Below are 56,067 nucleotides of genomic sequence, written 5' to 3' on the forward strand. Positions count from 1 at the left end.
GAAGTTGGGGATGCGCGCGGCAAAGGCTTCGAGGCGGTCGATTTCCACCAGGTCGAAATCGTGGGTCACGCCGTAGATCAGATGCAGCGGATGATCGCTGCCCTGCTCGGCGATCTTCTCCAGCATCGCGGTGAACGGCGCCAGCCCGGTGCCACCGGCCAGCAGCAACAGCGGCCGACGGATGTCACGCAAGTAGAAACTGCCCAGGGGACCTGCCAGGCTCATGCAATCGCCGGCCTTGGCCATGCCGGTGAGGAAACTGCTCATCAAGCCGCCGGGCACGTTGCGGATCAGGAAGCTGACTTCGCCATCGCGCTGCAACGAGCTGAACGAGTAGGCGCGGGTCTGTTCGCTGCCGGGAATTCCCAGGTTCACATACTGCCCCGGCAGGAACGCCAGTTTGCTCAGGGCTTCGCCCTTGATCGACAGGGCGATGGTGCTGTCGGACAGCTGGCGCACGGCGCTGATGGTCGCGTCGTAGCTGGCCTGACGGGTGCGGCAGACCTCGGAGGACGTCGGTACGCGCACCACGCAATCGCTCTGGGCGCGCATCTGGCAGGTCAGGACAAAACCCTGCGCGGCCTCTTCAGGGCTGAGGGCGTCTTCGATGTACTCCTCGCCCAAATCGTACTGGCCGGCTTCGGCAAAACACTTGCACGTGCCGCAGGCGCCGTCGCGGCAGTCCAGCGGGATGTTGATGCCCTGGCGGTAAGCGGCATCGGCCACGGTCTCGCCCACGTTGGCGTCGATGAAACGGGTGACGCCGTCTTCGAAATTGAACGCAATGGAATGGGTCATGACGCCAGCCTCACAAGTGGTAAACATCGATGACCTGACGAACGTAGTCGTTCTTCAGGATCACTTTCTTGGCCTTGATCAACGGGTTTTCACCGCGTACGTCGAGGGTGTAGAAACTGCTGCCGAAATAGCTGTCGACGGTCTTGTAGCGAAAGCTCAGGGTGTGCCAGTTGAAGCGCACCTTGCACAGTCCGTCGGCTTGCTCGAGCAGCTCGATGTTGCTGATATTGTGGGACGTGCGGGTGTCCGGCACGCTGGCGCTGGAGCGCTCGGTCTTGATGCGGAAGACGCGGTCTTCCAGGCCGGTGCGGTTGCCGTACCAGATCAGCGAGATCTCCCGCTGCGGATCTTCGGTCAACTCGTCGTTGTCGTCCCAGGACGGCATCCAGAAAGTCGCGTCCGGGGCGTACAGCTCCAGCCACTCATCCCACTGGCGGTCGTCCAGGTAACGCGCTTCGCGGTAGAGAAAGTCGCGCACGGTGTCATGGGAAATCGTCATTGCACGTCCTCCACGGCGATCAGTTTCGACTGCTCGGCGGCGAGGGCCTTGAGCATGGTCTGCTGCCAGTACTTGTGTTGCAGCACGAACAGGCCTTCGTCCTCGGTGCGCACACCACTGAGCAGCGGGTGCAGGTCGATCTCCTTGGCGGCTTCGTCTGCACCTTCGATCCAGTGCTCGGCGCCACGCGACATGTCGTTCCAGGTGGTGACGCTGCCCTGGTAGCTGGTCTGGCAGGAACGGAATTCCTCCAGATCGTCCGGCGTGGCCATGCCGCTGACGTTGAAGAAATCCTCGTACTGGCGAATCCGGCTGGAACGGGCGTGGTCGCTCTCGCCTTTCGGGGCGATGCAGTAGATGGTGATCTCCGTGCGGTTGACCGAGATCGGCCGGGCGATGCGGATCTGCGAGCTGAACTGGTCCATCAGGTACACATTGGGGTACAGGCACAGGTTGCGCGAGTTCTCGATCATCCAGTCGGCGCGAGCCTTGCCGAAGTCCTGCGCCAGCTCATCGCGGCGTTCGTACAGCGGACGGTCCTCGGGGTTGGCCCAGCGAGTCCAGAGCAGCATGTGGCCCTTGTCGAAGGAATAGAAACCACCGCCCTGCTTGGCCCAGCTGCCGGCGCTCATGGTCGGGTTGGCGTCACCGGCTTCACGCTGCTTGCGCTGGTTCTGGGTGGCTGCGTAGTTCCAGTGCACGGAGCTGACGTGGTAGCCGTCGGCGCCGTTTTCGGCGGTGAGTTTCCAGTTGCCTTCGTAGATGTAGCTGGAGGAACCGCGCAGCACTTCCAGGCCATCGGCGGACTGGTCGACGATCATGTCGATGATCTTCGCCGACTCGCCCAGGTGCTCGACCAGTGGCAGGACATCGGCCTTGAGACTGCCGAACAGGAAGCCGCGATAGGACTCGAACCGCGCGACGCGGGTCAGGTCGTGGGAGCCTTCGCAGTTGAAGCTCGCGGGATAGCCGGCGTTGGCCGGGTCCTTGACCTTGAGCAGCTTGCCGGAGTTGTTGAAGGTCCAGCCGTGGAACGGACAGGTGTAGGAGCTCTTGTTGCCGGACTTGTGCCGGCACAGGGTCGCGCCACGGTGGCTGCAGGCGTTGATGAAGGCGTTGAGCACACCGTCCTTGTTGCGCGCGATGAAGATCGACTGGCGCCCCATGGTCGTGGTGTAGAAGTCGTTGATGTTGGGGATCTGGCTTTCGTGGGCCAGGTACAGCCAGTTGCCTTCGAAGATGTGTTCCATCTCCAGATCGAACAGACGCGGGTCGGTGAACATCTCGCGCTTGCAGCGATAGAGGCCCTGCTCGGGATCGTCTTCAAGCAGGGAATGCAAATATTCGGGTCGCAGGGTCATGGCCGCCGCCTCCATTGTTATTGTTCAGGCAGGGGTCATGCTAGGACGGTGGATCAGGCGGGAGTATCCGCGGGGTGCAGACCTTTATCCGTTTTGTGCAATGTAGGAGCTGCCGAAGGCTGCGATCTTTTGATTTTGCTTTTTAAAAATCAAAGTCAAAAGATCGCAGCCTTCGGCAGCTCCTACAGGGGGTGTGCGTGATTTCAGTAGCGGCGTTTGAGGGTATCGGACGGCAATTCGCCGAACTGCTTGCGGTAGCTGTCGGAGAAGCGTCCCAGGTGCAGGAAGCCGTAGTCCATGGCCACTTCGGTGATGTTGCGCACGTTGCAGGTCGGGTCGCTGAGGCAGGCTTTGATGGACTCGAGGCGCTTGCGGCGGATGTAGTTTTTCGGTGTGTCACCGGCATTGCGTTCGAACAGTCCATACAGCGAACGCAGGCTCATGTGGGCTTGGCGCGCCAGTGCTTCGCTGTCGATGTCCTGCTTGAGGTTATGGGCGATGTATTCGGCAATCGCCTCGAACGTGGCCGTCTGCGAGCCCAGGTCGAGGCGGCTGACGTTGGTCTTCATCAGGCTGAGCATCTTGCTGACGATGATCTGCGTGTAATGCTCCTGCACCCTGGGGATCTGCTCGGTGGATTCGGCCTCCTGGCAGATCATCGCCAACAGGTTGACGAAACCTTCCAGTTCATTGAGCTGATAACGGTTTTCCAGAAACCGCACGCCCTGCTCCGGATAGCGCCAGCGCTGCTCATCGCAGACTGATTCAAACAAGCGGGTCGGGACCTTGAGGATGAATTTTTCGCAATCGGCAGAGTACGTCAGGTCCACCGGATCGTCGGGGTTGATCAGCAGCAATTCGCCGGGGGCGAAGTAATGCTCCTGGCCGTGTCCACGCCACAGGCAGTTGCCGCGCAGCAGCACTTGCAGATGATAAATGCTGTCCAGCGCACCGGACGTCACGCGCACACTGGCACCGTAGCTGATGCGGCACAGGTCGAGGCTGGCGAACTTGCGATGATCAAGGCTGGCCAGCGGGCTGCCGGCACGGGGCATGAGAATGCAGTGGTTACCGACGTGCTGATTGACGTAGCCCGACACGGCGTAAGGGTCGGCATGGTCGAACACCCGGCTGCGCTGACTCAACAGTTGCGCTTGCATCATCAGGTCACTCTCGTTGTTGTTATGAGTTGCTTCAGTTCATTCTAGAACCGAAACACTTGTAGGAGCGAGCCTGCTCGCGATGGACTCGAGGACGCCGCGGGGCATCAGGCACCCAGCGTCATCGTTGACGTCCATCGCGAGCAGGCTCGCTCCTACAGGGGGGGCGCGGATTATCAGTCTTCCAGTGCGCGGACCCGTTCGTGGCGCTGCTGTTCTTCAGGCTGGGCGGACGACTGCAGGGTGAAGTCGAAATCGATTTCGGCAAAGCGACCGCTCACGCCATGGGCCGCCGCGCGCTGCTGATCGTCGCTGAAGGTGATCTTGGCGATCAGTTCGTCGCGGGTGGCGTAGGCGAAATCGTCGTGCAGGTATTGATCGCCGTCGAGGTTGATCTGGGTGGTCAGGTGGCGATGATCCGGTGCGGAAATGAAGAAGTGCACGTGCGCCGGACGCTGGCCATGACGGCCCAGTTGATCGAGCAGTTGCTGGGTCGGACCGTCCGGCGGGCAGCCATAGCCCGACGGCACGATGCTGCGGAAACGGTAGCGGCCTTCGGCATCGGTCACGATGCGGCGACGCAGGTTGAATTCCGACTGCGAGGCATCGAAGTACGAGTAGGTGCCGCCGGTGTTGGCGTGCCAGACATCCACCACGGCCCCGGCCAAGGGTTCGCCGGCGGTATTGAACACGCGGCCTTGCATGAACAGGGTCACGCCCGGATCGACGCCGTCATCCAGACGCGCCTCGCCCTCGGACAGCGGCGCACCGGCCACGTACAACGGGCCTTCGATGGTGCGCGGGGTACCGCCCGTCTTGCCGGCCTGCTCGTCTTCGGCGTCCATCAACAGGTCGAGGTAATGCTCCAGGCCAATACCGGCCACCAGCAACCCGGCTTCCTGGCGCGCGCCCAGCACGTTGAGGTAGTTGACGGCTTTCCAGAACTCTTCCGGGGTCACGGCCAGGTCTTCGATGATGTTCACCGAATCACGCAGGATGCGGTAGACCAGCGCCTTGGTCCGTGGATTGCCGGCGTCGTTGAGCAGGCCGCTGGCTTCTTCGAGAAATTTCTGGACTTCGGCAGTGTGGGAAATCTTGACGTTCATTTTTCAGGGTTCCTCATCTTGTAATTATGGGCGTAGCGAGCTGAACAGGCGAGGCTCAGCGGTCATCGTCACGGATGGAAGAAGGATGCCGGCACATCGCGTCGATTTCGATGGCCATGTAGGGAAACAATGGCAATTGCATCAGCAGGTCATGCAGTTCCTGAACGCTGTCGACATCGAACACGCTGTAGTTGGCGTAGTGCCCGGCGATGCGCCACAGGTGACGCCACTTGCCCTGCTCTTGCAGGCGCTGGGCCAGGGCTTTTTCGTCAGCCTTGAGTCTGGCCGCCGCCTCCGGATTCATGTCGACCGGCAGGTTCACGGTCATTTTTACGTGAAACAGCATAATGCTCTCCTCAGGCTTGATGAGTGGTCTTGTCGCGACGGAAGAACGCCAGGCGCTCTTCATCCAGGCTCAGGCCCAGGCCCGGTGTTTTCGGCACGTGCAGTTCAAAATCGCGATACACCAACGGCTCGCTGAGAATGTCTTCGGTCAGCAGTAGCGGGCCGAACAGTTCGGTGTCCCACGCCAGTTTGTTCAGGGTAACGAAGGCATGGGCCGACGCCATCGTGCCCAGGCCGCCTTCGAGCATGGTGCCACCGTACAGGGCGATGCCGGCTGCTTCAGCGATGCAGGCGGTGCGCAACACGGCGCGCGGGCCGCCGTTCTTGGCGATCTTCAGGGCGAACACCGAGGCCGCGCCTTCGCGGGCCAGGTTGAATGCATCTTCCACGCATTCGATGGATTCGTCGGCCATGATCGGCGCCGGGCTCATGGCATTCAGGCGGGCCATGCCGGCGCGGTTGTTGCGCGAGATCGGCTGTTCGATCAGGTCGATGCCGTTGCTGCCGAGGATTCGGCAGGCACGTAGCGCGACGGCTTCGTCCCACGCCTGATTGACGTCGACACGCACGCTGGCGCGGTCACCCAGGGCTTTCTTGATGGCGATGACGTGGGCCAGGTCGCGGTTGACCTCGCCGGCACCGATCTTCAGCTTGAAGATGCGGTGGCGGCGCAGGTCGAGCATTTTTTCCGCTTCGGCGATGTCTTTTTCCGTGTCACCGCTGGCCAGGGTCCAGGCGACGGGGAGCGCATCACGCACGCGGCCACCGAGCAGTTCACTGACTGGCAGGCCAAGGCGTTTGCCCTGGGCGTCGAGCAGCGCGGTTTCGATACCGGATTTGGCGAAGGTGTTGCCACGGATGCTGCGCTCCAGGCGCAACATGGCGGCGTTGACGTTGCCGCTGTCCTGGCCGATCAACAAGGGTGCGAAGTGCGTGTCGATGTTGGTCTTGATGCTGTCCGGGCTTTCATTGCCGTAGGCCAGGCCACCGATGGTGGTGGATTCGCCGATGCCTTCGATGCCGTCGGCGCAACGCACGCGGATGATCACCAGGGTCTGGTTCTGCATGGTGTGCATGGCCAGCTTGTGCGGGCGGATAGTCGGCAGATCGACGATGATCGTCTCGATCGACTCAATGGCAGTTGCAAGCATTTCGATACCCGTCAGGTTCTTGAAGTTCTGAGTCGGATTCTCATACGGCTTTTTCCGGGCGGCCAATATAGAATTGGTCTGGCTTGATACCTTAAAGGTATTCAATTGAAAATCCGGAGGCCCCATGGAACTGCGTCACCTGCGTTACTTTCAGGTGCTGGCTCAAACCCTCAACTTCACCCGCGCCGCCGAGCGCCTGCACATCGCCCAACCGCCGTTGAGCCGGCAGATCCAGCAACTGGAGGACGAACTGGGGGTGATGTTGCTGGAGCGCGGCCGCCCGCTGAAGCTGACCGACGCCGGGCGGTTTTTCCATGAGCACTCCACCGCCCTGCTGGAACAACTGAACAAGGTCTGCGACAACACGCGGCGTATCGGCCTGGGCGAAAAGACCTGGCTGGGTATCGGCTTTGCGCCCTCGACACTGTATGGCGTGCTGCCGGAACTGATCCGCCGGTTACGCAGTGGCGAACCGCTGGAGCTGGAATTGGGCCTGTCGGAAATGACCACCCTGCAACAGGTGCAGGCATTGAAGGCCGGGCGCATCGACATCGGTTTTGGCCGGATCCGCATCGACGACCCGGCCATCGTCCAGACCGTGCTCACCGAAGACCGCCTGGTCGCCGCCCTGCCCGCCGGCCATCCGTTGCTCGCCGGCCCCATCAGCCTGCGGGAACTGGCCAGGGAACCTTTTGTGCTGTACCCCGGCAATCCACGGCCGAGTTACGCCGACCATGTGATCGCGCTGTTTGAGTCCTACGGGGTGAGCATCCACGTCGCGCAGTGGACCAACGAACTGCAAACGGCGATCGGTCTGGTGGGAGCGGGAATCGGGGTCACGCTGGTGCCGGCCTCGGTGCAACTGCTGCACCGCGACGACATCGGTTTCACACCCTTGCTGGAAGACAACGCGACCTCGCCGATCATCCTCAGCCGACGGGTGGGGGATGTTTCGCCGGGGTTGAACCATTGTTTGCGGATGATTGATGAGCTGTTGCCGGCAGCAGCGTAAGACGATGATCATTTGTGGCGAGGGGGCTTGCCCCCGTTGGGGCGCGTAGCGGCCCTAAAAGCCGTTATCCGGTTTCTCGGAGATGAACGTAGGGACCATTTTGGGGGCGCTTCGCACCCCAACGGGGGCAAGCCCCCTCGCCACAGGCAAGCTCCCTCGCCACAGGACGGTGCATGCATTCGATCAGCGAAGTATCAGCCCGCAAACGCCCGGCGCCCGGCCTTCATCTCGGTACGCAACTCGCCGATAAAATCAGAGATGGCGCGCACGCTGGTCAGTTCGGCTGTCGAGACACCGCTGATCAGCAGCTCCACCCGCCCGGTGACGGGGTCGTAGACTTCGATGCGCAGCAGCCCGAGATTCTCCGTGCACTCGCACGACAGTGGCTCAAAACCGGACTCTACAATGTTGCAAAGAACTGAAATAGGAACCATGACCGATGCCTCGGCGGCAGTTGATCGGATTGGATCCGTTTCAGAATAGATACACTTTGCGAATCTGCACAAGAAATCATTCGCAATTACTGTTAACCAGCACTCATTCCTGCTCGTTTTAACGGGCGTTCCGGCCCCAGATCCAGTTCCAGAACCCCGGCAACTCGACGGGCTGAGAGCCATCGCGCACGGTTCGCGCCATGGCCGCCCGCTGTAGCGCAGCCTGGTCGTCGTAAAACGGCTTGTCCGCGGTTTTCACCCCGGTCTCCCGGGCGCTGTCGAGCAGAATCTGCAGGTATTCACGGGTATGCCGGGCGGTATAGCGATTGAGGTCGTGAAACGTCACCACGACCGGAATCACCCCGTCGACCACCGGCAATTCGCCACGAGCCATGCGTTCGCGCACTTCAGACATCGAGCGCAGCATGTGCGACCGGCGCCGGGGGCTGGCGTTGAAGCCCCAGATCTTGCCGTCATTGGCGCTCAAGTCCGTGAGCAGCACGTGCAGGCCATGCTGCTGATAAGCGGCGAAGGTGCGCTTGTCGTAGTTCCAGAATGGCGGGCGCAACAGGGTTGGGGGGGCGCCGGTGATCGCCGCGATGTCGGCGCTGCCATCGGTCAGGGCCTGCTCCAGCTCTTGCGGCTCCAGCGAGCGATGATTGGTGTGCCAGGGCGTTGCCGTGTGGAAGCCCAGAATGTGACCTTCGGCGTGTTCGCGCCGCATGATGTCACGGCCCAAGTCACTGCCACCGGCGCGCGGCGCGCGGGTCTGCACGAAAAACACGGCTTTGATCCCCGGCTGCAGCGGGTTTTGCGCCAGGCTCTCAAGCACCGTGACGGTCGGATTCCACCAGCTCGATGCACTGGGACCGTCATCGAACGTCAGCAGAAAACGGATGGGCGGTTGCGCCTGCAAACGCTGTTCGGTCTGCGGCGTCATTGCAATGGGTGCGGCGATACAACCCAGCAAGCCAACTGCCAGGGCGCACACCGTTAAACACTTGAACCACTGTTTCATCTTTTGCCTTGGGCCAGACCATCAGGATTGAAATACAAGTTGGCGGGAATCCTTTGCCCGAGACGCCGGGCCGAGGTTGGATAAGGTACACAGGGTTTGGTTCCGACGCTTGCCAAGCCTGTTTCGTCGCCACCTACTAAACTGAAAAAACGCTCAACCAGAGTGTCAGGCCATGTGCGGACGACTGTCGCAATACCGCGGGATTCACGACTTCGTGGCGGTGCTGAGCATCCCCGACGCGCTGGTCAACCACGTCGGCAACGAACCCCTGGCGCACTATAACGCCGCGCCCACCACGCAACTTGCCCTGCTGCACCTGGAGAACGAGCGGCTGCACGCCGACGCCGTGCGCTGGGGTTGGCGGCCGCACTGGGCAACGGATCGCGCGGAGCCGATCAATGCCCGGGTCGAGAAAGTCGCCCACGGCCCGTACTTCCGGGCCATCTGGCCGCATCGCGCGATCTGCCCGATCGATAACTGGTTTGAATGGGTGGACGCCGGTGACGGCAACAAACAACCCTGGTTGATCCGGCGACGGGACCGGGCGCCGGCTTTCTGTGCGGCCATCGGCCAGTACCCTATCGGCGGAGCCCCGCACAGGGAGCACGACGGTTTCGTGATCCTCACGGCAGACAGCGCAGGCGGCCTGCTTGATGTGCATGACCGGCGGCCGGTGGTGTTCTCGCCCGAGCTGGCGCGGGAATGGCTGGACCCGGCCACGCCCAAGGAACGCGCCGAGGAAATGGCGTTTTCCCAGGGCGAGGTCAGTGACGTATTCGAGTGGTACAAGGTGGACAAGGCCGTCGGCAATGTCAGGAACCAGGGCGCTGCGTTAATTGAACAAGTGCCCTGAACTTATCAATAACGACAGCAAGGCGGTCATGAATAAAAACCGCTCATACAAACATGAGCGCTAAAAATTACACAGGCTGTTTCGTTCAATTGACAACAGCAATTGGAACGTTTGTACCGCCTGTCAGACTCCATCGTCGAGATAGATACAATCCCGAGGACTACGGCTAGCATTCGCGCCGAATTTCCAGCAACGCCATTAGTTGACCAAAGAGTCAATGATCAGGGAAATCTCAACAACAAGCCTTGCAGAGATCTAAATTGCGCGACGACTATAAAAACGATCAAGTCGCGGGTCTGGCGTGCGTTCATCTTACAAAGACGGAGCACTACCCACTCGCCTGCTTCATCAAGCAATACATACAAACCCGCAACCTTCGATCTGTTCCCGACATCCATGAAATCCTGAGTTCAACCCTTGAAAACTATCCGGGCAAACCGCCGGTCATGGTCAACGAGCTGAACGCATGGATCGACAGGACATTGGGATATCGTGCAGCCCACCCCGACTTTCCAGAGATCCTGGAACAAGGGTGATCACAACAAAGCCCCGCTCGAAAAAGCGGGGTTTTGTCGTTTGGGGTGATCAGAACTTGCGGTCAGGCTCTGACAGTTCCGTACCGTCGTCAGGATGCTTCCAGTCCGGTACCGAACGCTTCTGCTGCTCAATCTCTTCTTCCGTGGGTTCGTCCACGTCTTCTTCCGGGTCCGGACGCTTGGGTTCATTGGCCATGTTCACCTCTCTTCCTGAAGGGATCGGTCATCCCCTTTAAGCTTAGATCAGTTCCCCTGCCCCGCTCAGAGCCACCAGCGCAGCAAAAAGAAAAAGCCCATGCTCAACAGCATGCTGAGCAACGTATTGCGCGTGTAAAGCACCAGCCCCACCGCCACCAGCGAACTGATCAGATAGGGGTTGTCCCAATGCAGGTTCAGCTGTTTTTCCGGCATGAACACAATCGGCCCACAGATAGCCGTCAACATGCCCGGTACGGCAAACCCGAGGAATTGCCGGGCATTGCTGCTCAGGCGCACCGGCAGGCGCGGTTCGAGAAAAACGTAGCGGTTGAGGAACACCAACACGCCCATTCCGATAATCACAGCCCAGACCATCATGTGCGTCCACCGTAGAATTTATTGCAGACAAACCCGGCAGTCATCCCCGCCAGCCCCGACAGCACCAGCGCTGAACCCAATTGCCAGTAGCTGAACAGCACCGAGCAAAACAGCGACACCGCCACGCACACCACGGTCGGCACATTGCGGACCACCGGGGTGATCAGGGCAATGAAGGTGGCCGCGATGGAGAAATCCAGGCCCAGGTGTTCAAGGCCCGGAATGCTGCTGCCGAGCACAATGCCCGCCAGGGTGAACAGGTTCCAGGCGATGTAGAACGTCAGGCCCACACCCAGGGCGTACCAGCGGTTGAATTGCTGCTTGTCGTGCTGGCTGGTCAGGGCGAACAGCTCATCGGTGAGCAAGAAACCCAGGCCTGCACGCCAGCGCCCCGGCAATGGCGAAATCACCGAACGCATGCTCATCCCGTAAAGCAAATGCTGGGAGGTCAGCAACAGCGTGGTGAGCAGGATCGAAAAGATCCCGGCACCGCCCTTGAGCATGCCGATGGCCACCAGTTGCGCCGCACCGGCAAACACAATGCTCGACAGGCCCTGGCCTTGCAGGGGCGTGAGGTTGGCTTCGATGGCCATGGAACCGGCCAGCAAGCCCCAGGGCGCGGTGGCCAGGGACAGCGGCATGATCGCCGCAGCCCCGCGCAGAAAGGCGCTGCGCGGCATGAGTGAGTTGGGCATGACAGTCTACAGACAGGGAAAGACCTGAGACTTTGCCAGCTGTGGCGGCCAATGGCTTGAACAATCTTGCTCACTCAGACGCCTGCGTGCCATTCATCGGCTGCCCGCTTGATTCGCCTCGGTGGTAGCAACATGATGGCCCTGCATTTTTCATCGAGGCAGGCCCTTCATGATTTCAGCCGAAACCGACAGCGACGTTTACAAAACCCTGCTTGAGTCGACCAAAGCCATTCCCTGGCGCATCGACTGGAAAACCATGACCTTCAGCTACATCGGACCACAGATCGAAGAACTGCTGGGCTGGAAGCAGCACAGCTGGGCCTCGGTCAATGACTGGGTCGAGCGCATGCACCCGGATGACCGCGACTACGTGATGGACTTCTGTGTCTCGCAATCGCGAGCCGGCATCGATCACGAGGCCGACTATCGCGCACTGACCGACAGCGGCGAGTACGTGTGGATCCGCGATGTGGTGCACGTGGTGCGCAAGGACGGCGAAGTCGAGGCGCTGGTGGGGTTCATGTTCGATATCAGCGAGCGCAAGAAAACCGAAGAACACCTGATCCGCCTGCAAAAGCAGCTCGAAGAGTATTCCTTCCAGGACGGCCTGACCGGCATCGCCAACCGCCGCATGTTTGATACCGTGCTGGAACGCGAGTGGAACTCGGCCCAGCGTACCGGCTTGCCGTTGTCGGTGATGGTGCTGGATATCGACTACTTCAAGCAGTACAACGACCACTACGGTCACATCAAGGGCGACGAATGCCTGCGCCGCGTCGCGCAAACCTTGTCCCTGGCGGCGAACCGGCCACGGGATTTCATCGCCCGGATCGGCGGTGAAGAGTTCGTCTGGCTGCTGCCGGAAACCGATGCCGAATCCGCACGGCTGGTGGCGCACAAATGCCTGCACCTGATTCGCCAGCAGCAGATCCCCCATGAATTCTCGAACGTGTCGAAACTGCTGAGTATCAGCCTCGGCGTCGGCACCACCCTGGCATCGATGCATGCCACGGCCCTGGAGTTCGTCGAGCAGGTCGATCATCTGCTCTACAAGGCCAAGCACAATGGCCGGATGCGCGCCGAGTTCGCTGATTTTCGTGATTGACAAAAGGCGCGCCGGCTTTTAAAACTGGGCGCCTCACTCAGGGTGTAAGCAAGTATGTCCGCAACCTTCAACTTCAACTTTTCCGTCATTGGCTTGATTGCCAAGGCGCAAGGTTGCGTTGCGCACGCCCTCAAATCGAAGAAACAGTCGCTCATGTGACCGGGGCGCGCTGTCCCGTCAGATGAGCTGACAGGACATTGAGCGCGACGGACCACACGCCCCTTGCTTACTCTCCTTTCATGCCCCTGACGGTGACGAAATCGGTCAACCATCAGGAGAAAAAAGCATGTCAGCGTTTCAGGGTATCTGGGTTCCACTGGTCACCCCCTTCCACAACGGCGCCATCGATTTCGTCGGCTTGCGCCGGCTGGTCAGCCATCTGCTGGAAAAAGGTGTCGACGGCCTCATCGTTTGCGGCACCACCGGCGAGCCGGCGGCGATGGGCAAACATGAACAACTGGCCGTGCTTGATGCGGTGCTGGAACTGGTGCCGGCGCAACGGGTGCTCATGGGCCTGGCCGGCAACAACCTGACCGAGTTGTTGCAGTTCCAGAGCGAGATCCTCAAGCGCCCGGTGGCGGGCCTGCTGGTGCCGGCGCCGTATTACATCCGCCCGTCCCAGGCCGGCCTCGAAGGGTTTTTCCGCACGGTCGCCGATGCCTCCAGCGTGCCACTGATTCTCTACGACATCCCCTACCGTACCGGTGTGGCCTTCGAACAGGCGACCCTGCTCAACATCGTCGCCCACGAGCGGATCGTCGCGATCAAGGATTGCGGCGGTAACTTTTCCAACACCCTCGCCTTGCTCGATAGCGGCCATGTCGATGTGCTGTGCGGCGAAGACAACCAGATCTTCAATGCCCTGTGCCTGGGCGCCAAAGGCGCGATTGCCGCGTCGGCGCATGTCCATCCGGAACTGTTCGTGCAGTTGCACCGGCAGATTCGCGACAACCAATTGGCTGAAGGCCGCGCCACGTTTTTCCGTTTGCTGCCGCTGATCAACAGCCTGTTCCTGGAGCCCAACCCGGCCCCGGTGAAAACCGCGCTGGCCCTGCAAGGCTTGATCGGTGACGAACTGCGCGCACCGATGCAACGCAGCAGCGAATCGATGACCGAGCGTTTGCAAGGCGTGCTCAGGACATTGGATCGCGACAATCGATAGAGCGCCCGCCACCGGCCCGAGTACCATGGAGCGATTCGTTCAGCCTTCAGGGGCACCGACATGCTGTACCGAATCGCCGCCGACGGGCTGATGCTGTTTCACCTGTCGTTCATTGTGTTTGTCGTGTTCGGCGGGCTGCTGATACTCAAATGGCGCCACCTGATCTGGTGGCATCCGCCCGCTGCGCTGTGGGGGATGGCGGTGGAGTTCTTCCACCTGCCCTGCCCGCTGACCGACTGGGAAAACCGCATGCGCCAGGGGGCCGGGCAAACCGGCTATGGCGGTGGGTTCATCGAGCATTACATTTGGCCGGTGATTTACCCGGCGGGCCTGACGCCGACCATTCAACTGGGTTTGGGCAGCCTGGTGTTGGTAATCAATGTGTTGGTTTATCTTCGATTGATCAGGCAGTGGCGATTGCGGCGGGCAACCTGAGGCCAGGATCAAAAGATCGCAGCCTGCGGCAGCTCCTACACAGGGAACGGACCGGTTTGCCTGACGCCTGAGCCTCAGTTGGCAATCACACTCATGTTGCGCCCACTGGCCTTGGCCACGTACAGCGCCTTGTCCGCCGCACCGATCAGGTCTTCGGAGCGAACTTGGGAAGTACCATTGCTGGCACACACGCCAATGCTGACGGTGACGGCGCCTTCCGGGCTGTCGCTGTGGGCAATAGCGGCCTGCAGCACCGCGCGACGGATTTTCTCCGCCACCAGGAATGCCCCCACGTAGTCGGTGCCGGGCAGCACCACCGCAAACTCCTCGCCACCATAACGGGCGGCCAGGTCACCGGGGCGCTTGATGTTGTCGGTGATGATCGCACCGACCTTGCGTAAACACTCATCACCGGCCAGGTGACCGTAGCGGTCATTGAACGGTTTGAAATGATCGACATCGATCATCAGCAGCGCCAGCTCGGTCTGGCTGCGCCGGGCACGGCCCATTTCGGCATCGATGAACGCGTCGAACTGACGCCGGTTGGCCAGCCCCGTCAGCGCGTCTTTCAGGGCCAGGCCCTCGAGGTTGCGATTGACCTCCAGGAGCTTGTCCTGGGTGTCCAGCAACTCGACCTGCACCAGGTTCTGCTGCTTCATCAGCTTGATCAGCCGGAACCCCAGTACCCCGAGAACACTGAGCAACAGCGTGACGATGCCGGCGCTGAGCAGCGTTTCCTTGCGCCAACTGGCCAGCACTTCATCCTTGTTCAGCGCGACAAAAACGATCAGCGGATAACCCTCGACCCGGCGATAGCCCGTTACCCGCTCGACACCATCGATGACCGACGTGATCGTGGCCGTGCCCGCATCTCCCTTGGGCAACAACTGGGTGAACAACGGGCTCTTGGCGAGACTGCTGCCGATATCCGCCTCCTTGAAGGGTCGGCGAATGATAATGCTGGCGTTGTCGGCGATCAGGGTGATCACGCCGTTGCTGCCCATGTCGATGCTGTCGTAGAGCTGCAGGAAATGACTGAGGTAGATCGTCGCCAGTGCCACGCCAGCAAAACTGCCGTCGGGATGATTGAGCCGACGTGAAACCGTCATGATCCACTCGCCGCTCGAACGGCTCTTGATCGACGGCCCGATGTGCGGCCCTCGGCTGGGGTTGTCGCGATGGAAGATGAAGTATTCGCGGTCGGAATTGTTGACGCCGGTTTGGCCGGCGCCATTGGAATTGGCGAGCCACTGGCCGTTTTCGTCGAAAATGAACAAGCCATGGAGCTGGCTCAACTCACTGCGCTGGGCGTTGAGCAATGGCGGCAACCGGGATTGATCCACGCCGTCGTGTTCCAGGCGATCGACCAACGTGAAGAGCAGCGTATCGGCCTGCTTGATCGTTGCCTGCGCTTGCGAAGCCAGGGTCTGCGCCAGGTTGGACATCACCACTTCCTTGTCATGCAGGTGGTACTGGCGTGAGCTCCAGGCTTCCCAGATCACGATAGCCACCATCGACAGGCACACCGCCACCAGCAAGGTCACCGCCGAGCGGACCTTGAGCCGGGGCACGGCGGGTCGACGCATTTCAATTTGATCGTTGATCAATGGATGTCCCATGGTGCTCCCTGTGTCGATGACGGACGAACCTTCCTGATCGCCGTTTTTGCTCACTATGCCCGAGCCGGGCTCGTCATGATGTTAGCGCGACGCCTGCTTTACCGCCTCCAGCCACGCCGGATCCAGCCGTATCTGTTCGATTTCGATGCCCTGGGCTTGCATCCGTTCCCTGTGCTGGTCCATTTCGCGGATCAACTGGCCGTGGTCACTGGAGTTGCCATCGAGTTGATGCATCTGGTTCAAGCCCAAATGGTAGAAACGCAACAGCTTCATCGCAACCGGATCACCCCGCTCCACGGCCGCCGTTACATGATGCATGACATTGGTGATGCTCATCAGGCTGCGCTTGAGCTGCCAACTGTAGACCGCAGGCGCCATCCACGCCTGATGCCAGAACACCTTGCGCATCAGCACCACCATCGCCAGCACGGCAACGAACACGCCACCGACGTTGAAGCGCAGATTGTCGCCCGCCGGCGTGCCGAACAGCGCCACCGCCGCCGTGGACAGCAGCATCGCCAGCGCCAGGAAGATCAGGGCAATGATGACCGTGCTGCGCCGCGTCTGTTGCCGGTAGGTGTCAGCGTTCATCGGCTGGATTTCGAACATTGCGTCGGGTTTCCTGAGCTGAAAGGGTAAAAAGGGGGCTGAGGCAAAAAGACAGCGTGCCATTATCGCCTCTGCGAGGGATTTAGCTATGCTGGGGCTCCTTTTCATCTTTTCATCGTCAAGCGGGGGACATGGCGAGACCGCGCAGTTCGTGCCATCTTCTTTCATGAATACACATTATTCGGATGCCATTCGTAGTTGCTGTGTGAATGACATCGTTTTAAGGATCATTGAATGACCCAACGCCAAGTTATCAACGCCTCCGTCAGTCCAAAAGGCAGCCTGGAAACGCTCTCGCAACGGGAAGTCCAGCAATTGAGCGAGGCCGGTTCCGGCAGTACCTACACCCTCTTCCGCCAGTGCGCCCTGGCCATCCTCAACACCGGCGCCCATGTCGACAACGCCAAGACCATTCTGGAAGCCTACAAGGATTTCGAGATCCGCATTCACCAGCAGGACCGCGGCGTGCGCCTGGAACTGCTGAACGCCCCGGCCGACGCCTTCGTCGACGGCGAAATGATCGCCAGCACCCGGGAAATGCTGTTCAGCGCCTTGCGTGACATCGTCTACACCGAAAACGAACTCGACAGCCAGCGCATCGACCTGAGCAACTCCCAGGGCATCAGCGACTACGTCTTCCACCTGCTGCGCAACGCCCGCACCCTGCGCCCCGGCGTCGAGCCGAAGATCGTGGTGTGCTGGGGCGGGCACTCGATCAACACCGAAGAATACAAATACACCAAAAAAGTCGGCCACGAACTGGGCCTGCGCAGCCTGGACATCTGCACCGGTTGCGGCCCCGGCGTGATGAAAGGCCCGATGAAAGGCGCGACCATCGCCCACGCCAAGCAACGCATCCACGGCGGCCGCTACCTGGGCCTGACCGAACCCGGCATCATCGCCGCCGAAGCGCCGAACCCGATCGTCAACGAACTGGTGATCCTGCCGGACATCGAAAAACGCCTGGAAGCCTTCGTCCGCGTCGGTCACGGCATCATCATCTTCCCGGGCGGCGCCGGTACGGCCGAGGAATTCCTGTACCTGCTGGGCATCCTGATGCACCCGGACAACGCAGGCCTGCCCTTCCCGGTCGTCCTCACCGGGCCGAAACATGCCGCTCCGTACCTGGAGCAACTGGACGCGTTCGTCGGCGCCACCCTGGGCGACGCCGCCAAGCAGCACTACCAGATCATCATCGATGACCCGGCCGAAGTGGCGCGCCAGATGACCCAGGGCCTCAAGGCGGTCAAGCAGTTCCGCCGCGAGCGCAACGACGCATTCCACTTCAACTGGCTGTTGAAAATCGACGAAGGCTTCCAGCGCCCGTTCGACCCGACCCACGAAAACATGGCCAACCTGAAACTGAGCCTCGACCTGCCCTCCCACGAACTGGCGGCCAACCTGCGCCGCGCGTTCTCCGGCATCGTCGCCGGCAACGTCAAGGACAAGGGCATCCGCCTGATCGAAGAGCACGGGCCCTACCAGATCCGTGGCGACGCGGCGATCATGCAACCGCTGGACCTGCTGCTCAAAGCCTTCGTCGCCCAGCACCGCATGAAACTGCCGGGCGGCGCGGCGTATGTGCCGTGTTACCGGGTAGTGGCTTAACCCTTCCGGTGTAATAACACCGACATGAGCTTTACCGTCGCGAGCCGCAGTGAAAGCTGCGGTTCGCGTCACTCTATGGAAAGAAAAAAATGCGCCAACGTCATTCCGCCAGGCTGCTGGTGATCAATCCCTCGCAACAGGTTCTGCTGTTTCACTTCCGGCACAAAGGCGATGCCCTCGACGGCCAAAGCCACTGGGCGACACCCGGTGGCGGGCTTGAGCCGGGTGAATCCTTTGAGGCTGCGGCGATTCGTGAGCTGTTTGAAGAAACCGGGCTGAATGTCGCAGCCGTGGGACCCAGCGTTGCAGAGCGCAGTTTTGCGATGATGCTGCCAAGTGGCGAAACGGTGTTGTCGGTTGAACGGTATTTTGTGGTTCATACCGAGAGTGAACGCCTGTCCCGTGAGGGATGGACAGCTCACGAAGTCCGGGTAATGGCGGACCATAAGTGGTGGTCCGTAGCCGAACTGCGAGAGACCCGAGAAACGGTGTGGCCTGAGCGGTTGATCGAGATGCTGGAAAGCGCCTGAAGCATGGGTGATAGCCATGCATCTGGGCAATCAGACATACACAATCCATGTGGCGAGGGAGCTTGCTCCCGTCGACTGCGCAGCAGTCGTAAATCGGCTGATGCGGTATATCCCGCGATAGGGTGTCTGCCGGTTTGGGGCCGCTTCGCGCCCCAGCGGGAGCAAGCTCCCTCGCCACAATGGTTCTGTGTTTAGTCCAGTGGGGCAACGTTATCCAGTGCGCGGTTGACCGCCAGGTCCGCCAGCATGATCACCTGCTGGATCCCCAACAACATGCTGCGTTGCGGACCATCCAGGAATGTTGCGAAATCACTGGCCATGACGCTCGCCGACGCCAGCGATTCACAGGCATGGGTCAACAGGCTTTCGGTGTCGATGTTCGGTGCGATGGTGAACATCGTGCTGGGGTTGTGGGGGGCGTTGTTTTTGAGGATGGCGGGTTTTAGGTGGAGGCCGGATGCACGTTGGTTGGTATCGGCTTCTGATTCGGGGGGATTGGGTGTGGGTTTGACCATGACGAAGCTCCTTGATTGATGGAGCCGCCACAATTCGCTGCGAAACGAAGAAGGTGGCGGCCATACGCAGGTTCGCAGACCGGGAATCAAGGAACCCGGCAGACCCGAAAGTCTCCCGCGCACAGCCGCCATAACGCAAAACAGTGGGCGAACAAAAGCGCCAACTGTATGGAAACGGTGGCGCTGAGCGCCTTGATTAACCTGGGCTGCGAAACCCGGTCGCTGAATTTGCAGCGACCCGACAACGATAGAGTCAGGGTCCAAGGCCCACAAGCCGGCGGATTCTGGCGTAGTTGTAGGCAACGACGCAAGGTGGTGTAGCCTCACTCCTGGTCCTACAGCCTTGCCTGACATCCATAATTTCTGGCCATTTTGATGGTGTGAGGCAGAGGATTTTCGTTGGCTGTCAGGCCGCCTTCGCGAGCAAGCCCGCTCCCACAGGTGCCGAGTACAGCCCCAAGAAATTGGTCGGCTGTCAGGCCGCCTTCGCGGGCAAGCCCGCTCCCACAGGTGCCGAGTACAGTTCCAAGAAATTGGTTGGCTGTCAGGCCGCCTTCGCGGGCAGGCTCGCTCCCACAGGTGCCGAGTACAGCGCCAAGGAATTGGTTGGCTTTCAGGCCGCCTTCGCGGGCAAGCCCGCTCCCACAGGTGCCGAGTACAGCTCCAAGGAATTGGTTGGCTTTCAGGCCGCCTTCGCGGGCAAGCCCGCTCCCACAGGTGCCGAGTACAGTTCCAAGGAATTGGTCGGCTGTCAGGCCGTCTTCGCGAGCAGGCTCGCTCCCACAGGTGCCGAGTACAGTTCCAAGGAATTGGTCGGCTGTCAGGCCGTCTTCGCGAGCAGGCTCGCTCCCACAGGTGCCTACCGGCCGACCTGGTACTGATGGGAGAGTGTTTCCCTGTAGGAGCTGCCGAAGGCTGCGATCTTTTGATTTTGATTTTTGACAATGTCGAAGGAGGCGAAAGATCAAGATCAAAAGATCGCAGCCTTCGGCAGCTCCTACAGGGGGGAATGCGTACAACCCCACCACTCAACAGGCCGAGCGTTAGCTCGCCTGCAGCTCTTGATCCACCCGCCCCCTCGGCAGGCTGAGCGGAGGTGTTCATCCGGGGATGGGCGCGCAGCGCCGTTCGACGCAGTCGAACTCATTGCATGTAGGTCGAAGCGAAGCCGACCGGAGGGCAATGCCCCCGGATGAATGCCGGAGCGAAGGAACCCCGAGCCTCAGCGAGGGGCCGTACGTAAGGGGCGAGCGCTTTTGGTTACTTTTAAGGCGCTTGTTAAAAGTGACTCGCCGTAAGGGCGAAACCATAAGCCGCCGTTACCTAAAAAACGGATATGTACTCAATCACCCAAGAACCTGGTCGGCTCAAAGGCCGCCAAGGTCAAAAGATCGCAGCCTTCGGCAGCTCCTACTTGTTCTGCGTCAGATACCGCTCCAGCGTCTCATTCTGCGCAGGCTGGGAATTGTCCCCGGCCACCTGCCACAACCGCCGCTCGATCCCCTGGGCCAGCAAATGCCCCACCGCCGACTCGATCGCCGACAACACACACAACTGCGCCGGCTCGTTGGTGGTATAGCCGACCTCGGCCTCAAGCAGCTTCTTGAACTCGATGAACTTGAACACCCCGGCACTGCGACCGACCGAATAAATGGTCTTGCTGGTCATCACGTTGGCCAGCACCTGCCCGCTGCGCACGTCCACCGCCCGCAGGTTCACCGTGACCTGATCCACGCGGTACTCACGGGAAATGTCGATGCCCAGGTAGCGAGCCCCTTCCCCGCCACTGCGCACGTTGGTGTCGTAGGCGATGATCCCGCCTTCGAGCATCATGTTTGCCGCCTGCAGCGGCGGCAGCTCACCCAGGATGTTCACCGGTGTATTGGGTTTCTTTTGCGAGGCGCGGATGATCTTGCGTTCGGTCAACAGGTTTTGCAGCCCTTCACGCTCCAGTACCACGAACCAGCCACTGGCCTGCAAGGCGTCCATCAGCATGCTCGCCGCGCCCTGGGTCACGCTGGTGGAAAACGAGCTGGCCGGGGTTGGCTTGTATTGCCCGGTCTGGTCGCGAAAGCCGTACACCACGGCCATCAACTTGCCCTTGGGGCGCGGCAAGTTCAACAAGTCGTAATAGGTCGAGGCCCTGGGGGTCAGGGTCGGCGTTTCCGTGTCCTGTTCAGCGGACATCGGTTCACGCAGACCACAGCCGGAAAGCACCGCCAACAGCATCCCTAGCACCATTATTCTTTTCATATCCGTAACTCCCCATCGGCCCATATCCCCATCAAGGGGTGGTGGTGATGCCGTTTACCTGGATTTCCGACACTTCACCGGTTGCCCGGTCGGTCACGTTGATCGTCAATGCCCCCGAGTCGTCGATGACGTTGACGATAAAGGCGTCAGTCGACAGGCTCCCGGTGTTGCCCGTGGAGATGTTGTCCAGCAGTTGCCCCAGCAACCGCGATTGCAACTGACTGGTAAACCGTTCCAGGGCCGAAGTGCCGGCCACAGCGGTACGGTTGTTCAGATCGGGATCGTCGTAGTCGTTCTGCGCCTGGGCGTTGTTGAGCAGCCAGGTGCCGTTCAACGGGTTGCCGCCGAACGCCGGGTTGATGGGGGTGTAGACCAGCTCTGTGGCATGGACCAGGCCAGCACTTCCCGCCCCGGCAAACCAGAGGCCGAGCAACCACAGTCCCGTACGCTTGCCGAAAGTTGTTTCCTTCATAGTTCGTCCCTCTCAAGGTCGGTGGTGTCCTGCAACAAGGCTTCCAGCTTGCGCCGCACGATCTCCATGCGAACCTGGTCGGCAGCCTCATAGGCCTCGTCTTTCAACTCCACTGTGTTCGGCGGCAGGAAGCGCCGATAAACCAGTCGTTGCTGAAACTCCACGGTCACCAGGCTGCCCCAGCGCGCCGAAGGTCTTTCGCGTACCACCAGGTTGAAGTCCATCGGGCTGGTGGCACGCAGGCGCTCACTGAACGAGTAATAAAAGTCATGGCCGATGTGCGAAATCGTGTCGTCGATGATGAACCCCAGCATCTCGTCGTCTTGCGCCGAGGCGAAGCTCGCCCCCAGCGACAGGACCAGTGCCGCGAGCCAGTGCCGGATCAAGGCTGCAATGCCTCAGGTGCGGTGGACTGTGCTTTGGGCTGCCCGCTGGTGTCATCGAGGAAGGCTTTCTCGGCCACGAACTGCCAGTCCTTGTAGCTGGCCATGCCGTTGAAGTCCGACCACTGGCTGGGAAAGTTCACCTGCTTGAGCGGTTTCTCCGTGGAGGGGCAGTACACACCGCTGATCCGTCCGTCGACACCGCGTATCAGCTCCCATTCGCCCCCCGTCATCGGCTCCGGGTACAACTGGCGGATATGGTGCATGGCCGACGGGAAGCGCTCGTCCTGCAACAGGTCCGCGAGTTCTTTCGGGTACATGGCGACGCCGGGCGAACTGCGGTAATAGCTGCGCAGCGCCTGGGCATACTGCGTACCGACCCAGAGCAACTGGTTTTCCCGGTCCCGGCGTGAAGCGGTGGCCCACAACTCGCCGGCACTGGCCAGGCCCATGCCCATCACGACAATCAGAAACAGCACACCCAGGTAGGTGAAGCCGTCCTGGCCCGAAGGCTTACCATTCGGAGTAAAGGCTGCCATCACGAGCCCTCCCGGAGGCGCCACTCTTGATATCGGCCACCCCGCCCGCCACGCCTTCCGGTGGCGGGACCATGACCCAGGTATCCTTGCGCTCGGCAATCGGGTCCAGCGGCTGGTTACGCAGGTAGCGCAGTTCGACCAGCTGTTCGATGGAGTCGGGATAACGCCCGGTGTCGCCGTAGTAGTGGTCCAGCGCCTCGCGCATGGACGACAGGCTCTGGCGCAGGGTGGTCTCTTTCGAGGCTTCCAGGCTGGTGAAATAGCGTGGCATGGCGATCGTCATCAGGGTCGCGATGATTGCCATGACCACCATCAGTTCCAACAGGGTAAAACCCTTTTGCCGACGCATATGCTCACCACTCACGATAGGCGATGCCGTTGAGACCCTTGCCCCGGGCCTTGGAGTAAACGTCAAAGACGTCCTGGCCCGCCCGCGGGTTCTCAGCCGAACTGTCATAGGCACGCAGGCCCCAGCCGCCCTCGTCGTCACGCTTGACGGTGGCCAGCGGATCACGGGGGATGCGCCGCAGGAAATAGAACTTGGCCCCCTTGGCGCTGCGCACGTCACGTACACCGTCGACCAGCACTTTCAGGTTCGGCGGGTAGCCGTTGCTGTCGAGCGACTTCTCGATATAACCGGCGTCGAAGGCACGCTTGTAGGCGTCGATGCCATCGCGGATCTGGTACAGCGCGGTCCGCAGTTCCTGCTCTTTGCCCCGGCGCACCACCGTCTCGGTCAGCGGTGCGGCCATGCCGGCCAACAGGCCGACCAGGGCCAGCGTCACCACGACTTCGATCAGGGTAAAACCGCGTTGCGAGGCGTTCATGATCAAGGCTTTCCGACGGTAACGGTGGTGGCGATCGGTGCGCTCATTGGGCCGGTCTGAACCGTCGTGTTCATCGAACGGTCAGGGGCCTGGATGTGCATGCTGGTTTCGGTGCCGGTCGGGAATTCCATGTCCGACGGGCTCTGGTACGGCAGGTTGCGCACGATCCGCGGGGTGATCGACAGCACCAGTTCGGACTTGCTGACATCGTCCTTGTTACTGCCGAACAGGCGGCCCAGGCCAGGAATGTCGCCAAGGCCAGGGATCTTGTTTCCGCTGCTGCCATGGTCGTTGCGCACCAGGCCGGCGAGGATCTGGGTTTCGCCATCATGCAGACGCAAGGTGGTCTGGGCGTTGCGGGTATCGACCTGGACGGGAATGGTGCCCTGGGCGGTCGGCGTCAGCGGCGTGGCGTTACTGACTTCCAGCGCGATCTTGATCGCCACTTCGTTGTTCAGGTGCACGATGGGCTGCACTTCAAGCTTCAGACCCACGTCGAGGTAAGTCACGCTTTCGGTGATCACCGGGCCCTGGGTCGAAGGCACCGAGGTGGCGCTGATGATCGGCACGCGCTGACCGATGTGGATGCGCGCCTGTTCGCGGTTGCTCACCCGGATCACCGGGCTGGCCAGGGTGTTGATGTCCTTGTCCTGGGCGTTGATCTTCGCCTGGGGCGCCGGGCTGATGGAGATGCGGCTGGAGTCGATGCCTTTGAGCTGGTCAAGGATGGACACTGGCGAGCCGTCGCTGTTGATCACACCAAAGGTGTTGGGCCATTGCAGGCCGAGGTCGAGAATGCGCTGACGGGCCACTTCCATCACTTCCACTTCCAGCACCACTTCGGGGTTGGACTGGTCCTGCGATTGCAGGAGTTTTTCCGCCATGCGGATGGCGTCGCCGGTGTCGCGCATGGTCAGGGTATTGAGGCGTTCATCGACGAACACGTCGCGGGTCTTGAGCATGGTCTTGATCATGTTCAGCGCGGTGTTGGCATCGATGCTGGTCAGGTAGAAGGTGCGCATCACCAGCTCCTGGTAATCCTTGAGCTTCTGCGGCGAGTCCGGGTAAATCAGCAAGGTGTTTTCATTCACCACTTTCTGGTGCAACTGGTTCTGTTGCAGCAGCAATTCCACGGCGTCTTCGATGCGCACGTCACGTACGAAGATCGTGGCTTTCATGTCCGGGCGCAGGTCCTTGTCGAAGATGAAGTTCAGGCCGGCGACCTGGGACAGCACTTCGAAAATGGTCTTCAGGTTGGCGTCGCGAAACTCCAGGGTCACCGGCCGGTCCAGGCGTGTACGCAACTGCGGGTACTGCACCACGTTGCGGCTCTGCACCAGGCGGATGCTGTCCTGCAGTTCCCGGGCACCCTCGTTCTGCGGGTCCAGTTCGAGAATCTGCTTGACCTGGCGGTCGGCACCGTAGATGTCACCGCGACGCAGGTCGCCACGGGCCATTTCGAGTTTCTCGTCCATGCTGCGCAGGTAGTCGAGTTGACGCAGGGAGTCCTGGGCACGACGGTTGTTCGGCTCGATGCCCAGGACCCGGCTGTAGCCCATGCGGGCCCCGGCGAAATTACGCTGGGCGCGGTCCATGTCGGCCTGGGTCAGCAGTGCCGTCACGGCGCGGGCCCGACCGCTGTTGAGTGCTATGTGCAGATCGGTATCGCGAGGGTTCTCGCGCAACCCCTGTTCGATGCGAGCCAGGCCGGCTTCGTACTGGCCGGATTCCATGAGGGCGGAAGCTTCTTCCTTGGCGACCTGCGCCGAACTGCATGCAGCCAGCCCTGCGCAGAGACAAAGACTCATCAGCAAACGGGATTTGTTCATTCCGTACTCCCCACAGACAGAGTCTGAGCTAAATGCAGAGGCAGGTAGACCAGGCTCAGCTCCTCTTTGGAAATGCGCTCGATCCGCCAGGTTTCGTCGATGACATCCCCTTTGCGTACGACGTATATTTTTTCGCCGCTCTGCAAGAACACCTGCAGATCGGAACGGTCATCCAGCCTGCCGACAAACTGGAAGGGCAACGGCGGTGCAGTGGGGACCTGCACCTCTGGGGTCACGACTACCGGTTGTTCAATAACGGTGCCGAGGACCGGCGCCGGTTTCCAGCTGCGGGCGGCGAACAGGTCGCCTGCCGGGCTCAGGTCCTTGATCGGCACGACCGCCGTGGCGCTCGATGCAGCCGCCGCTGCGCCCGGAGCCCTGCCTTTGGCTGACGTGGCCACGGCGGCCAGCGCCGGGTCGCTGTCGTCAGCCTGCTTGAAGTATTCGGGGAACCAGGCGAGCGCGGCCGCTACACCGAAGAACGCCACCCACCCCACCACTCGTTTGGTATTCATCATGACCTCGACAGGTAAAGGGTCATGCGGATCCGCCCGGTCAGGTCGGTATCGGCGATCTTCTTGCGCTGCAGCTCCACATCCTCCAGCACCACCGCCGGCAACTGGCCGAGCAAGGCGTGCAGGAAACGCCGCAGTTGCGGATAGCTGCCACGTACCGGCAGCAGAATCTGATAACGGGCCAGGTGCGTCTTGGGGTCCACGCCCAGGGAGTACTCACCCCGGGACAAGGTGATGCGCTCCTGGGCGGCCAGGGCGTAGATCTTGTCGATGGCCACGGTGGCCTGGGGCTGGGACGGCAACTTGCTGCGGAAGTCGTCGAGCTGGCGCTGCGGCACCACCGGTGCGGCCACCGTGCCGTCTTCGACCTTGGCCAGGTACTCGGTGGCTTCGCGGGTCTGCTGGCTGAGGCTTTGCAGCGACTGCCAGTCCGGCAGCAATCCGACCAGGCCATAGCTCAGCGCCAGCACCAGCATGGCCAACCCTGCCAGCCCCGGAACGCCCAGGCCTTGCAGGTATTCGTGGACAATCAATTTATGGATTTGCATCGCCGATCTCCCAGGTAGCCGACAGGTTGAACTGCACCGGGTGTTCCGGCACGTTGGCGACAATTTCGTGGCTCAGCAGCGACACGTCGGACAGCTCGTCGCTGGCTTCGAGGCGGCGGTGGAAATCGAGCATGGCGTCCAGGTCCATCGCCTCGGCGCTGATCCGGACCTGGCCTTTGCGGGCGTCCGGGGTCAGGGTCAGCAGGGCAATGTTGTCCCGCGGCATGGCTTCCAGCGTGGCGAACAGACGCTCCCAAGGGCGGCGCAACTGCTGGGAGACCTTGCGCATTTCGGCCAGGTTCTGCGCCTGCTCGCGAGTTTCCGCCGGGGTCAGGCCGGGCTTGCTGCCGTTGTCGCCGGTGAGCACCCGCTGGGTGGTTTGCAGGTGGCCCTGCTGTTGTTCGGCCTCGTTGCTCAGGTGCTGCTGCACCAGAGCGCAACTCAGTGTCAGCACCACACCACCGGCCAGCAGGCTCCAGCCCAGGGGGCCTGCACGGCGGCGCGGCTGAAAGTCGAGCATCAGGGGGCGCATGTCAGGCCACCGCCCGAGACATGACGTACAGGCAATCGCGTACGGCTGTCCGGTCTTCTTCGAGGGTGCGCAGATGCACACCGGGCACATCAGGGTGCGAGTCGATGCGCGCCGGCGCATGCAGGTAGACCGTCAACGGCCGTTCGCTGGTGGATGCCTGCAACTGGTTCTCACGGCCGATGAGCGCCGTCAGGGCCGCATCACTGTCGCTGCTGCCCACCGAACGCACCGACGTCCAGCGCCCTTCCCTGGCCAGCAGCAACACGCTGCGTACCGGTTCGGCGACCACGAACAGGAAGTCCTCGGCATCAAGGCTTTTATCGAAATGGTTGAACGCCGCCATCAGGTACGGCTGCACTGAACGCAGGCGCAAGCCACGCGCGCTGACCAGGGCGCGCAGGCGGTCGAGCAAGTCCTGGGGCAGCGCGGTAGCGATACGGTCATAGCCGGCAGGCTCGGCCGACAGCACCAGGCTCCAGGGTTGCGTCGGTGCACCGTAGAGGTCTTCGAAACACAGTTGGGCGAAGCCGAGCAATTCGGCCGGGCTGCTGATCTGATCGCTCCAGGGCACCAGGCAATAGCGGCTGAAGTGTCCGGAGATCACCACCGTCAGTTCCGCCCTGGCAACGGCGTGCTCGGCCAGCAAACGGTCGAGGGTGTCGAGGGCCACCGCCCAGGCCTGGAAACCTTCGTCGATGTAGCCGACGCTGCCCAGCCAGTGGGTTGCACTGCCTTGCCGATGCCCCAGGCCTACACCGCTGGCGCCGAGCACGGCGACAAATTGCTCACGAGATAAAAGTGACACGATTGATCTCCTCGAGAGTGGTCCGGCCTTGTTCGACCATCTCCAGCGCCGACTCGCGCAACAGGCGCAAGCCACGTTTGCAGGCATGGGCCTTGATTTTCGAAATGGGCTGGCGCTCGACGATCATTTGCCGCAGTTCGTCATCCAGGTGCAGCAGCTCGGCAATCGCACTGCGCCCGCGATACCCGGTGCCCCGGCAATGCCCGCAACCCTTGCCGTGGACGAACGTGTAGTGAGCGACCTTTTGCGGATCGAGCCCCGAGACCTCCAGCTCTTCTTCCGTCGGGCTGTAAGGGGTGCTGCAACTGGTGCAGACCAGACGGATCAAACGCTGGGCCAGGACGGCATTGAGTGCCGAGACCAGGCTGTAGGGATCGATTTCCATCTGGGTGAACCGGCCGATCACGTCGAACACGTTGTTGGCGTGGATGGTGGTGAACACCAGGTGACCGGTGAGCGCCGATTGCACGGCGATCTGTGCGGTGTCCGGGTCGCGGATTTCACCGACCATGATCTTGTCCGGGTCATGACGCAGGATCGAGCGCAGGCCCCGGGCGAAGGTCAGGCCCTTTTTCTCGTTGACGGGGATTTGCAGTACGCCCGGCAGTTGATATTCCACCGGGTCTTCAATGGTGATGATCTTGTCCACGCCGTGGTTGATCTCGGTGATCATCGCGTACAGGGTGGTGGTCTTGCCGCTACCGGTAGGCCCGGTCACCAACACCATGCCGTAGGGTTCGGCGGCCAACCGGCGCAACTGGCGCAGGGTATCTTCTTCAAAGCCCAGGGCCTGCAGTTGCACGCCACAGACTTTGTCGGCGAGGTCCTGTTTGTCGAGCACCCGCAGCACCGCGTCTTCGCCGAAGATGCTCGGCATGATCGACACCCGGAAGTCGATCTGCCGGCCGCTGATGCCGATCTTGAAACGACCGTCCTGGGGCACGCGCTTTTCGCCGATGTCCAGTTCAGCCATGACCTTGACCCGGGAAATCACTTGCTCGGCGAACTCGCTGCCCTGGATCTTGCTGATGTTGTTGAGCACACCGTCGATCCGGTACTTGATCACCAGGCCGCTGCCAGTGGTGCCGAGGTGGATGTCGCTGGCGTGCATTTTCAGCGCGTCGTACAGCGTCGAGTTGACCAGCTTGACCACCACGCTGGCGTCTTCGCTGATGCTGGTCAGGGACAGGCTTTGCAGGGTGTCGACTTCGGCTCCGCCCTCGGCCTGGGCGTTGAGCGATTCCACCGCATGGAAACTTTCTTCGTGACGCGCCAGGTAGGCCTTCAGGTCGTCGGCATGCACCAGGTACAGCGGCGCGCCGTGCAGGCATTCATCGATCCAGGCCAGGCGTGCGCTGTCGAAGGGGTCGGCGAACACGCCGATGACCGCGTCGTCGTGACGCAGCAGGATGAATTCACGCTTGAGGCATTGGGCCAGGGTCACCCGATCGAACACCGGGGTGGCACTGAACAGGCTGTCGGTGTCGAGCACCGGGTAGTGCAGGGTTACACCCAGGCACTGGATGAAAGGCATGGGAGCCAGTTCACTCAACTCCCCGAGGGTGTCCAGCATCCGCTCGCCGGAACTGGTGGCCAGGGCGCGGGCCTGGGCCAGTTGTTCACTGGTGAAACGAGTCGGTACACCTTCCACTTGCGCCGGTTCTACGGCAAGGGATAGACGGTCCATGGCATGCTCTCCAACGCCCGGGGCTTTGAGCCCTGTCGGCGCGGCGAGCCATTTCGGCACAGGCCGGAACGTCTTGTCGCGCCACTACTCCCCGGTGAGCAATTGTTCGTCGTCTGGCGCCTTGGAGGCCGATGTATTTTTTCGGCGATCTGCAAGCACCCAACTACCGTCGTACAACTGCAGCGGGAAACTCTCGGTCCTGCTCTGGCGTCGTTCGACGAATCCTTCGGAGGTGCTCACACCCGGCCTGGGCTCGCGTCGCCTGCCCAGAAGATCAAGCACTGCACGGGCCAATTCCGCCAACGGAAAGGGCTTGAACAGGATATGGCTGACTCCCAGTAGCCGGGCCCGCTCGCAAACTTCCGCGGTTGGATGCCCTGTGATCAGCACAAAATGGCACTTCCTGTTCTGGCGGACGGCATCGAGCACCTGAAAGCCTTCCATATCGGGCAAGCGGTAATCGAACACCATCACATCGGGTGCGAAATCGTCAGCTTCGGCGATTCCATGTGCACCGTCGTGAGCAATCCGGACTTCCAGCGCTTGCGCCTGCAGGTAACCCTGGAGGTTTTCCGCCAGCAGCTGTTCGTCATCAACAACCAGTACTTTATTTAACAAGGTCGACTCCTTGAAACCGCAGGTCCGGGTTTTGAACCTGGCGGAGCGCGTGCCCTGAGAGGACTAACGCACACTTCATGCCAGACTGAGCGCCGGTAAATTTAGACCTTCATGTCCTTGAATTTAAAAACAATGCCTTTTCGTCCAGCAATCCCATCCCCCAAAAACGGGGAAAGCGATCGGATGGGCATTGACGTTTTTCCCCCATTGTTGGGGAACACCCTAGTCATCATCAATCCGCTCGATCCGATTACGCGAACGCAATTGTGCCAATGCCTGCAAGCGCGCCTGAACCTGTTGCTGCCGGGCAAGGTAAGCCCTGACCATCTCAAGTCCTTGTTCCTCTGGGACATGGATCGCCTCCCTGTGGTTCTCTGAATAAATCAGATGCCAGCCCACCGACGTGCGCACGGGTTCGCTGAGGGCCCCCCGTACCAGGGCAAACGCGGCAGCCTCGAACTCCGGCAGCATCCGCCCGCGGGGGAAGTAGCCCAGGTCGCCCCCTTCGCTGGCCGACGCGTCTTCGGACCCGGTGCGGGCAACGCTGGCGAAATCGGCCCCGGCAACGATGGACGCCCTTATCGCCATCAAGCGTAGTCGCGCGGCCTCGACAGTGGAAGCATCCGCACCGGGCGCTACCTTGACCAGGATATGCCGGGCCCGCACTTCTTCGGGCCGGTTCAGCTCGTCACGGTGTTCTTCGTAGTACGCCCGGACCTGTTTTTCGTCCGGCCCGGCGGCCTGGATGAGGTCATCGAACACTTGCCGGGCCGCCAGTTCACGGCGGGTGTATTCGGTGTAACCGGCCTCGTCGAAACCGGCCTCTTCAAGACGCCTGGCAAACACCTCGGCTCCGCCCATGGCCTGACGGGTCTGATCGATCTGGTCCTTGACCACGGCATCACTGATCACCACGCCGCGCTTGACGGCTTCCTGCCACAGCAATTCGCGGTCGATCAAGGCATCCAGCGCGGCCTTGCGCAGTTGCTTGTAGGCTTTCGGATTGCGGATGTTGCCTACCGCCCGGCCCTGATCTTCCAGGTATTCGGCGAAGTAGCGCTCCAGGCGCAGTTGGGAAATTTCCTCGCCATTGACCCGCGCCGCGGCCGGACCATTGCTGCACCACGCCACGGGCACCCATAGCGTCAGCAGGACCAGCAAAGCGTTGAGTTTCATGATCGGCCTCCGGTCAGGGCGTGGCAGCGACAGGTTTATAGGGGGCGACCAGATAGAATCGCTGGTCCGGCAGATCCACCGTGACGATATGGGCACCACTCAAGCCCAGGCGTCGGCCAGGACCAAAGCTCATCAGGGGTGTCAGCCCGGTATCGAAGTCATGCAGGCCTTCCAGGGCGCTGACCAGCTTTTCGCGGCTGGCATCCCGCCCGGCCTGCTTCATGCCTTCGCTGAGCAGCATCATCGAACTGAACGCGCCCACTTGCAGTATCGCGTGCTGGCCACCGAGGCCCTGGTGTTCGCGCAACTGGGTCAGGGCCAGGCGCCCGGCCTGGGTCCAGTCGCTGGGCACGAACGGATAGGCCAGGAACACCCGCCGGGAAAATCCGCTGGGCACCTGCGTCAGATTGCCCGCCACCTGGTTCGAGGTAGCGAACAGGTAAGGCACCTGCCCCGCCGTTTGCAGGCGCTCGGCCAGCCGGCTGAAGCCGCTGCTGGTGCCCAGGTAAAACACCGAGCGCGAGCCCAGGGGCAAATCATCCCCGCTCGGGTCGTAGGCTTGCAGGCGCACCTTTTGCCAGGCGTGCCCCTGCAAGTACTGGCTGAGTTCCTGCGCCGCCAGCCGTTGGCCGGATTCGTCCGGATAGGCGATCAGCGTCGGCCCCTGAAGCACCCGCAGGCTGGCACTGGCGTAATCGGCCAGGGCGATCAATTGCTCACGAAGCCCCGGCAGTGGTTCGAATATCTGCGGGCTGGCGTGGGGCGTGCCCTGCAAGGACAGCGGCCCGATCAGGGGAATGCCGGCCCGTTCCAGGCGCATGGCGAGGTCCACGTCCAAGGCCGGCGCCAGCGGGGCGATCAGGGCGAACACCTGCAATTCATCGATCAGCCGGTCCAGCGCCTTTTCGGCACTGGCGTGATCGGTACCGGGGTCGAGGATGGTCAGGCGCAACTGCCGGCCGTGAATCCCCCCCGCCTCGTTGATACGCGTCACGCAGCCCTTGAGCACCGCCGCCACCGTGCCGCTCTCCTCGCTCAATGGCCCGGTGCCCGGCAGCAACGTGCCCAGGTGCAGACTGTCGGGGGTCAGGCCCGGATCGCGGTCTTCGGCCAGGCGCTTGAGGTATGCCGTCAGGTTGCGTTGATCGTTCATCGACAACACGAACCGTGGCATCGACGGATCGAGCCGGTTGTTGCCGGGGTCGCGCCCCTCCTGCACCGCCCGCGCCAGGGTGCTGTCGCTGTAGCCCGGGTAACTGCGGCCGTTGATGTGCTGCTGGCCATGGCTGCTGGCCAGCCGCGACCAACTCAGGTCCGGGGGGCGCACCCCGCCTTCCGGGCGCCCGAGGCCGTCTTCGCCATGACAGTTGGCGCACGGCAGGCTGGTGGCCGGCAGCACCATGTTCGATGCGCCGACCCGGGCCATGATCGGCTCGCCGCTGGCCGATACACCTTCGCGGTACAGGCGCTTGCCGGCACTTTCGCTGGGGCTCAGCGGCAGCGCCTGGACGCTGAGCGTAAGGCCGCCGAAGAGCAGCAGGCCAAGGACGAGGGCAGTATTGATGGCCATGGCTAGCGTCCGGCCACGGGCATTGCCAGCAGCTGCAGGCGCTGGGCAATGGCGGCCGCCGGGGCATCGGGACGGATTTTGCTCCAGCGTTTGTTGGCCACGTCACCGACGATCAACTGGGTGGAGTGCTGCTCGGGGGTCGGCACGATCTGACCGATGCGACCCAATACAAGGTCCATTTGCGCCTTGTCGCCGGTAAGAAAAAACCAGTGGGGCCCATCGACGCCCTGTTTCAAGGTGTAAGCCTTGAGTACCGCCGGGGTGTCCCGCAGCGGATCACTGGTAAGGGAGATAAAGGTGATGCCGTCGGCCTTGTCGCCGAGCACTTCACGCACTTCCTTGAGCTTGCGGGTAATCAACGGGCACGCATCGTTGCAACTGGTGAAAATCACATTGAGCAGCACCACACGGTCTTTCAGTGTGTCGCTATAGAAACGCAGCGTGTTGCCGTTCTGGTCCTGCAACGGCGTGTCGGTGAACCAGGTCTTCGCGTCATGGGTGCCGCTGGACGGTTGCGCGGCGGCCACCGCAGGCGCGGGCTGCTCATGCCCTTCGTGGGCAAACGCCACTGAACTGAAAATGCAGTAGCAGATGCCCAGGGCAAACCAGTCGATGGCTCTCATGGCTGTTGCTCCATGGCAATGGCAGTGTGCTTGACGTGGGTGTTGCGTTCACCACTGAGTTTCTCGACGGCCCGGGCCAGTTCCGTCGGGTCGGTGAAACCGTAATAGCGGGTCCAGAAGCGGTTGTTGCCGTCGCCCACCAGAATCAGCGGCGAGTGGTTCTTGAAGTCACCGCTGTAGGCGCCCAGGCCCTTGAGGGTGGCATCGACCGACTGCGGCGAACCGGTCAGCCAGCTCCAGCCCGGCCCCTGCTGGAAAGTGCGGGCGTAGTCGTTCAGGCGTTGGGGATCGTCACGCTGCGGGTCGATGCTGATCGACACCAGTTGCACCTCGCTGCCGACCCGCGCACCCAGCTGTTTCTGCACCTTGCCCATGATCGAGGACACCACCGGGCAGACCGTGGTGCAGCTGGTGTAGATGAAACCCATGACCACGATCTTGTTGCTCACCAGGTCTTTTTCCAGGCTGACGACCTTGCCGTTCTGGTCCAGCAAGGTCACGTCGGCAATTTTGATCCGGGCGGTCTCCTGGCCGGCCTTCCTGGCGGTCATTTCGTGCCCGGCGTGCTCGTCCGTCGAATGAGCCAGCGCCTGGCCGATACCGATGGCCAACAGGCAGAACGTCAGCAAGCCGCGATGTGCGAATCGGTTCATGTCAGTTTCCTCTTAGTGGGTATCGCCGGGTATGACCCGGACGCTGGCAAAGGTCTTGTCATCGAAACTCGAACCCAGGGACGCCGCACGCACGTGCAGGTACCAGGCACCGTCCTGGTCGAGGGTCACCGGGGCTTCATAGACACCGTCGGCGACTTCCAGAGCGGCAACCTCCTGTGGTCGCGATGTCGGGGCGCGGAAGTAGCGCACCTGGACATCCCGGACCCCGCTGCGCTGCGCCTTCTGCTTGCCCTCGACGATGCGAAAGCGCACCAGGTACGGGCTGCCCAGGTCAGCGGTGGACTTGTCGAGCATGAACTCCACTTTCGGCACGCCACGGTGCGGGTCGAGCCGCTTGTCCTCCTCCACCAGGGTGCTGAAGCAGTGGATGATGTTCGGTTGGTTGAGCAGGAAAGCCACGTCGAAACGCCCCGCCGCCGGGAGCTTGACCCGCGAGCTGTACAGCCCCGGCGCGATTTCCCGCAGGCTGCGGTCAATGACCAGTGCTGCCCGCGCCACTTGCCCGCGATTGGGGTAGCCGGACATCGGCGCGTTCATGCCTTCGGCGTAGAAGTAGGTGGTGTTGTCCACCGGGTTGACCACGAACACCGCGTTGTCGTCCCGCGATACCGCCAGGCTTGACGCCAGTGGCAGGTCACCGGCCATTCGCGGTGCCTGGGGTCCGGCCTCGAACCCCTGGGTGATCGGCGTGCGGCCCTCGCCGAGGGAGGCCAGGTTGATCATCGTGACCTTCGGCGTAGCCAGCCCGCGCACGTAGGCATAGGCCTTGGTGAACACCACTTGCCAGGGCTCGGCGGAGACGTTCAGTTCATGGATCAACGCGTCGTTGGCGGTGTCGATCACCGCGGCCTGGTTCTCCAGGGTGTTGAGCACGATGCCAAAACGACCGTCGGCGCTGAAGCCCATCGGGCCCAGGCCCTGCTTGAGCCTGATCACCCGGCGCACCGACTGGCTGTTGCCGTCGACGACGGTCACCGTGCCATCCTTGCCATCGGCCACATAGGCGGCACCGGACAACGGCGAATACATCACCGACAACGGGTGCGAACCGGTCTTGAGTTGTTTGCTGATGCTCAGGCTGGCGATGTCGACGATGCTCAGCGTGCCGTCGTCGCGGTTGGTGACAAAGGCAAAACGGCTGTCCTTACTGAAAGCGATTTCGTGGTGCCCGGCCCCGGTGGCCAGGTGCTTGAGGGGTTTGAGGCTGGCAGCGTCAATCACCGTGACCCCGGATTGCCCGTCGGCCTTGGCGTTATTGCCGACCCACAGCAAGCGTTCGTCCGGTTGCAGCGCCACGCGCACCGGATTGCTGCCGGCAACCACCGAGTCGATCAGCTTGAACTCTTGACTGTCGATCACCGCCACCTCGCCGGCGGCGGGCATCGAGACAAACACCCGTCTGTTGTCTTTGGGCGTCACCCAGTCCATCGGCGGCTGTTTCAGTTCAATCCGCGCCAGGGTGCTGGTGATGCCGCCGACAGACACCGACGGATCGATCACCGAGACGCTGGCGTCACGGTTCATCACCAGCAGGAAATAGCTGTTGAGATCGAGCAAGGGGCGTGCGCCGATGTTCGATTTGAGGAAGGTACCGACCCGCGACTTGCAGCTCCTGTCGCGGCCCTGGGCCTGGTCGGCGGCGACCGCTTGCGGGTCGAGCCAGGCGCCCGGCGCGACGCCGGACAAGGGTTGGCCCGAGGCTTTGTCCGTCACGCGAAATTGCACGTCGGCGAAGCCGCCCTCACGCAATACGCCGTCCTCGGCCAGTGGCTTGACATCAAGGACCACCGAAATCCCGTCACGCTCCAGCGTCCGGTCGCTCCAGGTGTCGGGCAAGGCGACCTCGCTGAGCATGTTCGCAGGCGCCGTTCGCCACACGCCGATCCCGATCAGCGCCATGCCGACGATCAGCGCACTGCCAATGATTTTGATGGTCCTGTCCATAGCACTATTCCTCTATACAGATCTGTGTCTGCCTTGCATGCCCCTGGTGGGAGCGAGCCTGCTCGCGATGGCGTCATTCGCCGCACCACACACAACCGAGGTGATGCCTTCGCGAGCAGGCTCGCTCCCACAGGGGTGATGCTTTACAACCCCTTTCCTACGGTGTCGGTGCCGTTGTCGGCGCCGGTTCATTCGTGACCCGCATACACAGATCTGTGTCTGCCTTGCATGCCCCTGGTGGGAGCGAGCCTGCTCGCGATGGCGTCATTCGCCGCACCACACAAAACCGAGGTGATGCCTTCGCGAGCAGGCTCGCTCCCACAGGGGTGATGCTTTACAACCCCTTTCCTACGGTGTCGGTGCCGTTGTCGGCGCCGGTTCATTCGTGACCCGCATACACAGATCTGTGTCTGCCTTGCATGCCCCTGGTGGGAGCGAGCCTGCTCGCGATGGCGTCATTCGCCGCACCACACAAAACCGAGGTGATGCCTTCGCGAGCAGGCTCGCTCCCACAGGGGTGATGCTTTACAACCCCTTTCCTACGGTGTTGGTGCCGTTGTCGGCGCCGGTTCATTCGTGACCCGCAGCAAGCCCCACAGACCGGCGGTGTTGCCGAAGGACGCGTTGTCACGGAACAGGTAATCCCCGGCAATCGCATTGCTGCCACCGGCGCTCGGGTGCATGGCGCTGAAGTGGGCGGCCGGCAGCACGCTTTCTCGGGCGCCGATGTACATCGACATCGGGTTCAGGCCGAACCGCACCGAACCGACGCCGGGGGTCCACATCGGATAGCCGTCGACATCGCTCTTCTCCGAGAGGTACGGGTTGACCGACCAGAGGTGACCGTCGAGCTGGAAAGTCGCGCCGCGACTGCCGCCGGTCGGCATCAGCACATGGGTGCGGAACGGCTGCCCGGGTTTGACATAGAACACCGGCGTTTGAGGATCGCCGCCCACCAACGCGTTGCTGTAGGCCATGTGGGCGTTGGGCACGTCACCATAACCAGAGCCGTCCGCGCGGCCGAACGGTGCATCCGGAGCGAGGCCGAAGCGATACCACAGGGGCTCGGTCTTGTAGTTGATGGCCATGCCGGCGTTGTCCTTCGGATCGTTCGGCACGCCCATGCCTTCCGAGGCGATGCCTTCCACCGGCCGTCCACTCGCCCAGCGCAGGTTCAAGGCACGCTGCCAGACCATCGCGAAGTCGCGGTAAACCGCCTGCCCCGTCGCCGTGACCGTGGCTGATGCCCGCTTGGCGTCCTCGACCCAGGTGGCGCCGGCCGGCAGCACACTCATCGCCCCGCCAAGGCCTTTTTGCGGCTGCTTGATCACATCCGCCGGGGTGAAATTCAGGCCGCCGAACTCCACCGCCGTGGCGTTGATGTTGTCGACGTTGCGGCCCAGTTGAGTCACCGGCTTGCCTTCACGCTCCAGGTGCCCGGCGTAGTACTGGTAGGTACGGGTCGGGTAGGCACCGCTGTTGCCGACTCGCGGTGGCACGGTCTGGATCGGGTTGACGCCGACGTTGGTGCCGTCGGATTTGGTGATGTCGTAGGCCAGCAACTGCGCATGCAGGCCGACATGGCTGGAGGGCCGAAGCAGGTTGTTGTTGAAGGTGGTCGAGCCGTCGCCGTCATTGCGGTCACGCTTGACCAGCCCCTGCAGGATGGCGGTCTGGGCCAGGTCAGGCATTACGCTCGGCAGACGGTTCTCCAGGGTGATATTGATGCAATCCCCGGCCGCTGCGCGCAGCACCAGCGGTTCGACCGGCACGCCCGGCTTGAGCTTGCCGGTGCTCGGGTCGAGGTCGGCCTTGCGCACGTACAGGACCGCGGTCGGGTCATGGATCGGCCCGCTCTGGCCACCGATGGTGATGGTTTCGCCGTCCTCGGGATCGGTCACCGTCACCCGGGGAATGCTCACGGTCCGCGAGTTGAACACCAGGGTGCCGCCCGCCGGATTCAGCGGCCCGCCGACATGCTGGCCGAGCCCCTCGGGGTCGCCGATCGACAACCCCAGCGGATTGCTCAGGATGTCGTTGGCCAGCGCCGCCACGACCTCGTAGTTGCGCTGCACGGTCGGCCTGGTACCGATGCCGTTCGGGTTGGCACTGATCCGTGGACAGGTGCCGTCAAACGCCACGGTGTTGCGCATGCCCGCCGGTTTCGGGTTGTTCGGCAGCGCGAACAGATCGTTGCGTTGCGCGGTGTAGTTGCGCATCACGCCCCAGATGCCGTTCCAGTAGCCTTCGATCGAGGCGTCCATCGAGTACAGGTAGTCACCCGTGGTCGCCGCGGAACTGGAGAGCATCGACAGCGGCGCAATGAAACCCATCTGCTCGGAAATCCCGACCATTTGCGACGCGCGCCAGCCCGAGTTGGAGCTGTTGCCATAGCCGGTGCCGCTATGCAGCCACTTCACACCGTGCAGGGTGACGTTGTGCTCCTCTTCATGGCCGCCGGCATGCACCCGCAACCGCACGTTGTCGCCGGTGTAGGTGCGCAGCATCGGTGTGAACGGGTCGCCCGGTTCCGCACCGCCACGGTTGATGTGCGGCGGGAACAGCGTAGTGCCGCCAGTCGGGCCGGTGGCCGAAGTCACCAGGTTCGGCGCCAGGTTCATCGCAGGGATTGCACGGTCGGTGCGGCTTTGCATGGCGAACGACAGGTCGCCACCGAGGCCGTCGGCCTGCATGCCGCGCTTGCCGTCCGGGCCGACCTTGTTCGGGTCGAACACCCGCAGGCCCAGGGGTTCGTTGCGGTAATTGACCACGAACATGCCGGGGTCATCCACCGAGATCGCTTGCGGACATGGTCGGCTCGGGCAGCCAGGCTTGATGCCGCCGCGGGCCTCGACCACCGACTCGAGCAGGTTGCCGGCGTTGTTGCGCACGGGCGGGTTGATCGCATAGCGGAAGCTGTCGGCCGTCGCCGGGAACGCCTGGGGATTGGGCACGCCATTGGGGCCGGCGCCGACGTACACACCGGCTTCGTAGGCGTGCTGGAAGTCGCTGTACTCCAGGAAGAACTCACGGAAGCTGTCGTTCTTGCCGTCGTTGTCCAGGTCACCGGTCGATATCACCGCCTGCCATGAAGTCGGCCCGCCGTCCGAGCGCGCGCCGCTGTACAACGGCTCGCCCGTTTCGGCGTGGAACCAGGTGGAACCGGCGGGTTCGGCCAGCACGGTGGCGTACAGGCCGATCTGCTGGTGAGTCGACGGGCCGAGGTGGTCGTGGGTGAAAATGGTCCCCAGGCCACGGTCGACACCCTTGGTGTTGATCACCGGATCGATGAACCAGCGCTGCATCGCCGTGCGCGCGCCCATCCAGTCCGCCCGGCCATATTGACCAAAGAACGGATGCGCCTTGGCCACCGGGCAGGCTGGCGTACCGTCACGCGGGTCGGTGCCCTGGCACTGGTTGAACGCGCGGATGGCATGGATGCGCTCCACCACGGCACCCGGGGAAAGCACGCCGTCCTCGTAGTTCCAGCCGTTGGATGAACCATCGGCGGACGTCAGGTCCCACTTCGGCAAGTGGATGTGCTGGCCGATCACATCGGTCGGGGTGCGCACCTGATAGTCGTCCATCTCATAGGTGGCCGGCACCAGGTTGGTTTGCTGGTACTGCACGCAGTCGAAGGTGTTCATGCGCATCACCAGCGGTTCCGGCGGACGCTGCTTGGTGATCACCGGCCAGGCGTCTTCCCACAACGCCAGGATGCGCGCCTGCGGGAAGTGGTAGCCGACCTTGTTGTACACCGCGTCGAACTGGATGTTGGCCGCCTTGTAGAGGCGCGGGCGATCGGCGGTGAAGGTCGAGGAGCCGGTGAAGGACATGCCGTCGATGCGCTCGCCGCTATGGTATTCACCGCTGCCGGCACTGCTGGTCAGGCGCTTGGCCCGATCATCCATGCAGGGCTCGTAGAACGGCGCACCGGCAATCGGCAAGGCGCCATTGGTGCGGAAGTTGCGCGCAACCACCTGTTTGTCCGGCAGCACGGCAAAGCTGGGGTGGTCCTTCTTGGCGTGGAAGGCCATGGCCGCCTGTTCGACCTCGGTCCCCTCTTCCGGCAGGTAAATCGGTTTGGCCCGCTTCACTTCCTTGGAGAAGTCCAGCGAGGTGGTCACCGTGTGCGCCTCGCCACCGGCAGACACGCCGTCCAGCGCATGGCGCCCCAGGCCACCGTCCCAGCCACCGGACTGGTTCGGGTCAAGGTTGGCCCACAAGCCATTGCCGCTGGTTTTCAGGGCCTGGGCCTTGGCGGCGTCGAGCATGTCCAGCGGCGGGGTTGGCGGGCGTTGGCCGACCGAACTTTCCATGCCGCCGATCCAGAAGGGGAAACCGGGATTTTTCAGGCTGCCGTCGGCGTTGCGGTTGGCTTCGCTGCGATCGACCAGCGCCAGCGAGCCGATGGCTCTGACACCGCCATTGCCGCCGTCATCATCGTCATCGTCGTCGCCCGCGGCTATCAGGGTCTGGCCGACTTTCGGCACCACGACCACCTTGCCCGGCATCGGTGCCATGGCTTTGCCGGGCAGCGGCACCACCGCCGGGATCGGCGTACCGGCGATGATTTCGCCGTCGGGCAAGGCCCGCGCACCGGCCGCCGGCTTGCCGTTGCGCAGCGCATAGGGTTGTTTGTGGAAGCCGTCTGCACCTTGCTGGGACACTTCGAGCCGGGTGCCTTCTTCGAACACATCGTGCACCCGCCACATGGCCCACATGCCCTGGGCGAAGTGCGGGTAGAAGTGGCAGTGGTAGATCGCATCGCCCGCTACGCGGTTACGGTTACCCGAACCACCGTTGGCGATTTCATAGGTGTAGCCCGAACCCGGGCCGATGCCCTGGGCGTCCAGGTAATCGGTGTTGTCATCGTTCGGGTTGTACAGCCATTGATGCCCGTGCAGGTGGAAGATGTGGTGTTCGTAGCCGTTGTGGGTGTTGCGGAACTTGACGAAGTCACCGATGTAGCTGTGATTGACGTTGGACGGCTCCGACGGATAGAGCGCCATGGTCGCCTTGACCCCGACCTGATCGGCACGCGGCACCTCGCCCGGGCGAATGTTTTCCAGGCCGGCGTTGGCCGGTACGTCCACCAGCATCGCCACGTCGCCCACGGTGTGCGAGCTGAGGAAAAACTCTTCATAGGCGCAGGACAGGCAATCGTGCATCGGCCCCACGCCCAGGCGGTTGGCGACCACTTCGGCGCCCATGCCGCCGGAGCCGTAGTTGATCATGAACGAGTCGCGGGTCGGCTCCAGCACATGGCCCATCACCGGGTCTGCAAAGTACGCCGGGAAGGCTTGGGTGACGGCGGTTTCATCCTGGAACTGCGAAGCGAAATCGCGGAACGGCTCCAGCCGGTTCGGCAGCGCCGGATTGCGCTTGCCCATGGCTTCCAGTGGATAGGTCGAGGGCGGGAAGCTGCCGTCGGCGTTGCTGCCCATCACGATCGCGTCGCTTTCGCCGGAAATGATCTCACTGCCGTCCACCATATTGATGATCGGCGTACCGGCCTTGCCTTCGCGAATCCACGGCTCGCGCTGCGGGTAGCGCGCCTGGTAATCGACGATTGGCTGGCCGGCCGGCGTACGTCCGGTGCTGGCCAAGCGCATTTCTTCTTCGGTCAGGGTGTTGCGGTAAGTGCGCCCCCCCTTGGGCACGACCACGACCTGGGCGAACAGCCCGTTGGCGTTGTTGCCCGCAGCGCCCTCGCCACCGAAGGTCGCGCCACGGCTGCTGACATCGAACGCGCCTTCGCGTTCGGCGTACAAGGTGTAGGAACGGCTGCTGCCGGGGGCGACGAGGCTGTTGGCGTTGCGCCCGGTATAGGAGGCGATGTCATCGATGCTGTTGACGGCCTGCAGGCCGTTGACCTGGAAACCGACATGACGGTCGGCCACCTGCTCATCGGCCTTGAAGTCTTCGGCATGGCCGCCCTGGCCGCCCTCTTCCTCTTCCTCGCCCTCCTGCTCAAACGCATCATGACTGCCCGGATTGGCCTGATAGGCCAGCAGGTTCTGCAGATTAACGGTCAGGCAATCGCCGGCAGCCACACGCAGCACCAGCGGACGCGGACGCTTGTCGGGCCGCAGGGAAACCTTGCCCGGCACTGCGGCGCCCCCTTGGGCGAGGGAAATGTCATGGTCATCGACCACATCGCGACGCAGGGCGAACATCATGCCGTTGACGTTTTGCGCCCCCAGGCGGTTGAACATCAGCGGCTGATCGAACGCCACGACGTTGGCCACCAGGTTGCGCTCGCAACGTGCAGCTGCGCTGGCAATCTCGATACCGAACATCGAAGTCACCAACAACAGCAAATGAATCAGGGACGGGGCGGGGGATATACCGACCATGGTCTCGGGCCTCGTTACGGGTTTGCAGGGAAAACTTCACGACAAATCGACGAGAGCAATCCGCATGCCACAAAAAATAACTTTATTATTCAGCGAGTTATAACTACTACTTGATAAACCGGGGGGGATATTCCCCACCCAATCCCCCACTTTCCGACTGGGGCCACCATTCCCCACTATTGGGGAAAATCGCCCCCGGGGTTTCAATCACAGCGGCGCGTTCGCGGACAACCCCTGCAAACGCCGATACTGATTCAGCACGTTGGGCACATATCGCTGGGTTTCGGCGAACGGCGGGACCACGTTGCCGCGGCTGAGCACCGCTTGCGGGCCGGCGTTGTAGGCCGCCACGGCGAGGCGGATATCGTTGTCGAACATCGTCATCAGGCGCTTGAGATAGCGGGCGCCGCCCTGGATGTTGGCCTTGGGGTCGTAGACGTTGGTCACGCCCATTTCGCGGGCGGTGTCGGGCATCAACTGCATCAGTCCGCGAGCGCCCTTGGGTGAGGTAGCACGGGCGTTGTAGCTCGACTCGGTCTTGATCACTGCGTGCAGCAGCGCCGCCGGCAGTTCGTTGGCCGTGGCCGCCGCCGCCACCAGTTCGGCGTAGGGTTGCGCGGCGATCAACTGCGGCTGCTGGTCGAGGCTGACGACCGGCGCATCGGGTTCACGGATCACCCGTTCATAGTGGCGTCCGGGGCGGTGGACATTGGACAGGACGTAGCTGCCATTGGCGTCCACGGACACAAACACATCGGCCTGGGCGCCGCCGGTCAACACCAGCAGACCCAGCAACCCGGTGGTGAGTGATTTCATTATCAGACCTCCCCTACCCGGCCCCGAAAAATGGGGGTATTGCCCCAATGGCCAGTCGTGCAACAGCCATACGCAAGCACTGTGCCGTAAGTGAGAAGGCCCATAGTACGGGGGGTGCAGAAGGATCACCGGGCATGAGCATGGCAATTGCATGCAACGACATGACAACTGGCAACACTGCTGCCTACCGTGCGAGGTCATCATGAATCAGCATCTGCGTTATGCCCGGCGAACCCAAAACGGGTTCACCCTGCTCGAACTGTTGGTGGTGCTGGTGGTGCTGGGGCTGTTGGCCGGCATCGTGGCGCCGAAGTATTTCGCCCAACTGGGCCGTTCCGAAGTGAAAGTGGCCAAGGCACAAATAGAAGGCTTGAGCAAAGCCCTGGACCTTTACCGCCTGGAGGTCGGCCATTACCCCTCGACCGAACAGGGATTGCAGGCGCTGGTCACCGCGCCCAGCGACGAACCGCGCTGGACCGGCCCCTACCTGCAGAAAAAACTCCCCCAAGACCCTTGGGGCCGCAGCTACGCCTATCGCTATCCCGGTGAAAACAGCGAGTACGACCTGTTGTCCATGGGCAAGGACGGGCAACCCGGCGGCGAAGGCGAGAACGCCGAAGTCACCAACTGGAACTGACGGACATGGCGACCATGCGCTTTCACCTCAAGGCCGTCGGCAAGGCCGGTGTCGTCTCAATGACCGTCGATGCGCCGGGGCAAAGCGAAGCCAGGCGCATCGCCGAAGACCAGGGCCTGCGGGTGGTCAGCCTGCACGCCGAGCGACATTGGCGCGCGTTGCGCCTGCACCGGCGCGAGACGTTCAACCTGGTGTTGTTCAGCCAGGAGCTGACCACCTTGCTCAACGCCGGCCTGCCGTTGATCGATGCGCTGGAAAGCCTGGCGGAAAAGGAAAACGCGCCACAAGCCCGCAAAACCCTGAGCGAGCTGGTGCGCCTGCTTTACGAGGGCAAATCGTTTTCCCAGGCCCTGGGCCAGTTGTCGGCCGTTTTCCCGCCTTTGTACGTGGCGCTGGTGCAGTCCAGCGAGAAGACCGGCGCCGTCGGCGATGCCCTGGGCCGATATGTCAGCTATCGACAGCGCATGGACGAGGTTCGCCAGAAGATCATCAGCGCGTCGATCTACCCCATGCTGTTGCTGGTAGTGGGCGGCGGCGTGGTGTTGTTCTTGATGGGCTACGTCGTGCCGCGCTTCAGCCTGGTGTTCGAAGGGCTGGGGTCGAACCTGCCGTGGTTGTCGCAGATCCTGATGAGCAGCGGCATGTTCCTTCACGCCCACCAGGGCGAATTCTTCGGTGGCTTGCTGGCCATCATCGTCGCCCTCGTCCTGCTGCAGCGCCAACCGGCGTTTCGGCGGGGGCTGGACCGCGTGATCGAAAAACTCCCCGCGGTGCACCAGCGCATCTTCATGTATGAGCTGGCACGCTTCTACCGTTCCCTGGGCATCCTGCTGCAAGGCGGCATTCCCCTCGTCACCGCCATGGGCATGGTCCGCAACCTGCTCACCGTCGCCTCCCGCAGCCGGCTGGACCAGGCCTGCGAACGGGTGCGCGAAGGGCAATCGTTGTCCACCGCACTGGAGCTCAACCAACTGGTGACCCCCGTGTCCCTGCGCCTGCTGCGCGCCGGTGAACAGTCCGGCAACCTCGGGCAGATGATGGAGCGCAGCGCCGACTTCTACGACGAAGAAATCAGCCGCTGGATCGAATGGTTCGTGCGGCTGTTCGAACCCTTGCTCATGACCTTCATCGGCCTGTTGATCGGGGTGATCGTGATCCTGATGTACATCCCGATCTTCGAACTGGCCTCGAGTATTCACTGACCGTTGGAACAGGGCCGCGCTGTCCGTTGCATTTCTTCAACCACCCAACTGAATAAATCAGCCCGCCGAGGTGTTCAACAGGTTCCCATGGGAAAAATGCAGCACGTTGCAAGCTTCATCAACGTTCCAGGCTCAAACAAGAAGACGGAGAACGACATGCACATCAATAAGCTTTTACTGGCAGTAGCTATTGGCGCGGTTCTGTCGGCGTCTACCGTACTGATTCCGGACAGCCTGTCCGGGGTATCCAGTGCTCAGGCCAAGGATGGGGGCAGTGGCGGTGGCGGTGGGGGTGGTGGCAATGGAGGCGGTGGTGGCGGCAATGGAGGCGGTGGTGGTGGCAATGGAGGCGGTGGTGGTGGTGGCGGCAATGGAGGTGGCGGTGGCGGCAGTCACGGCGGCGGCAATGGAGGCAGCGGTGGCAGCGGTGGCGGCAGTCACGGCGGAAGCGGCAGTGGTGGCAACAGCGGCAGCGGCCATAGCGGCGACCATGGCAGCAACAGCGGCCATGGCAGTGCCAACAGCGGTTCGAGCCACTCCGGAACGGCCTCGTCTTCAGGACGCAGCGGCACCCATGATGAACCCGGGGATGACCATGGCGTTCATGCCAATGGCGAGCCCGGCGATGACCGTGGCGTCCATGCCAATGGCGAGCCCGGCGATGACCGTGGTGTCCATGCCAATGGCGAGCCCGGCGATGACCGTGGCGTTCATGCCAATGGCGAGCCCGGCGATGACCGTGGCGTTCATGCCAATGGCGAGCCCGGCGATGACCGTGGCGTTCATGCCAATGGCGAGCCCGGCGACAACCGTGGTGTCCATGCCGAACCCGGCGATGACAAAAGGAGCTGATTCCTACTGACTCCCCTACAACACAAAACCCCCTGTGGGAGCGAGCCTGCTCGCGAAGGCGGAGTGTCAGACGACTTCAATGTTGGATGACACGACGCCATCGCGAGCAGGCTCGCTCCCACAGGTTTGAGTCAGGGACTGCGCATTCCTACACGCCACCCTCAACCCGATCCAGCCGCTCACGCAAGAACTCAACCAGCACCTGCACCGGCCGCGAGCTCTGCCGGTGTTGCGGATACACCGCCGATAACGTCAGCGGCTCCGGCCGCAAATCCTCCAGTACCTCCACCAGCCGTCCATCCTTCAACGCCGAGCCGACGATGAACGCCGGCAAATACGTGATCCCCAGGCCGGCGATTGCCGCATCCCTGAGCACCTCGCCGTTGTTGACCCGCATCCGCCCGGTGACGTTGACCGTCAGCGGCTTGCCCTGCCCCGCAAAACGCCATTGCACCTGTCGACCATGGCCGTACGGCAGACAGTCATGACCGTGCAAATCCTCAGGTTTGAGCGGCGTGCCGCGCTCGGCCAGGTACGCCGGGCTTGCGCAGTACACCCGCTGGATCGACGCGATCCGCCGGGCAATCAAGGTCGAATCCTCGAGCGTGCCGATGCGCAACGCCAGGTCGTATCCCTCACCCAGCAAATCCACAGGCCGATCGCTCAGATCCATCTCCACCGTCACGTCGCGATAGCGCTGCAAAAACACCGGCAACAGGCAGCCCAGATGCGCCAGTGCGAACGACAGCGGAGCGCTGACACGAATGGTCCCGCGTGGCTCGGTGGTCTGGCCGGCGATGCCCTGCTCCACTTGTTCGACTTCGCTGAGCAGGCGCAAGGCTGACTCGTAATAGCTTTGCCCCAGCGGCGTGACATCCAGTCGCCGGGTCGAGCGATTGAGCAGGCGCACGCCCAGGCGTTCTTCGAGTTGCATCAAGCGACGACTGACAAACTGCTTGGACAGCCCCAGTTGATCGGCGGCAGCCGTGAAGCTTCCAGACTCCATCACCTGGCAAAAAATACGCATATCTTCGAAGGGGTTCATTGTCACTTCCTGGTTGACAGTCAAACGCTTTATAGCCGCTTTTTCCTTTCCTGACACAGTATTAATCTGCTCCGCACTCAAGCAGGCGGCGACTCCCTCGCCACAACAGCACCCTCCACCTGCGCGACCTCATTTCTACTGGAGCATTTCCATGTCCTTTCTCCTCGGTCACCTGCTCTCCCTGAGTACCCTGCTGCTGGCCATCGACGCCCTGCTCTGGCACCTCGCGCCATTCAAGCATCGCGTCAGCCGGGTCGGTGTGCGCCTGGCGCTGTTTCTTCTGTTCAGCGCGGTACTCATCAACGCCGGCGTCAGCCCGTTACAGGCGCCGTTGTTTGCCGATGATCGCGTGGCACAACTGGGGGCCACGGCGCTGGGGATTCTCTGGTGGCTGTACGCGGCGCGGGTGCTCACCGAAATGATCGGCCTGGCCCTGATGCGGCGCATCGGCCACAGCGGCCGGCTGTTGCAGGATGTCATCGGCGCACTGGTGTTCCTGATTGCGGTGGTGGCCGCCGCCGGCTACGTGCTGGAACTGCCAGTGAAAGGTTTGCTGGCGACCTCCGGCGTCGTCGCCATCGTGGTGGGCCTGGCATTGCAGAGCACCTTGAGCGATGTGTTCTCCGGCATCGTGCTCAACACCACCAAGCCGTACCAGGTCGATGACCGGGTTTCCATCGACGGTATCGAAGGCAAGGTGCTGGACATCGACTGGCGTGCCACTCACCTGCTGACCAGCGCCGGCAGCACCGCTGTGGTGCCGAACTCGGTGGCGGCCAAGGCAAAGATCGTCAACCTCAGCCGCCCGTTCAACATGCACGGCGTGTCGATCAGCATTCAGGTGCCCAACCATATTCGCCCGCGTCGGGTACTCGATGCCCTGGACCGCACCCTTCAGGGCAGCAGCAGTCTGCTGCTCGATCCGGCGCCCAAAGTCGTGCTCAAGGAAGCCGGCGAAACCATGTCCGAATACGTGGCCAGCGGCTTCATCGCCGAACTGGGCAAAAAGGGTGAAGTGCGCAATCAACTGTTCGACCTGGCCCATCGGCACCTCGAAGCGGCAGGCATTTCCCGGCAACCCGATGGTGTGATCGAGCCGTCGACCCGCGCACGGGCCTTGCTCGACGAAGTTAAAATCTTCCGTTCCCTGAGCGCCGAGGAACGGGATCGCCTGGCCCAGAACATGGTGGCGCAGCAATACGCGGCCGGTGATGTGGTGCTGGACCTGGAGGAAGTACCGGACAGTCTATTCGTCATCGCCACCGGCGTGGTCAGCGCCACGGTCCCCGACGGCAGCACGCAGATCGAAGCCGGGCGCATGGGGCCCAGTGAAGTCATGGGTGAACAAAGCATCCTCGCCGATACGCCGTCCCAGGCACGGTTCACCGCCATGACCTCAAGCATCATCTACCGCCTCGACAAATCCCTGACCCGCGACTGCATGGCGCAACGACGGGAGGTCGACCGGGCGTTGAACAAGCTGCAAGCGGTGCGCCAGCAGAACAGCCGGATGGCGTTGATGGCCAAACCGGTGGCGGCCAGGAAAGGTGGTTTTTTGAGTTGGTTGCAGAGTCGCTGATCCACGGCTCACACAAAACACTGTGGGAGCGAGCTTGCTCGCGATAGCTTTCTGTCAGTCAACCTATGTATCGACTGATACGCCGCCATCGCGAGCAAGCTCGCTCCCACAGGTGTACGTCTTACTTGGCAGTGAACTTCATGTAGCTGTTGATCAGGTTGCGATAGTTCGGCAGGCGCTCGGACAGCAGGTTGGCCAGGCCTTCCATGTCGTTGCGCCAGTCGCCTTGCAGCTCGCAGGCCACGGCGAACCAGTTCAGCAGGTGTGCACCGGCGGCCGACATGCGTGCCCAGGCCGCTTGTTGCACGGTGGTGTTGAAGGTGCCGGAAGCGTCGGTTACCACAAACACCTCAAAGCCTTCGGCAATGGCCGACAGGGTCGGGAATGCCACGCACACGTCGGTCACCACACCGGCGATGATCAGTTGCTTGCGACCGGTGGCCTTGATCGCCTTGACGAAGTCTTCGTTGTCCCAGGCGTTGATCTGGCCCGGGCGGGCAATGAACGGCGCGTCCGGGAACTGCGCCTTGAGCTCCGGCACGATCGGGCCGTTCGGACCGCTGTCGAAACTGGTGGTGAGGATGGTCGGCAGTTTGAAGAACTTGGCGATGTCGCCCAGCGCCAGCACGTTGTTCTTGAACTCGTTGGGCGAGAAATCCTGCACCAGCGAGATCAGACCGGTCTGGTGGTCGACCAGCAAGACCACGGCATCGTCTTTGTTCAGGCGTTTGTACGGAACGTTGCTCATTGGAAGCTCCTTGATGGATGGTTGTTGCATACCGCGCCGCCCTGTTGGGTCGGCGCTTTTTTGAGTTCGTCAGAAGGCAAAACACGAGCAGCCAAAGGCGCCCCAGAAACCGGCGAAATCGCTGACCGGCGCGTTCGACAGGCGCGCCCGTTCATGGCTGTGGGAATGCACCGCGCACGGCCCGCTGCAGTGGTGAACCTGGGCCTGCATCGGCGACGTCGGGCGCCAGTGGCCCGGTACCTTCACCACCGGCGACCAGTCCGGCAGCACCGGCACGCTGGCCGGCCCGAGCTTCTCGAAGTCACCGGCGCCGTACACCACTTTGCCGCCGACCACCGTCAGCACCGACTCGATCCACTTGATCGCCTCTTCATCGACGCTGAAGAAGTCCGCACTGAGGGCGGCGACGTCGGCCAGTTGCCCGACCTTGATCTGGCCTTTCTTGCCTTGCTCCGACGAGAACCAGGCGCTGCCGTGGGTGAACAGTTCCAGCGCCGTCAGGCGCGACAGGCCTTCGGCGTGCAGTTCCAGGCCGCCGACGGTGCGGCCACTGACCATCCAGTACAGCGAAGTCCACGGGTTGTAACTCGATACCCGCGTGGCGTCGGTACCGGCACCGACCGGTACGCCCTCGGCCAGCATGCGCTTGATCGGTGGCGTGGCTTCGGCAGCTTTCGCGCCGTACCGCTCGACGAAATACTCGCCCTGGAACGCCATGCGATCCTGAATCGCAATGCCGCCACCCAGCGTCCTCACCCGCTCGATGTTCTGCGGGGTGATGGTTTCGGCATGGTCGAAAAACCACGGCAAGCCATTGAACGGAATGTCGCGGTTGACCTTCTCGAACACGTCGAGCATGCGGCTGATGGATTCGTTGTAGGTCGCGTGCAAACGGAACGGCCAGCGTTGCTCGACGAGGTGACGCACCACCGGCTCCAGTTCGGCTTCCATGGTTTGCGGCAGGTCCGGGCGCGGCTCGAGGAAGTCTTCGAAGTCCGCCGCCGAAAACACCAGCATTTCCCCGGCGCCGTTGTGGCGCAGGTAATCGTCACCCTGGTGCAGCTTCACACTGCCAGTCCAGTTCTTGAAGTCGGTCAGCTCTTCCTTGGGTTTCTGGGTGAACAGGTTGTAGGCGATGCGCACGGTCAATTGCTCATCCTTCGCCAATTGCTCGATCACCTGGTAATCGTCCGGATAGTTCTGGAAACCACCGCCGGCATCGATGGCACTGGTCAGGCCCAGGCGATTGAGTTCGCGCATGAACTGGCGGGTCGAGTTGACCTGATACTCCAGCGGCAGCTTCGGCCCCTTGGCCAGGGTCGAGTACAGGATCATCGCGTTGGGCCGCGCCACCAGCATGCCGGTCGGCTCGCCGTTGGCGTCGCGCACGATCTCGCCACCCGGCGGGTTCGGCGTATCGCGGGTGTAACCGGCGACACGCAACGCCGCGCGGTTGAGCAAGGCGCGGTCGTACAGGTGCAGCACAAACACCGGCGTGTCCGGTGCCGCCTGGTTGAGCTCGGCCAGGGTCGGCATGCGCTTCTCGGCGAACTGGAATTCGTTCCAGCCCCCGACCACCCGCACCCACTGCGGCGTCGGCGTGCGGTCGGCCTGATCCTTGAGCATGCGCAAGGCATCGGCCAGGGACGGCACCCCTTCCCAGCGCAGTTCCAGGTTGTAGTTCAAGCCACCACGGATCAAATGCAAGTGCGAGTCGTTGAGCCCGGGAATCACACAGCGGCCCTTGAGGTCGATCACTTGGGTGCTCGAGCCACGCAGGGCCATGGCCTCGGCATCATTGCCCACCGCGACAAAGCGACCGTCGCTGATCGCCACTGCACTGGCGAGCGGCTTTTCGCGGTCAACGGTATGAAATTGACCATTGAACAGAATCAGATCGGCGTTCATCAGGGTTCCTCGTGCAATGTGGCGGGAGACAGCCAGGGCGCGAACAGGCGCGTCGCCATGGGCATGAAGATGTAAACCACCGAGAGCACGATGGTCAGGGTGATCAGGAACGTGGCCACCACGTAATTGGAGAGCAAGGCGTTGAGCCGTAGCAGCGGCCCCCACAGCAGCGGCACGAGCAAGGTGTGCGGCAGAATCACCAACAGCGTCACCACGGCCTGCTTCCAGCGCGGCGATGGCGTACCGGCTTCGGCCTGGGGCGAGAACCAGAACTCGTTGACCGGATTGACTTCGGTCTGGTCGCCATCGGCCAGCATCGGCGCGGCTTCGGCGACCAACGCCTGGCGCTGCGGCGAATCGAGCCAGTTCTGCATCGCCTCGGTCGAGCAAAAGCGCAGCACGCAGGTGTAGGTGTCGAGGCCGGCGTTCTTGCCGCGCACCACATCCACGCCCAGGTGCCCGACATTCTGCGCCGCCACCTTGACGATGTTGCGCAGCCAGGCTTCATAAGGCGCTTCGAAACCGGCCTTGACCCGGTGCTTGACGATCAGCGTCACCACCTCATCAGGCCCGGGACTTGCCGGCTCACGGCGATTGAGATCAGACATAACGCAAGGCTCCGGCGAAACGGACATTGAGCGCCAGCCGTCCCGGCCCGGCGATGAGAATGCTGGTGAACACGATCAGCAACAGCCAGCCGAACTGGCCTTCGAGGAGGGTCCACTGCGGATGCACGAGCAACATCGACACCCACAGCAAAAACAGAACAGGCAAACACGCCAGACGCACCAGCACCCCACCGACGATCAGCAGCGGGCACACCACCTCGGCAAAGATCGCCAGCATCAGCGTCAGGTTCGCGCCCAGATGGAAAGGGTCTTCGATATTCTGCAACTCGGCACTGTAGTAAAGCAGCTTGGGCAAACCGTGCACCCACAACAGAAACAACCCGCCGCTGACCCGCAGGAACAGCAGCCCCCAGTCTTGCGCCCGATCATCACGTCGCGAAGCGTCCATGGCCCACCTGCACAAATGAAGAACCACCGGCGTCGATGCGCCGGGACAGGATTCGATAGTGCCGGGACGGGGGGAGGAAAAATTGAATGTACGTGCTCTGTTTTGCGACCACGCCGGCGGTCTGAAAATCACACAAAATCCTGTGGGAGCGGGCTTGCTCGCGAAGACGGTGGGTCAGTCAACATCAATGCTGAATGTCATGACGCCTTCGCGAGCAAGCCCGCTCCCACAGGTTTATTTGTTGTTGCTGCTACCGGGTTATTCCTGCGGATCGAGATTATCCAGCGCCCGGTTCACTGCCAGTTCGCCCAACATGATGATCTGCGCAATCCCCAGCAGTGAATTGCGATGCGGGCTTTGCAGAAATCCCGCGAGGTCACTGGCCATGATGCTGGCCGAGGCCAGGGATTCGCAGGCGTGGGCCAACAGGGTTTCGGTGTTGATGTCGGGGGTGATGACAAACATCGTGCTGGGATTGCGCGGTGACGCGGGGTCTTTCGGGGGATTCGGGGTGGGTTTGAACATGGTGGAACTCCTTGATCAATGGAGCCGCCACAGATCGCTGCTAAACGAATTGGGTGGCGGCTGTACGCGGGTTAGCAGACCAGGGATCAAGGAACCCGGCGCACCGAAGTGCCCCACGCACAGCCACCAAATTGCAGACCGAAATGATCTTGAGGTGACACTGGCGAGCCTTGAAATTTACCGAGCTGCTAAACCCGATCGCTGAATGGGCAGCGACGGGCAGAACGTTAGAGATCAGGGCCAAGACGCACAAGCCGGCGGATTCTGGCGTAGTTGTAGGCAACGACGCAAGGCAACGTGGCTTTCAGGAACAGAGTCTGACGGCTTTTAAACAGAGCTGTCAGAACACTGCATACTCCCTGTGAGAGATTGGTTGGCTGGCAGGCCGCCATCGCGAGCAAGCTCGCTCCCACAGGGATTGGGGACATCTGCAAAAATCAGGTCGGCTGGCAGGCCGCCTTCGCGAGCAAGCCCGCTCCCACAGGGATTGGGGACATCTGCAAAAATCAGGTCGGCTGGCAGGCCGCCTTCGCGAGCAAGCTCGCTCCCACAGGGATTGGAGACATCTGCAAAAATCAGGTCGGCTGGCAGGCCGCCTTCGCGAGCAGGCTCGCTCCCACAGTTGGACTGGGTACATTCGAAAGAAATTGGTCGGCTGGCAGGCCGCCATCGCGAGCAGGCTCGCTCCCACAGTTGGACTGGGTACATTCGAAAGAAATTGGTTGGCTGGCAGGCCGCCATCGCGAGCAGGCTCGCTCCCACAGTTGGACTGGGTACATTCGAAAGAAATTGGTCGGCTGGCAGGCCGCCATCGCGAGCAAGCTCGCTCCCACAGAAGAGCAGAGCAAAAGCAGATCGGCGTACACCCACGCTTTTCACCACTCATCAGGCCGAGCGTTAGCTCGCCTGCAGCTCTTGATCTTGATCTACCCGCCCCCTCGGCAGGCTGAGCGGAGGTGTTCATCCGGGGATGGGCGCGCAGCGCCGTTCGACGCAGTCGAACTCATTGCATGTAGGTCGAAGCGAAGCCGACCGGAGGGCAATGCCCCCGGATGAATACCGCAGCGAAGGAACGCCGAGCCTAAGCGAGGGGCCGTACGTAAGGGGCGAGCGTTTTTTGCTTCCTTTTTTAGGCGCTTGTAAAAAAGGGAGTCGCCGTAAGGGCGAAACCGCCAGCCGCCGTTACCAAAGAAACGGATATGTACTCAATCAACCCAGAACCTGGTCGGCCCAAAGGCCGCCAAGGTCAAAAGCCTAACGAACATCCAAAGCCAAAGACATGAACTGCCCAATCCGCGCCCGCAACCACCGCTCCGCCGGATCATTGTCATGCACCCCGCTCCAGGCCATCGACAACTGCGCCGCCTCAATCTCGAACGGCGGATCCTCGGCACGCAACCCGCACCCCTCCACCAACGCACACGCCGCATAATCCGGCACGGTAGCGATCATCTCCGTCCCCGCAAGCAACGCCCGCAACCCACTGAACTGCGGCACCCCCAGCACCACACGACGACTGCGCCCGACCTTCGCCAGATCCAGATCGATATTGCCGCTCAAGTCACCGGAAAACGACACCATCGCATGGGGTCGTTCACAGTACTCATCCAGGGTCAGCGGCCCCGGCCGGGTATCACCGCGCAGCACTTTGCAGGGAATATCGCGCAGCTTCTTGCGCTTGGCATTGGCCGGCAGGTCCGTGGTGTAGCTCACGCCCACCGAGATCTCCCCCGACGCCAGCAACGCCGGCATCAACAGGTAATTGGCCCGCCGCACGACCACGACGATGCCCGGTGCTTCCTCTTGCAACTGACGCAGCAACGGCGGAAACAAACCGAACTCGGCATCGTCCGACAGCCCGATACGGAATACATCGCAACTGGTCGCCGGATCGAATTCCCTGGCCCGGCTGACCGCACCGGAAATGGTATCCATCGCCGGCTGCAGCTCCTTGAGAATCGCCAGCGCCCGCGCCGTCGGCTCCATGCCGCGACCGTTGCGCAGCAGCAACGGGTCGTCGAACAGATCACGCAGACGCCCCAGCGCGGCGCTCACCGCCGGTTGGCCCATGAACAGTTTTTCCGCGACGCGGGTCAGGTTTTTTTCGAACATCAACGCCTCGAAAATCACCAGCAGGTTCATGTCGACGCGACGCAGATCGTTACGGTTCATAGGCACGGTTCCCTTGTGTGTTCGGCCAGGCGCGAGGTTGAGAAGTGTGTCTGACTTTACACAGGCCGTCCCGCGCTTAACGAGGAATTAACAACGATTAACTCGCAAGCCAGAGCCTTCGGGTCCAAGAATGAAGCCTACCGACACGGACATTCACCATGGCTCACGTTCAGCAAAATGCCGCGCCCGCGCCATTCACGCCTGTGCCAAAGAAAAGCACCGGCGGCCTCAGCCCGCAGCGCGAACGGCTGGTTAAACAACTGATCCTCGAGCGCCTCGGCGACAGCCTGGAAGTCACTGAACTGGCACAGGCCTGCGCCCTCTCGCGCAGTCATTTCTCCCGCGCCTTCAAGTGCAGCACCGGACTCTCGCCGCAGGACTGGATTCGCCGGCAACGCATAATCCTGGCCAAGCAATTGATCCAGTACACCGACATGAGCCTTACGCAGATCAGCCTCGAATGCGGCTTCTGCGATCAGGCGCACTTCTGCCACCTCTTCACCCGCAGCGAAGGCATCAATCCGTTTGCGTGGCGCTGTCAGAGGGTGCCTGGACTTAGAAGCAAAAGATCGCAGCCTTCGGCAGCTCCTACATGCATGCACGCTACTGTGTAGGAGCTGCCGAAGGCTGCGATCTTTTGATCTGGCCTTTTAACCTTTCAAAAACGCCAACAGGTCAGCATTGAGCTGATCCTTGTGGGTGTCCGTCAGCCCGTGAGGGGCGCCCGGGTAGATCTTCAGGGTCGAGCCTTTCACCAGCCTGGCCGAGGAGACACCCGCCGCCTCGTAAGGCACGACCTGATCCGCGTCGCCATGCACCACCAGCGTCGGCACGTCGAACTTCTTCAAGTCTTCGGTGAAGTCGGTTTCCGAGAACGCCTTGATGCAGTCATGGGCGTTCTTGTGGCCGGCCATCATGCCTTGCATCCAGAACCAGTCGATCATGCCCTGGGACGGTTTCGCGCCAGGTTTGTTGAAGCCGAAAAACGGCCCGCTGGCGAGGTCGATGTAGAGCTGCGAGCGGTCGGCCAGCGAAGCCTGGCGGATGCCGTCGAATACATCGAGCGGCAGGCCGCCGGGGTTGGC

The 56,067-nt window shown here is 62.0% G+C and carries 57 protein-coding genes (2 of these 57 cut by a window edge); 14 read left to right on the forward strand and 43 right to left on the reverse strand.

Features of this window, described 5'->3' with window-relative positions:
- The 7 genes from benC to KW838_RS26475 form a co-directional block, all read right to left on the reverse strand.
- A protein-coding gene (benC, locus tag KW838_RS26445) for a benzoate 1,2-dioxygenase electron transfer component BenC (RefSeq protein ID WP_218504034.1) crosses the window boundary here: on the reverse strand, positions 1-798 show its 5' portion. It extends 216 nt beyond the left edge of the window; 798 of the gene's 1,014 nt are visible here — the first part of the coding sequence; the start codon lies at positions 796-798; its stop codon lies off the left edge, out of view.
- 10 nt (positions 799-808) lie between these two features.
- A complete protein-coding gene (gene benB / locus KW838_RS26450) occupies positions 809-1,297 on the reverse strand; it encodes a benzoate 1,2-dioxygenase small subunit (protein ID WP_095967691.1) in 489 nt (162 codons plus the stop codon).
- Positions 1,294-2,658 carry a benzoate 1,2-dioxygenase large subunit gene (gene benA, locus KW838_RS26455; RefSeq protein WP_104448856.1) on the reverse strand — a complete coding sequence of 455 codons (1,365 nt, stop codon included), beginning with the start codon at positions 2,656-2,658 and terminating at the stop codon, positions 1,294-1,296. The genes benB and benA overlap by 4 nt, the downstream gene beginning before the upstream one ends.
- Positions 2,659-2,861: 203 nt before the next feature.
- The gene (locus KW838_RS26460) at positions 2,862-3,821 is read right to left on the reverse strand and encodes an AraC family transcriptional regulator (protein ID WP_305730007.1); all 960 of its coding nucleotides are present in this window, start codon (positions 3,819-3,821) and stop codon (positions 2,862-2,864) included.
- A gap of 173 nt (positions 3,822-3,994) precedes the next feature.
- Entirely contained in the window at positions 3,995-4,924 is a 930-nt protein-coding gene (catA, locus tag KW838_RS26465) for a catechol 1,2-dioxygenase (RefSeq protein ID WP_126050696.1), read from the reverse strand.
- 55 nt (positions 4,925-4,979) lie between these two features.
- Positions 4,980-5,270 carry a muconolactone Delta-isomerase gene (catC, locus tag KW838_RS26470; RefSeq protein ID WP_007978984.1) on the reverse strand — a complete coding sequence of 97 codons (291 nt, stop codon included), beginning with the start codon at positions 5,268-5,270 and terminating at the stop codon, positions 4,980-4,982.
- 10 nt (positions 5,271-5,280) lie between these two features.
- Entirely contained in the window at positions 5,281-6,420 is a 1,140-nt protein-coding gene (locus KW838_RS26475; protein WP_165824816.1) for a muconate cycloisomerase family protein, read from the reverse strand.
- A gap of 124 nt (positions 6,421-6,544) precedes the next feature.
- Here KW838_RS26475 and KW838_RS26480 point away from each other — a divergent pair, with 124 nt between their 5' ends.
- Entirely contained in the window at positions 6,545-7,432 is an 888-nt protein-coding gene (locus KW838_RS26480) for a LysR family transcriptional regulator (protein ID WP_218504035.1), read from the forward strand.
- Positions 7,433-7,626: 194 nt separating this feature from the next.
- Here KW838_RS26480 and KW838_RS26485 read toward each other — a convergent pair whose 3' ends face one another.
- Both KW838_RS26485 and KW838_RS26490 read right to left on the reverse strand, forming a co-directional pair.
- Positions 7,627-7,866, reverse strand: coding sequence for a DUF1652 domain-containing protein (locus KW838_RS26485; RefSeq protein WP_102701593.1), 240 nt, complete (start codon positions 7,864-7,866; stop codon positions 7,627-7,629).
- Positions 7,867-7,984: 118 nt separating this feature from the next.
- The gene (locus KW838_RS26490; RefSeq protein ID WP_218504036.1) at positions 7,985-8,884 is read right to left on the reverse strand and encodes a polysaccharide deacetylase family protein; all 900 of its coding nucleotides are present in this window, start codon (positions 8,882-8,884) and stop codon (positions 7,985-7,987) included.
- Positions 8,885-9,056: 172 nt separating this feature from the next.
- Between KW838_RS26490 and KW838_RS26495 the strand changes: the two genes are divergently transcribed.
- Together KW838_RS26495 and KW838_RS26500 are read left to right on the forward strand one after the other, a co-directional pair.
- Positions 9,057-9,737 carry an SOS response-associated peptidase family protein gene (locus KW838_RS26495; RefSeq protein WP_218504037.1) on the forward strand — a complete coding sequence of 227 codons (681 nt, stop codon included), beginning with the start codon at positions 9,057-9,059 and terminating at the stop codon, positions 9,735-9,737.
- Positions 9,738-9,997: 260 nt separating this feature from the next.
- Complete coding sequence (locus KW838_RS26500) at positions 9,998-10,273, forward strand: hypothetical protein (protein ID WP_102701607.1); 276 nt, start codon at positions 9,998-10,000, stop codon at positions 10,271-10,273.
- 49 nt (positions 10,274-10,322) lie between these two features.
- Here KW838_RS26500 and KW838_RS26505 read toward each other — a convergent pair whose 3' ends face one another.
- From KW838_RS26505 to KW838_RS26515, 3 genes are all read right to left on the reverse strand, one after another.
- On the reverse strand, positions 10,323-10,469 hold the full coding sequence (locus KW838_RS26505; RefSeq protein ID WP_007978995.1) for a hypothetical protein: 147 nt from the start codon (positions 10,467-10,469) through the stop codon (positions 10,323-10,325).
- A 65-nt stretch (positions 10,470-10,534) separates the two neighbouring features.
- On the reverse strand, positions 10,535-10,846 hold the full coding sequence (locus tag KW838_RS26510) for an AzlD domain-containing protein (RefSeq protein ID WP_165824817.1): 312 nt from the start codon (positions 10,844-10,846) through the stop codon (positions 10,535-10,537).
- Positions 10,846-11,544: an AzlC family ABC transporter permease gene (locus KW838_RS26515; RefSeq protein WP_218504038.1), complete on the reverse strand. Its 699-nt coding sequence runs from the start codon at positions 11,542-11,544 to the stop codon at positions 10,846-10,848. The genes KW838_RS26510 and KW838_RS26515 overlap by 1 nt, the downstream gene beginning before the upstream one ends.
- 169 nt (positions 11,545-11,713) lie before the next feature.
- Between KW838_RS26515 and KW838_RS26520 the strand changes: the two genes are divergently transcribed.
- The 3 genes from KW838_RS26520 (at position 11,714) to KW838_RS26530 (ending at position 14,246) form a co-directional block, all read left to right on the forward strand.
- On the forward strand, positions 11,714-12,649 hold the full coding sequence (locus KW838_RS26520; RefSeq protein ID WP_102701597.1) for a sensor domain-containing diguanylate cyclase: 936 nt from the start codon (positions 11,714-11,716) through the stop codon (positions 12,647-12,649).
- A 286-nt stretch (positions 12,650-12,935) separates the two neighbouring features.
- Positions 12,936-13,811, forward strand: a complete 876-nt coding sequence (gene dapA, locus KW838_RS26525; RefSeq protein WP_218504039.1) for a 4-hydroxy-tetrahydrodipicolinate synthase — start codon at positions 12,936-12,938, stop codon at positions 13,809-13,811.
- Positions 13,812-13,871: 60 nt separating this feature from the next.
- The gene (locus tag KW838_RS26530; protein WP_218504040.1) at positions 13,872-14,246 is read left to right on the forward strand and encodes a DUF2784 domain-containing protein; all 375 of its coding nucleotides are present in this window, start codon (positions 13,872-13,874) and stop codon (positions 14,244-14,246) included.
- 74 nt (positions 14,247-14,320) lie between these two features.
- Here the strand turns inward: KW838_RS26530 and KW838_RS26535 are convergent, their stop codons facing one another.
- Entirely contained in the window at positions 14,321-15,865 is a 1,545-nt protein-coding gene (locus KW838_RS26535; protein ID WP_218504041.1) for a sensor domain-containing diguanylate cyclase, read from the reverse strand.
- 81 nt (positions 15,866-15,946) lie between these two features.
- Positions 15,947-16,474: a DUF3087 family protein gene (locus KW838_RS26540; RefSeq protein WP_218504042.1), complete on the reverse strand. Its 528-nt coding sequence runs from the start codon at positions 16,472-16,474 to the stop codon at positions 15,947-15,949.
- 234 nt (positions 16,475-16,708) lie between these two features.
- Between KW838_RS26540 and ppnN the strand changes: the two genes are divergently transcribed.
- Both ppnN and KW838_RS26550 read left to right on the forward strand, forming a co-directional pair.
- Positions 16,709-18,082 (forward strand): nucleotide 5'-monophosphate nucleosidase PpnN, encoded by a 1,374-nt coding sequence (ppnN, locus tag KW838_RS26545; RefSeq protein ID WP_102701602.1) that lies wholly within the window; start codon positions 16,709-16,711, stop codon positions 18,080-18,082.
- A gap of 89 nt (positions 18,083-18,171) precedes the next feature.
- A complete protein-coding gene (locus KW838_RS26550) occupies positions 18,172-18,612 on the forward strand; it encodes an NUDIX hydrolase (protein ID WP_218504043.1) in 441 nt (146 codons plus the stop codon).
- Between the two features lie 191 nt (positions 18,613-18,803).
- Here KW838_RS26550 and KW838_RS26555 read toward each other — a convergent pair whose 3' ends face one another.
- The gene (locus KW838_RS26555) at positions 18,804-19,127 is read right to left on the reverse strand and encodes a DUF6124 family protein (RefSeq protein ID WP_218504044.1); all 324 of its coding nucleotides are present in this window, start codon (positions 19,125-19,127) and stop codon (positions 18,804-18,806) included.
- 380 nt (positions 19,128-19,507) lie between these two features.
- On the opposite strand from KW838_RS26555, the gene KW838_RS26560 reads away from it, so the two are divergent.
- Positions 19,508-20,008: a hypothetical protein gene (locus KW838_RS26560; RefSeq protein WP_218504045.1), complete on the forward strand. Its 501-nt coding sequence runs from the start codon at positions 19,508-19,510 to the stop codon at positions 20,006-20,008.
- Between the two features lie 529 nt (positions 20,009-20,537).
- On the opposite strand, the gene KW838_RS26565 is transcribed toward KW838_RS26560, so the two are convergent.
- The 20 genes from KW838_RS26565 to KW838_RS26660 all read right to left on the reverse strand — a co-directional run bounded on the left by KW838_RS26565 (position 20,538) and on the right by KW838_RS26660 (position 43,297).
- On the reverse strand, positions 20,538-21,380 hold the full coding sequence (locus tag KW838_RS26565; RefSeq protein ID WP_102702436.1) for a CsgG/HfaB family protein: 843 nt from the start codon (positions 21,378-21,380) through the stop codon (positions 20,538-20,540).
- Between the two features lie 31 nt (positions 21,381-21,411).
- Entirely contained in the window at positions 21,412-21,852 is a 441-nt protein-coding gene (locus tag KW838_RS26570) for a curli assembly protein CsgF (RefSeq protein ID WP_218504046.1), read from the reverse strand.
- On the reverse strand, positions 21,849-22,235 hold the full coding sequence (csgE, locus tag KW838_RS26575; protein WP_371317892.1) for a curli production assembly/transport protein CsgE: 387 nt from the start codon (positions 22,233-22,235) through the stop codon (positions 21,849-21,851). The genes KW838_RS26570 and csgE overlap by 4 nt, the downstream gene beginning before the upstream one ends.
- Positions 22,235-22,774 (reverse strand): type II secretion system protein, encoded by a 540-nt coding sequence (locus tag KW838_RS26580; protein WP_102702439.1) that lies wholly within the window; start codon positions 22,772-22,774, stop codon positions 22,235-22,237. The genes csgE and KW838_RS26580 overlap by 1 nt, the downstream gene beginning before the upstream one ends.
- Positions 22,749-23,123, reverse strand: a complete 375-nt coding sequence (locus KW838_RS26585) for a type II secretion system protein (RefSeq protein ID WP_102702440.1) — start codon at positions 23,121-23,123, stop codon at positions 22,749-22,751. The genes KW838_RS26580 and KW838_RS26585 overlap by 26 nt, the downstream gene beginning before the upstream one ends.
- A 4-nt stretch (positions 23,124-23,127) precedes the next feature.
- Positions 23,128-23,601, reverse strand: coding sequence for a type II secretion system protein (locus KW838_RS26590; RefSeq protein ID WP_102702441.1), 474 nt, complete (start codon positions 23,599-23,601; stop codon positions 23,128-23,130).
- A 2-nt stretch (positions 23,602-23,603) separates the two neighbouring features.
- The gene (locus KW838_RS26595; protein ID WP_102702442.1) at positions 23,604-25,430 is read right to left on the reverse strand and encodes a secretin N-terminal domain-containing protein; all 1,827 of its coding nucleotides are present in this window, start codon (positions 25,428-25,430) and stop codon (positions 23,604-23,606) included.
- Positions 25,427-25,945 (reverse strand): hypothetical protein, encoded by a 519-nt coding sequence (locus KW838_RS26600; RefSeq protein ID WP_218504047.1) that lies wholly within the window; start codon positions 25,943-25,945, stop codon positions 25,427-25,429. Before KW838_RS26600 ends, KW838_RS26595 begins: the two co-directional genes overlap by 4 nt.
- A complete protein-coding gene (locus KW838_RS26605; protein ID WP_102702444.1) occupies positions 25,945-26,493 on the reverse strand; it encodes a GspMb/PilO family protein in 549 nt (182 codons plus the stop codon). Before KW838_RS26605 ends, KW838_RS26600 begins: the two co-directional genes overlap by 1 nt.
- Positions 26,480-27,025: a PilN domain-containing protein gene (locus tag KW838_RS26610; RefSeq protein ID WP_102702445.1), complete on the reverse strand. Its 546-nt coding sequence runs from the start codon at positions 27,023-27,025 to the stop codon at positions 26,480-26,482. The genes KW838_RS26605 and KW838_RS26610 overlap by 14 nt, the downstream gene beginning before the upstream one ends.
- 1 nt (position 27,026) lies before the next feature.
- The gene (locus KW838_RS26615) at positions 27,027-27,830 is read right to left on the reverse strand and encodes a hypothetical protein (protein WP_218504048.1); all 804 of its coding nucleotides are present in this window, start codon (positions 27,828-27,830) and stop codon (positions 27,027-27,029) included.
- Positions 27,811-29,517: a GspE/PulE family protein gene (locus KW838_RS26620; protein WP_218504049.1), complete on the reverse strand. Its 1,707-nt coding sequence runs from the start codon at positions 29,515-29,517 to the stop codon at positions 27,811-27,813. Before KW838_RS26620 ends, KW838_RS26615 begins: the two co-directional genes overlap by 20 nt.
- 84 nt (positions 29,518-29,601) lie before the next feature.
- Positions 29,602-30,135: a response regulator gene (locus KW838_RS26625; RefSeq protein ID WP_102702448.1), complete on the reverse strand. Its 534-nt coding sequence runs from the start codon at positions 30,133-30,135 to the stop codon at positions 29,602-29,604.
- A 222-nt stretch (positions 30,136-30,357) separates the two neighbouring features.
- On the reverse strand, positions 30,358-31,311 hold the full coding sequence (locus KW838_RS26630; RefSeq protein ID WP_218504050.1) for a peptidylprolyl isomerase: 954 nt from the start codon (positions 31,309-31,311) through the stop codon (positions 30,358-30,360).
- 13 nt (positions 31,312-31,324) lie between these two features.
- Entirely contained in the window at positions 31,325-32,875 is a 1,551-nt protein-coding gene (locus KW838_RS26635) for an ABC transporter substrate-binding protein (RefSeq protein ID WP_218504078.1), read from the reverse strand.
- Positions 32,876-32,883: 8 nt separating this feature from the next.
- Entirely contained in the window at positions 32,884-33,504 is a 621-nt protein-coding gene (locus KW838_RS26640; protein ID WP_218504051.1) for an SCO family protein, read from the reverse strand.
- The gene (locus tag KW838_RS26645; RefSeq protein ID WP_218504052.1) at positions 33,501-34,157 is read right to left on the reverse strand and encodes an SCO family protein; all 657 of its coding nucleotides are present in this window, start codon (positions 34,155-34,157) and stop codon (positions 33,501-33,503) included. The genes KW838_RS26640 and KW838_RS26645 overlap by 4 nt, the downstream gene beginning before the upstream one ends.
- Positions 34,158-34,169: 12 nt before the next feature.
- Positions 34,170-36,122, reverse strand: coding sequence for a YncE family protein (locus KW838_RS26650; RefSeq protein ID WP_218504053.1), 1,953 nt, complete (start codon positions 36,120-36,122; stop codon positions 34,170-34,172).
- Positions 36,123-36,661: 539 nt separating this feature from the next.
- On the reverse strand, positions 36,662-42,481 hold the full coding sequence (mnxG, locus tag KW838_RS26655) for a manganese-oxidizing multicopper oxidase MnxG (protein ID WP_218504054.1): 5,820 nt from the start codon (positions 42,479-42,481) through the stop codon (positions 36,662-36,664).
- Positions 42,482-42,688: 207 nt separating this feature from the next.
- A complete protein-coding gene (locus KW838_RS26660) occupies positions 42,689-43,297 on the reverse strand; it encodes a lytic transglycosylase domain-containing protein (protein WP_218504055.1) in 609 nt (202 codons plus the stop codon).
- 202 nt (positions 43,298-43,499) lie between these two features.
- Between KW838_RS26660 and gspG the strand changes: the two genes are divergently transcribed.
- The 3 genes from gspG (at position 43,500) to KW838_RS26675 (ending at position 45,988) form a co-directional block, all read left to right on the forward strand.
- A complete protein-coding gene (gene gspG / locus KW838_RS26665; RefSeq protein ID WP_218504056.1) occupies positions 43,500-43,934 on the forward strand; it encodes a type II secretion system major pseudopilin GspG in 435 nt (144 codons plus the stop codon).
- Positions 43,935-43,948: 14 nt separating this feature from the next.
- Complete coding sequence (locus KW838_RS26670; RefSeq protein ID WP_102702457.1) at positions 43,949-45,136, forward strand: type II secretion system F family protein; 1,188 nt, start codon at positions 43,949-43,951, stop codon at positions 45,134-45,136.
- A gap of 156 nt (positions 45,137-45,292) precedes the next feature.
- Complete coding sequence (locus tag KW838_RS26675) at positions 45,293-45,988, forward strand: hypothetical protein (protein WP_218504057.1); 696 nt, start codon at positions 45,293-45,295, stop codon at positions 45,986-45,988.
- A 148-nt stretch (positions 45,989-46,136) separates the two neighbouring features.
- On the opposite strand, the gene KW838_RS26680 is transcribed toward KW838_RS26675, so the two are convergent.
- Positions 46,137-47,033 (reverse strand): LysR family transcriptional regulator, encoded by an 897-nt coding sequence (locus KW838_RS26680; RefSeq protein WP_218504058.1) that lies wholly within the window; start codon positions 47,031-47,033, stop codon positions 46,137-46,139.
- Between the two features lie 151 nt (positions 47,034-47,184).
- Here KW838_RS26680 and KW838_RS26685 point away from each other — a divergent pair, with 151 nt between their 5' ends.
- Positions 47,185-48,612 (forward strand): mechanosensitive ion channel family protein, encoded by a 1,428-nt coding sequence (locus KW838_RS26685; RefSeq protein ID WP_218504059.1) that lies wholly within the window; start codon positions 47,185-47,187, stop codon positions 48,610-48,612.
- Positions 48,613-48,733: 121 nt separating this feature from the next.
- On the opposite strand, the gene ycaC is transcribed toward KW838_RS26685, so the two are convergent.
- The 6 genes from ycaC to KW838_RS26715 form a co-directional block, all read right to left on the reverse strand.
- Positions 48,734-49,360, reverse strand: a complete 627-nt coding sequence (ycaC, locus tag KW838_RS26690) for an isochorismate family cysteine hydrolase YcaC (RefSeq protein ID WP_007991021.1) — start codon at positions 49,358-49,360, stop codon at positions 48,734-48,736.
- A 69-nt stretch (positions 49,361-49,429) separates the two neighbouring features.
- Positions 49,430-51,268 carry an amidohydrolase gene (locus KW838_RS26695; RefSeq protein WP_218504060.1) on the reverse strand — a complete coding sequence of 613 codons (1,839 nt, stop codon included), beginning with the start codon at positions 51,266-51,268 and terminating at the stop codon, positions 49,430-49,432.
- Positions 51,268-51,876: an antibiotic biosynthesis monooxygenase gene (locus tag KW838_RS26700; protein ID WP_218504061.1), complete on the reverse strand. Its 609-nt coding sequence runs from the start codon at positions 51,874-51,876 to the stop codon at positions 51,268-51,270. Before KW838_RS26700 ends, KW838_RS26695 begins: the two co-directional genes overlap by 1 nt.
- Positions 51,869-52,285, reverse strand: a complete 417-nt coding sequence (locus KW838_RS26705; protein WP_218504062.1) for a DoxX family protein — start codon at positions 52,283-52,285, stop codon at positions 51,869-51,871. Before KW838_RS26705 ends, KW838_RS26700 begins: the two co-directional genes overlap by 8 nt.
- Positions 52,286-52,543: 258 nt before the next feature.
- Positions 52,544-52,810, reverse strand: a complete 267-nt coding sequence (locus KW838_RS26710) for a DUF6124 family protein (protein WP_218504063.1) — start codon at positions 52,808-52,810, stop codon at positions 52,544-52,546.
- Positions 52,811-54,064: 1,254 nt separating this feature from the next.
- Positions 54,065-54,982, reverse strand: coding sequence for a LysR family transcriptional regulator (locus KW838_RS26715; RefSeq protein ID WP_218504064.1), 918 nt, complete (start codon positions 54,980-54,982; stop codon positions 54,065-54,067).
- Between the two features lie 158 nt (positions 54,983-55,140).
- Between KW838_RS26715 and KW838_RS26720 the strand changes: the two genes are divergently transcribed.
- A complete protein-coding gene (locus KW838_RS26720) occupies positions 55,141-55,596 on the forward strand; it encodes a helix-turn-helix domain-containing protein (RefSeq protein WP_218504065.1) in 456 nt (151 codons plus the stop codon).
- Positions 55,597-55,632: 36 nt separating this feature from the next.
- On the opposite strand, the gene KW838_RS26725 is transcribed toward KW838_RS26720, so the two are convergent.
- A protein-coding gene (locus KW838_RS26725; RefSeq protein ID WP_217837843.1) for an alpha/beta fold hydrolase crosses the window boundary here: on the reverse strand, positions 55,633-56,067 show its 3' portion. It continues 390 nt past the right edge of the window; the window shows 435 of its 825 coding nt (coding positions 391-825); its start codon lies off the right edge, out of view — the gene reads right to left on this strand; its stop codon occupies positions 55,633-55,635.

Source organism: Pseudomonas sp. PDM27 (assembly GCF_019219205.1).
Lineage (GTDB): Bacteria > Pseudomonadota > Gammaproteobacteria > Pseudomonadales > Pseudomonadaceae > Aquipseudomonas > Aquipseudomonas laurylsulfatiphila.

Excerpts from the sequence above, each read along its gene's own strand:
- KW838_RS26535 (WP_218504041.1), bottom strand. The coding sequence starts at position 15,865 with ATGGGACATCCATTGATCAACGATCAAATTGAAATGCGTCGACCCGCC.
- KW838_RS26460 (WP_305730007.1), bottom strand. The coding sequence starts at position 3,821 with ATGATGCAAGCGCAACTGTTGAGTCAGCGCAGCCGGGTGTTCGACCAT.
- KW838_RS26580 (WP_102702439.1), bottom strand. The coding sequence starts at position 22,774 with ATGGCAGCCTTTACTCCGAATGGTAAGCCTTCGGGCCAGGACGGCTTC.
- KW838_RS26695 (WP_218504060.1), bottom strand. The coding sequence starts at position 51,268 with ATGAACGCCGATCTGATTCTGTTCAATGGTCAATTTCATACCGTTGAC.
- gspG (WP_218504056.1), top strand. The coding sequence starts at position 43,500 with ATGAATCAGCATCTGCGTTATGCCCGGCGAACCCAAAACGGGTTCACC.
- KW838_RS26520 (WP_102701597.1), top strand. The coding sequence starts at position 11,714 with ATGATTTCAGCCGAAACCGACAGCGACGTTTACAAAACCCTGCTTGAG.
- KW838_RS26710 (WP_218504063.1), bottom strand. The coding sequence starts at position 52,810 with ATGTTCAAACCCACCCCGAATCCCCCGAAAGACCCCGCGTCACCGCGC.
- catC (WP_007978984.1), bottom strand. The coding sequence starts at position 5,270 with ATGCTGTTTCACGTAAAAATGACCGTGAACCTGCCGGTCGACATGAAT.
- KW838_RS26685 (WP_218504059.1), top strand. The coding sequence starts at position 47,185 with ATGTCCTTTCTCCTCGGTCACCTGCTCTCCCTGAGTACCCTGCTGCTG.
- KW838_RS26485 (WP_102701593.1), bottom strand. The coding sequence starts at position 7,866 with ATGGTTCCTATTTCAGTTCTTTGCAACATTGTAGAGTCCGGTTTTGAG.
- KW838_RS26555 (WP_218504044.1), bottom strand. The coding sequence starts at position 19,127 with ATGGTCAAACCCACACCCAATCCCCCCGAATCAGAAGCCGATACCAAC.
- KW838_RS26630 (WP_218504050.1), bottom strand. The coding sequence starts at position 31,311 with ATGAAACTCAACGCTTTGCTGGTCCTGCTGACGCTATGGGTGCCCGTG.
- KW838_RS26640 (WP_218504051.1), bottom strand. The coding sequence starts at position 33,504 with ATGAGAGCCATCGACTGGTTTGCCCTGGGCATCTGCTACTGCATTTTC.
- KW838_RS26505 (WP_007978995.1), bottom strand. The coding sequence starts at position 10,469 with ATGGCCAATGAACCCAAGCGTCCGGACCCGGAAGAAGACGTGGACGAA.
- KW838_RS26600 (WP_218504047.1), bottom strand. The coding sequence starts at position 25,945 with ATGAATACCAAACGAGTGGTGGGGTGGGTGGCGTTCTTCGGTGTAGCG.
- KW838_RS26715 (WP_218504064.1), bottom strand. The coding sequence starts at position 54,982 with ATGAACCGTAACGATCTGCGTCGCGTCGACATGAACCTGCTGGTGATT.
- KW838_RS26565 (WP_102702436.1), bottom strand. The coding sequence starts at position 21,380 with ATGAAAAGAATAATGGTGCTAGGGATGCTGTTGGCGGTGCTTTCCGGC.
- KW838_RS26675 (WP_218504057.1), top strand. The coding sequence starts at position 45,293 with ATGCACATCAATAAGCTTTTACTGGCAGTAGCTATTGGCGCGGTTCTG.
- KW838_RS26705 (WP_218504062.1), bottom strand. The coding sequence starts at position 52,285 with ATGGACGCTTCGCGACGTGATGATCGGGCGCAAGACTGGGGGCTGCTG.
- KW838_RS26620 (WP_218504049.1), bottom strand. The coding sequence starts at position 29,517 with ATGGACCGTCTATCCCTTGCCGTAGAACCGGCGCAAGTGGAAGGTGTA.
- KW838_RS26515 (WP_218504038.1), bottom strand. The coding sequence starts at position 11,544 with ATGCCCAACTCACTCATGCCGCGCAGCGCCTTTCTGCGCGGGGCTGCG.
- KW838_RS26670 (WP_102702457.1), top strand. The coding sequence starts at position 43,949 with ATGCGCTTTCACCTCAAGGCCGTCGGCAAGGCCGGTGTCGTCTCAATG.
- dapA (WP_218504039.1), top strand. The coding sequence starts at position 12,936 with ATGTCAGCGTTTCAGGGTATCTGGGTTCCACTGGTCACCCCCTTCCAC.
- benB (WP_095967691.1), bottom strand. The coding sequence starts at position 1,297 with ATGACGATTTCCCATGACACCGTGCGCGACTTTCTCTACCGCGAAGCG.
- KW838_RS26585 (WP_102702440.1), bottom strand. The coding sequence starts at position 23,123 with ATGCGTCGGCAAAAGGGTTTTACCCTGTTGGAACTGATGGTGGTCATG.
- KW838_RS26570 (WP_218504046.1), bottom strand. The coding sequence starts at position 21,852 with ATGAAGGAAACAACTTTCGGCAAGCGTACGGGACTGTGGTTGCTCGGC.
- KW838_RS26540 (WP_218504042.1), bottom strand. The coding sequence starts at position 16,474 with ATGTTCGAAATCCAGCCGATGAACGCTGACACCTACCGGCAACAGACG.
- KW838_RS26495 (WP_218504037.1), top strand. The coding sequence starts at position 9,057 with ATGTGCGGACGACTGTCGCAATACCGCGGGATTCACGACTTCGTGGCG.
- ycaC (WP_007991021.1), bottom strand. The coding sequence starts at position 49,360 with ATGAGCAACGTTCCGTACAAACGCCTGAACAAAGACGATGCCGTGGTC.
- KW838_RS26645 (WP_218504052.1), bottom strand. The coding sequence starts at position 34,157 with ATGAACCGATTCGCACATCGCGGCTTGCTGACGTTCTGCCTGTTGGCC.
- KW838_RS26660 (WP_218504055.1), bottom strand. The coding sequence starts at position 43,297 with ATGAAATCACTCACCACCGGGTTGCTGGGTCTGCTGGTGTTGACCGGC.
- KW838_RS26510 (WP_165824817.1), bottom strand. The coding sequence starts at position 10,846 with ATGGTCTGGGCTGTGATTATCGGAATGGGCGTGTTGGTGTTCCTCAAC.
- KW838_RS26720 (WP_218504065.1), top strand. The coding sequence starts at position 55,141 with ATGGCTCACGTTCAGCAAAATGCCGCGCCCGCGCCATTCACGCCTGTG.
- KW838_RS26680 (WP_218504058.1), bottom strand. The coding sequence starts at position 47,033 with ATGAACCCCTTCGAAGATATGCGTATTTTTTGCCAGGTGATGGAGTCT.
- KW838_RS26490 (WP_218504036.1), bottom strand. The coding sequence starts at position 8,884 with ATGAAACAGTGGTTCAAGTGTTTAACGGTGTGCGCCCTGGCAGTTGGC.
- KW838_RS26475 (WP_165824816.1), bottom strand. The coding sequence starts at position 6,420 with ATGCTTGCAACTGCCATTGAGTCGATCGAGACGATCATCGTCGATCTG.
- KW838_RS26650 (WP_218504053.1), bottom strand. The coding sequence starts at position 36,122 with ATGGACAGGACCATCAAAATCATTGGCAGTGCGCTGATCGTCGGCATG.
- ppnN (WP_102701602.1), top strand. The coding sequence starts at position 16,709 with ATGACCCAACGCCAAGTTATCAACGCCTCCGTCAGTCCAAAAGGCAGC.
- KW838_RS26550 (WP_218504043.1), top strand. The coding sequence starts at position 18,172 with ATGCGCCAACGTCATTCCGCCAGGCTGCTGGTGATCAATCCCTCGCAA.
- KW838_RS26605 (WP_102702444.1), bottom strand. The coding sequence starts at position 26,493 with ATGCAAATCCATAAATTGATTGTCCACGAATACCTGCAAGGCCTGGGC.
- catA (WP_126050696.1), bottom strand. The coding sequence starts at position 4,924 with ATGAACGTCAAGATTTCCCACACTGCCGAAGTCCAGAAATTTCTCGAA.
- KW838_RS26595 (WP_102702442.1), bottom strand. The coding sequence starts at position 25,430 with ATGAACAAATCCCGTTTGCTGATGAGTCTTTGTCTCTGCGCAGGGCTG.
- KW838_RS26530 (WP_218504040.1), top strand. The coding sequence starts at position 13,872 with ATGCTGTACCGAATCGCCGCCGACGGGCTGATGCTGTTTCACCTGTCG.
- KW838_RS26480 (WP_218504035.1), top strand. The coding sequence starts at position 6,545 with ATGGAACTGCGTCACCTGCGTTACTTTCAGGTGCTGGCTCAAACCCTC.
- mnxG (WP_218504054.1), bottom strand. The coding sequence starts at position 42,481 with ATGGTCGGTATATCCCCCGCCCCGTCCCTGATTCATTTGCTGTTGTTG.
- KW838_RS26700 (WP_218504061.1), bottom strand. The coding sequence starts at position 51,876 with ATGTCTGATCTCAATCGCCGTGAGCCGGCAAGTCCCGGGCCTGATGAG.
- KW838_RS26610 (WP_102702445.1), bottom strand. The coding sequence starts at position 27,025 with ATGCGCCCCCTGATGCTCGACTTTCAGCCGCGCCGCCGTGCAGGCCCC.
- KW838_RS26590 (WP_102702441.1), bottom strand. The coding sequence starts at position 23,601 with ATGAACGCCTCGCAACGCGGTTTTACCCTGATCGAAGTCGTGGTGACG.
- benA (WP_104448856.1), bottom strand. The coding sequence starts at position 2,658 with ATGACCCTGCGACCCGAATATTTGCATTCCCTGCTTGAAGACGATCCC.